Source organism: Eubacterium sp. BL-380-WT-2B (assembly GCF_009696115.1).
GTDB classification, from domain to species: Bacteria; Bacillota; Clostridia; order Eubacteriales; family Eubacteriaceae; genus Eubacterium; species Eubacterium callanderi.
The window spans coordinates 57672-101550 of sequence record NZ_VUMP01000012.1 but is presented as its reverse complement, the minus strand read 5'-3'; the positions used below and the strand labels follow the sequence as shown (position 1 = coordinate 101550).

Annotated in this window: 49 protein-coding genes (1 of these 49 running past the window's edge); 37 read left to right on the top strand and 12 right to left on the bottom strand. The window is 47.2% G+C overall.

Features of this window, described 5'->3' with window-relative positions; translation table 11 throughout:
• On the top strand, positions 1-91 hold a 91-nt coding region (locus FYJ53_RS21945), incomplete at its 5' end, for an IS3 family transposase (RefSeq protein WP_369522214.1).
• A gap of 51 nt (positions 92-142) precedes the next feature.
• On the opposite strand, the gene FYJ53_RS20240 is transcribed toward FYJ53_RS21945, so the two are convergent.
• Positions 143-652 carry a GNAT family N-acetyltransferase gene (locus tag FYJ53_RS20240; RefSeq protein WP_041689857.1) on the bottom strand — a complete coding sequence of 170 codons (510 nt, stop codon included), beginning with the start codon at positions 650-652 and terminating at the stop codon, positions 143-145.
• Between the two features lie 204 nt (positions 653-856).
• On the opposite strand from FYJ53_RS20240, the gene FYJ53_RS20235 reads away from it, so the two are divergent.
• From FYJ53_RS20235 to FYJ53_RS20160, 16 genes are all read left to right on the top strand, one after another.
• Entirely contained in the window at positions 857-1084 is a 228-nt protein-coding gene (locus FYJ53_RS20235; protein WP_154557714.1) for a hypothetical protein, read from the top strand.
• Between the two features lie 196 nt (positions 1085-1280).
• Positions 1281-1517, top strand: a complete 237-nt coding sequence (locus FYJ53_RS20230) for a DUF2922 domain-containing protein (RefSeq protein WP_154557713.1) — start codon at positions 1281-1283, stop codon at positions 1515-1517.
• A 327-nt stretch (positions 1518-1844) separates the two neighbouring features.
• Entirely contained in the window at positions 1845-2417 is a 573-nt protein-coding gene (locus FYJ53_RS20225) for a D-Ala-D-Ala carboxypeptidase family metallohydrolase (protein ID WP_154557712.1), read from the top strand.
• Positions 2418-2513: 96 nt separating this feature from the next.
• Positions 2514-2735: a hypothetical protein gene (locus FYJ53_RS20220; protein WP_090415126.1), complete on the top strand. Its 222-nt coding sequence runs from the start codon at positions 2514-2516 to the stop codon at positions 2733-2735.
• A 92-nt stretch (positions 2736-2827) separates the two neighbouring features.
• On the top strand, positions 2828-3337 hold the full coding sequence (locus FYJ53_RS20215) for a nitroreductase family protein (protein ID WP_013380300.1): 510 nt from the start codon (positions 2828-2830) through the stop codon (positions 3335-3337).
• Positions 3338-3524: 187 nt separating this feature from the next.
• Positions 3525-4853: a PocR ligand-binding domain-containing protein gene (locus FYJ53_RS20210; RefSeq protein WP_154557711.1), complete on the top strand. Its 1329-nt coding sequence runs from the start codon at positions 3525-3527 to the stop codon at positions 4851-4853.
• 34 nt (positions 4854-4887) lie between these two features.
• Positions 4888-5556: a B12-binding domain-containing protein gene (locus FYJ53_RS20205; protein ID WP_013380302.1), complete on the top strand. Its 669-nt coding sequence runs from the start codon at positions 4888-4890 to the stop codon at positions 5554-5556.
• 3 nt (positions 5557-5559) lie between these two features.
• Positions 5560-6165 (top strand): GTP-binding protein, encoded by a 606-nt coding sequence (locus FYJ53_RS20200; protein ID WP_148428779.1) that lies wholly within the window; start codon positions 5560-5562, stop codon positions 6163-6165.
• Between the two features lie 13 nt (positions 6166-6178).
• Positions 6179-6709 (top strand): hypothetical protein, encoded by a 531-nt coding sequence (locus FYJ53_RS20195; RefSeq protein ID WP_148428781.1) that lies wholly within the window; start codon positions 6179-6181, stop codon positions 6707-6709.
• Positions 6710-7004: 295 nt separating this feature from the next.
• Positions 7005-7412 carry a B12-binding domain-containing protein gene (locus FYJ53_RS20190; RefSeq protein ID WP_154557710.1) on the top strand — a complete coding sequence of 136 codons (408 nt, stop codon included), beginning with the start codon at positions 7005-7007 and terminating at the stop codon, positions 7410-7412.
• Between the two features lie 18 nt (positions 7413-7430).
• Positions 7431-8813 carry a methyltransferase MtaB domain-containing protein gene (locus FYJ53_RS20185; protein ID WP_154557709.1) on the top strand — a complete coding sequence of 461 codons (1383 nt, stop codon included), beginning with the start codon at positions 7431-7433 and terminating at the stop codon, positions 8811-8813.
• 144 nt (positions 8814-8957) lie between these two features.
• Positions 8958-9593 (top strand): B12-binding domain-containing protein, encoded by a 636-nt coding sequence (locus FYJ53_RS20180; RefSeq protein ID WP_013380308.1) that lies wholly within the window; start codon positions 8958-8960, stop codon positions 9591-9593.
• 44 nt (positions 9594-9637) lie between these two features.
• Positions 9638-10450, top strand: a complete 813-nt coding sequence (locus FYJ53_RS20175; protein ID WP_243144017.1) for a methyltetrahydrofolate cobalamin methyltransferase — start codon at positions 9638-9640, stop codon at positions 10448-10450.
• Positions 10451-10783: 333 nt separating this feature from the next.
• Entirely contained in the window at positions 10784-11758 is a 975-nt protein-coding gene (locus FYJ53_RS20170; RefSeq protein WP_148428791.1) for a diguanylate cyclase domain-containing protein, read from the top strand.
• 131 nt (positions 11759-11889) lie between these two features.
• Entirely contained in the window at positions 11890-12720 is an 831-nt protein-coding gene (locus FYJ53_RS20165; RefSeq protein ID WP_154557707.1) for an RNA polymerase sigma factor, read from the top strand.
• Position 12721: 1 nt separating this feature from the next.
• Positions 12722-13408 carry a DUF2461 domain-containing protein gene (locus FYJ53_RS20160; protein WP_013380312.1) on the top strand — a complete coding sequence of 229 codons (687 nt, stop codon included), beginning with the start codon at positions 12722-12724 and terminating at the stop codon, positions 13406-13408.
• A gap of 48 nt (positions 13409-13456) precedes the next feature.
• On the opposite strand, the gene FYJ53_RS20155 is transcribed toward FYJ53_RS20160, so the two are convergent.
• From FYJ53_RS20155 to FYJ53_RS21265, 3 genes are all read right to left on the bottom strand, one after another.
• Positions 13457-15001: an ASKHA domain-containing protein gene (locus FYJ53_RS20155; RefSeq protein ID WP_154557706.1), complete on the bottom strand. Its 1545-nt coding sequence runs from the start codon at positions 14999-15001 to the stop codon at positions 13457-13459.
• An 814-nt stretch (positions 15002-15815) separates the two neighbouring features.
• Positions 15816-15986, bottom strand: coding sequence for a hypothetical protein (locus FYJ53_RS20150; protein ID WP_154557705.1), 171 nt, complete (start codon positions 15984-15986; stop codon positions 15816-15818).
• Between the two features lie 34 nt (positions 15987-16020).
• The gene (locus FYJ53_RS21265; RefSeq protein WP_195840283.1) at positions 16021-17994 is read right to left on the bottom strand and encodes a GHKL domain-containing protein; all 1974 of its coding nucleotides are present in this window, start codon (positions 17992-17994) and stop codon (positions 16021-16023) included.
• A 440-nt stretch (positions 17995-18434) separates the two neighbouring features.
• Between FYJ53_RS21265 and FYJ53_RS20140 the strand changes: the two genes are divergently transcribed.
• From FYJ53_RS20140 to FYJ53_RS20130, 3 genes are read left to right on the top strand one after another with little or no spacing between them, the layout of a single operon-like run.
• Complete coding sequence (locus FYJ53_RS20140) at positions 18435-19520, top strand: hypothetical protein (protein WP_073383037.1); 1086 nt, start codon at positions 18435-18437, stop codon at positions 19518-19520.
• A 17-nt stretch (positions 19521-19537) separates the two neighbouring features.
• On the top strand, positions 19538-20308 hold the full coding sequence (locus tag FYJ53_RS20135) for an ion transporter (protein WP_070081224.1): 771 nt from the start codon (positions 19538-19540) through the stop codon (positions 20306-20308).
• Positions 20301-20882 (top strand): hypothetical protein, encoded by a 582-nt coding sequence (locus FYJ53_RS20130; protein ID WP_227930282.1) that lies wholly within the window; start codon positions 20301-20303, stop codon positions 20880-20882. The genes FYJ53_RS20135 and FYJ53_RS20130 overlap by 8 nt, the downstream gene beginning before the upstream one ends.
• Positions 20883-20983: 101 nt before the next feature.
• Here FYJ53_RS20130 and FYJ53_RS20125 read toward each other — a convergent pair whose 3' ends face one another.
• Positions 20984-22321, bottom strand: coding sequence for a sensor histidine kinase (locus tag FYJ53_RS20125; protein ID WP_154557704.1), 1338 nt, complete (start codon positions 22319-22321; stop codon positions 20984-20986).
• Between the two features lie 412 nt (positions 22322-22733).
• Here FYJ53_RS20125 and FYJ53_RS20120 point away from each other — a divergent pair, with 412 nt between their 5' ends.
• Together FYJ53_RS20120 and FYJ53_RS20115 are read left to right on the top strand one after the other, a co-directional pair.
• Positions 22734-23750 (top strand): site-specific integrase, encoded by a 1017-nt coding sequence (locus FYJ53_RS20120; RefSeq protein ID WP_154557703.1) that lies wholly within the window; start codon positions 22734-22736, stop codon positions 23748-23750.
• Between the two features lie 83 nt (positions 23751-23833).
• A complete protein-coding gene (locus FYJ53_RS20115; protein ID WP_073383040.1) occupies positions 23834-24352 on the top strand; it encodes an HD-GYP domain-containing protein in 519 nt (172 codons plus the stop codon).
• 88 nt (positions 24353-24440) lie between these two features.
• Here FYJ53_RS20115 and FYJ53_RS20110 read toward each other — a convergent pair whose 3' ends face one another.
• From FYJ53_RS20110 to FYJ53_RS20105, 3 genes are read right to left on the bottom strand one after another with little or no spacing between them, the layout of a single operon-like run.
• Positions 24441-25358, bottom strand: coding sequence for a DMT family transporter (locus FYJ53_RS20110; protein ID WP_090415157.1), 918 nt, complete (start codon positions 25356-25358; stop codon positions 24441-24443).
• A gap of 12 nt (positions 25359-25370) precedes the next feature.
• A complete protein-coding gene (locus FYJ53_RS21705; protein WP_256168568.1) occupies positions 25371-25502 on the bottom strand; it encodes a hypothetical protein in 132 nt (43 codons plus the stop codon).
• Positions 25503-25515: 13 nt separating this feature from the next.
• On the bottom strand, positions 25516-26664 hold the full coding sequence (locus tag FYJ53_RS20105) for a uroporphyrinogen decarboxylase family protein (RefSeq protein ID WP_227930283.1): 1149 nt from the start codon (positions 26662-26664) through the stop codon (positions 25516-25518).
• 140 nt (positions 26665-26804) lie between these two features.
• Between FYJ53_RS20105 and FYJ53_RS20100 the strand changes: the two genes are divergently transcribed.
• The 11 genes from FYJ53_RS20100 to FYJ53_RS20050 all read left to right on the top strand — a co-directional run bounded on the left by FYJ53_RS20100 (position 26805) and on the right by FYJ53_RS20050 (position 37775).
• A complete protein-coding gene (locus tag FYJ53_RS20100) occupies positions 26805-27506 on the top strand; it encodes a TetR/AcrR family transcriptional regulator (protein ID WP_013380330.1) in 702 nt (233 codons plus the stop codon).
• Between the two features lie 55 nt (positions 27507-27561).
• The gene (locus FYJ53_RS20095) at positions 27562-27819 is read left to right on the top strand and encodes a hypothetical protein (protein WP_013380331.1); all 258 of its coding nucleotides are present in this window, start codon (positions 27562-27564) and stop codon (positions 27817-27819) included.
• A 217-nt stretch (positions 27820-28036) separates the two neighbouring features.
• Complete coding sequence (gene pdxA, locus FYJ53_RS20090) at positions 28037-29083, top strand: 4-hydroxythreonine-4-phosphate dehydrogenase PdxA (protein ID WP_148428806.1); 1047 nt, start codon at positions 28037-28039, stop codon at positions 29081-29083.
• Entirely contained in the window at positions 29080-30291 is a 1212-nt protein-coding gene (locus FYJ53_RS20085) for a four-carbon acid sugar kinase family protein (protein WP_148428807.1), read from the top strand. The genes pdxA and FYJ53_RS20085 overlap by 4 nt, the downstream gene beginning before the upstream one ends.
• Positions 30288-31931: a sigma-54-dependent Fis family transcriptional regulator gene (locus FYJ53_RS20080; RefSeq protein ID WP_148428809.1), complete on the top strand. Its 1644-nt coding sequence runs from the start codon at positions 30288-30290 to the stop codon at positions 31929-31931. Before FYJ53_RS20085 ends, FYJ53_RS20080 begins: the two co-directional genes overlap by 4 nt.
• Positions 31895-32074, top strand: a complete 180-nt coding sequence (locus FYJ53_RS21940; RefSeq protein ID WP_148429041.1) for a helix-turn-helix domain-containing protein — start codon at positions 31895-31897, stop codon at positions 32072-32074. Before FYJ53_RS20080 ends, FYJ53_RS21940 begins: the two co-directional genes overlap by 37 nt.
• Positions 32075-32225: 151 nt before the next feature.
• Positions 32226-33482, top strand: coding sequence for a DUF362 domain-containing protein (locus tag FYJ53_RS20070; protein ID WP_148428811.1), 1257 nt, complete (start codon positions 32226-32228; stop codon positions 33480-33482).
• A 24-nt stretch (positions 33483-33506) separates the two neighbouring features.
• Positions 33507-34481, top strand: coding sequence for a cyclase family protein (locus tag FYJ53_RS20065; protein WP_013380336.1), 975 nt, complete (start codon positions 33507-33509; stop codon positions 34479-34481).
• A 163-nt stretch (positions 34482-34644) separates the two neighbouring features.
• Positions 34645-36030, top strand: coding sequence for an AmmeMemoRadiSam system protein A (amrA, locus tag FYJ53_RS20060; protein WP_148428813.1), 1386 nt, complete (start codon positions 34645-34647; stop codon positions 36028-36030).
• Positions 36027-36851 (top strand): AmmeMemoRadiSam system radical SAM enzyme, encoded by an 825-nt coding sequence (gene amrS / locus FYJ53_RS20055; protein ID WP_148428815.1) that lies wholly within the window; start codon positions 36027-36029, stop codon positions 36849-36851. Before amrA ends, amrS begins: the two co-directional genes overlap by 4 nt.
• A 255-nt stretch (positions 36852-37106) precedes the next feature.
• Positions 37107-37775, top strand: coding sequence for an arginase family protein (locus tag FYJ53_RS20050; RefSeq protein WP_148428817.1), 669 nt, complete (start codon positions 37107-37109; stop codon positions 37773-37775).
• 547 nt (positions 37776-38322) lie between these two features.
• Here FYJ53_RS20050 and FYJ53_RS21260 read toward each other — a convergent pair.
• Entirely contained in the window at positions 38323-38472 is a 150-nt protein-coding gene (locus FYJ53_RS21260) for a hypothetical protein (protein WP_013380344.1), read from the bottom strand.
• Between the two features lie 12 nt (positions 38473-38484).
• Positions 38485-39645, bottom strand: a complete 1161-nt coding sequence (locus tag FYJ53_RS20045; protein WP_154557700.1) for a uroporphyrinogen decarboxylase family protein — start codon at positions 39643-39645, stop codon at positions 38485-38487.
• Positions 39646-39827: 182 nt separating this feature from the next.
• Between FYJ53_RS20045 and FYJ53_RS20040 the strand changes: the two genes are divergently transcribed.
• Positions 39828-40511, top strand: a complete 684-nt coding sequence (locus tag FYJ53_RS20040) for a TetR/AcrR family transcriptional regulator (protein WP_148428821.1) — start codon at positions 39828-39830, stop codon at positions 40509-40511.
• A gap of 34 nt (positions 40512-40545) precedes the next feature.
• On the opposite strand, the gene FYJ53_RS20035 is transcribed toward FYJ53_RS20040, so the two are convergent.
• Positions 40546-41298 (bottom strand): cyclase family protein, encoded by a 753-nt coding sequence (locus FYJ53_RS20035; RefSeq protein WP_148428823.1) that lies wholly within the window; start codon positions 41296-41298, stop codon positions 40546-40548.
• A gap of 151 nt (positions 41299-41449) precedes the next feature.
• On the opposite strand from FYJ53_RS20035, the gene FYJ53_RS20030 reads away from it, so the two are divergent.
• On the top strand, positions 41450-41836 hold the full coding sequence (locus tag FYJ53_RS20030; RefSeq protein ID WP_143074448.1) for a hypothetical protein: 387 nt from the start codon (positions 41450-41452) through the stop codon (positions 41834-41836).
• Positions 41837-41848: 12 nt separating this feature from the next.
• On the top strand, positions 41849-42574 hold the full coding sequence (locus FYJ53_RS20025) for an adenosylcobinamide amidohydrolase (protein ID WP_148428825.1): 726 nt from the start codon (positions 41849-41851) through the stop codon (positions 42572-42574).
• A 36-nt stretch (positions 42575-42610) separates the two neighbouring features.
• Here the strand turns inward: FYJ53_RS20025 and FYJ53_RS20020 are convergent, their stop codons facing one another.
• Complete coding sequence (locus FYJ53_RS20020; RefSeq protein WP_148428827.1) at positions 42611-43315, bottom strand: DNA alkylation repair protein; 705 nt, start codon at positions 43313-43315, stop codon at positions 42611-42613.
• A gap of 206 nt (positions 43316-43521) precedes the next feature.
• Between FYJ53_RS20020 and dnaG the strand changes: the two genes are divergently transcribed.
• Positions 43522-43879 carry the 5' portion of a DNA primase gene (gene dnaG, locus FYJ53_RS20015; RefSeq protein ID WP_227930284.1) on the top strand. 1388 nt of this gene lie beyond the right edge of the window, so 358 of the gene's 1746 nt are visible here — the first part of the coding sequence; the start codon lies at positions 43522-43524; its stop codon lies beyond the right edge, outside the window.

Below are 43879 nucleotides of genomic sequence, written 5' to 3'. Positions count from 1 at the left end.
CCTTGACTACTACAATAACCGTCGTATCAAAGCCAAGCTAAAGGGCTTACCTCCTGCTGTTCACAGGAAGCAAGCCCTCGAAGCTGCTTGATTTAATTCTTTTGTCTAACTTTTGGGGTTCAGATCAGTGGCTCCGGCTTTTTCATCGGATTTTGATTCGTGTAAAATAGTCTGTCGAATTGTGGTGGTGGATGGTAGCACCATTCTTGAGCATAACCCTCAGGGAGGCCGTGTTGTCGAGATAGCAGGACAGGTAGATTTCATCCTCCCCGGGAGGCAGCAGGCCCTTACAGACCTCCACTGCCAGTGCCAGACCCTTTGTGCCATAGCCCCGGCCCCTGTATTCTGGCAAAATGGCATAAGCGAGGTGTCCCCAGTCTTTTTTTAAAAAATCATTCAGGTAATGGCGGATTTTAAACAAACCGACGATCTGTGTATCCTCCCACAGAAAGAAATAAGTGTCCGGGACAAGGCCTTCGGCCACACCAATGCCTCTGGAGGCATCAATGCGCTCTGGAACCGCCTGATGGACAAAATCGCTGTAGGAAATGCCGTGGTATGGGTTTAAAAAGCCGCTTTCACTCTGGATTTCCTGAAAAAACTGGTATTCCTGCCGGGTATCTGCTGTGTTCAGTGCCTTTAAATAGAGCATGACTGCTGCCTCCAATTCATAGCGTTTGTATTTATTTTTAATCATACCACAGATTTATAAAAAGAATATAAAAAAACAATGGTATTCTTCGTGCTGAGCAGAATTTTTAAATTTTTTTTAAAATCCGGGAACCTTTTTGATTTTTGAGCGATTGTATTAAGTGTAAGGCAAAAACGCCAAATCAAAAATCAGGAGGTACAGCAAATGGCAACCATTGAAAAAAACATTGAATCTGTAGGGATGAAGATCACCGTGAACCACGGCGAAAGGGAAGGAAAGATCGTCAAGTCCTCAAAGACCTATGGGGATATTGATCCCGCCGTCACCGATGCGTCCTTTGTGGGCACTGCCAAAGCCATCGCCGGCATGCAGGAGCCCATCCGGGAAAAGCAGGTGAAGGTGACCGCGGAAGAGATTGTTGAAATCGCATAGCGATTTCAACAATGGAGAATGAAGAATTGAGAATTGAGAATTAAAGGGCCAAACCGGCAGAGCCGGTTTGATTTTCATCAAAATCGCATCGCGATTTTGTTCCGAAATTCTCCATTCTGCATTCTCAATTCTCCATTAAAAAAGAATACAAGTAAACCAGAACCACAAAATTAAAAATAAGAAGGAGACTACAAAAATGCCAACAACCAACAAAGATTTAACCATCTATTTTCAGCGCACGGACGGGAAGGAGTTTAAAATCACCATTCCCGATTACAAGGAGGGCATCACCGATGCCGAGATCAGGACAGGGGCGAAAGCTGTTTTAGACCAGGGCGCTTTTCTGCCCGACGGCTTTGGTCTGGTCAAGGTGACCGGAGCGGTGAAGGTCGACACCATCAAAACCGATGTGGCCATTGAGGAAACAGTGTAAAAAAGGGGCGAAAGCCCCTTTTCAGGCTGTCGACAAAGTTGAAAGTCTGCGGCAAAGCTAAAGCAGGAAACAGTTTCAGGTGGAAGGTTGAAGGTGGAAGGTTCATGACCCCTTTGGCTGATGCCAAAGCGATTAAAAACGCGGCCGCAGGCCGCATCTGATCAAATCGGCCAATGGCAGACTTGCACCTGAACTTTCCACTATCCACTTTCAACTTTCAACTGAACAGCCCTCTCTTTAACCCTCTGGCTGTTCATGACAGCATTTGTCTACACTCTGAAAAAGGGGCGAAAGCCCCTTTTTTATTGATCAAACAGAGAGGAAAACATGAAAAGATTGAAAAAAACATTTATCATCGGGCTGGTCATGGTTTGCGCGGTGGTTTCAATGATGTTTCTGGAAAGCCTTGGCCCCAAAAGAGCTGAGAATGCCGTCATCCCAGAGGACCCGCCCGCAGGGATAACAGACGCTCCCGCAACGGAAAAGTCCAGGGAACCGGTATTTCCGCCGCCTCAGGACAGTGACAGCGCCCTGCCTGATGGAGATGCAGAAGCGCGGACGCCCCTCATGGCAACGCCCCACTTTGCCATGGAAGAATACCAGTGTGACTGCGCGGGCTACTGCGACGGCTGGCCCTGCGTTGTGGAGCCCGAGCTTTTAGAGAAGATCGAAGCCCTGCGGTGCTATTTTGGACGGCCGGTCATCATCACCTCAGGCGTGCGGTGCGAAGCCCGCAATGAGGAGGTTGGAGGCGTCAGCTGGTCCTTTCACAAACGGGGCTGTGCGGCGGACCTGTACTGCCCGGGGGTGGGTGTCGGGGATCTGGCCGCCGGGGCAAAGGACTGCGGGCTGAACGTGCTGCCCTATTACAGCAGCGGCTATATCCATGTGGAAATTTAATTCTTCAGAAATATTTCAGAATTTATTCACAGAAAGATCACAATGATTTGTTATACTAAGCACATACTTAGGAAATAAACCTTGGGGGTGTACGAAATGACGAAGACAAAAAAGACAGACCGGCTGACCATTATGGTCCTCGCGCTGTTGATTTTAATGACCGCTGCCCTTGCAGGGCTGTTTCAATCCACACAGTCGCTTATTCAGAGCCGTGGAAGCGCGGCCGCTTCTGCGGTGACAGCCGTTCAGACCCTGGCGCAGGAACGCCCTGTGTCCGGCAGCAGTGTCATGGTGAAGCGCGTCTGCGATTTTATCTGAAAAAAACGGCTTGAAATTTAAAAATTTTCATTTCCTTTTTTGAATTTGGGTATATAATAGTTATAATAGCTTAACACATAGGAGGATATGATATGAACGAGATTTTTAATCGCGCCAGCGTCAGAGTGTTTAAAGACGCGCCGGTCGAAAAGGAAAAAATAGAAATGCTGTTAAAGGCCGCCATGCAGGCGCCGTCTGCCGGAAACCAGCGACCCTGGGAATTCATTGTGGTTGAGGACAAAAAGACACTGGAACAGCTGTCCGAAACCGACCCTTACGCCAAATTTGTGGCCAAGGTGCCGGCGGCCATCGTGGCGCTTGGCAACACCGATGAAATGCGTTTCCCGGAACACTGGGAACAGGATCTGGGCGCTGCCTGCGAAAACATTCTGCTGGAGGCTGTGAGTCAGGATCTGGGCGCGGTATGGCTGGGTGTGGCCCCGCTTAAGGAACGCATGGACCACATCACAAAGGTCTTTGACCTGCCGGATAACATCCGTCCCTACGCCATCATTCCCTTTGGCTATGCCAAACGGCCCTACGAGGTGGAAGAACGCTACGATGCCGGCCGGGTTCATTTTGAAAAATACACACAAAAATAAACAGAAATTTGATTCAATCAGGCGGTAAAAGACCAGAGTGTCTTTTACCGCTTTTTCCATGCCATGAAGGAAGCACAAAATAGTACAGAAAATGACAAGAAATTTCCTATCCACAGCGCGTTTTTTGTTATATAACTATATATAGAAAGATAGCGGCAGATGAAAACGAACACAAGGAGGCGTGAAAATGAGAAACAGCGTTGCAGGGGAAGGAGGGAACAGGCCCTCCACACGGGCGTATCTTTTGCAGCTGGTGGATAAAAATCTGCTGGTCGAGATCCTGAACGCCTTTACGAATGTGACAGGCCTGACCGCCAACATCGTGGACACAGAGGGACGCTCGATTTTCTCAAAGGCTGACGCCCAGATCAACTGCAGCTTCTGCCAGCTGATCTGGAAGCTGGAAAAGCAGAAGGGCGTCCAGCGCTGCAAGGGCGCCTACGCCCGCGCGGGCAAGCAGGCAGCCCTGTTTAACGAGCCCTATATTTTCAGATGTCCAGGCGGCCTGGTGGAATGGGCGGCACCCATCATCGTGGACGGCGAGCATCTGGGCAGTGTTATCTGCGGGCAGGTGCTCATGTGGGAGCCCGAGGAGTTTTTCTGGATCGAGCTTGAGGAAATGAACCGCGTGCTCACCGATGATTTTGAGCCGCTGTTTAAGGCCGTTAAGGAGCTTCAGGTGGTGTCGGGTGAAAAGGTGCAGAGCGCCGCTTCACTGCAGTCGATCATGGCTAATTACATTGTGAACGCGGCCTGGCAGAGCATGCAGCGCAAAAAAGAGCTTGAGCTTCAACAGACGCTCTTAAATGATGAGATCGCCACCCGCAAAAGCCTGGAGGAAAAGCTGAACAGCCAGAGCCTAAACTATTACATCGAAAAGGAAAAGAGCCTGGTCGGCAAGATCCGGCTGGGTGATCTGGACGAATGCCGCAGGATTTTCAAGGTCATGCTGGCCGACATCCTCGCCGATACCGTGCAGAGTAACCTGGCCGTGGTCCGGGCGCGGGTCTTTGAGCTGGTGGTGGTGGTGTCCAGAGCCTCGGTGGAGGCCGGAGTCAACTCGGAGCGGCCCATGGGCATCAACGCGGCTTTCATGCAGGAGCTTGGCACCTGCTACTCGACCGAGGAGATCAACACCGCGGCGCTGAAGGTGCTGGAGCGCTATTTTAAAGAGATTCAGACCAACAGCAAGACCAAGAACCGCCTGGCCATTGAGGGCATCAAGGGCTTTATCCGCAACAATTATAACCGCAACCTGACCCTTGAGGAAATCGCGGATTCGGTTTATCTGAGCCCGTACTATGTGAGCCGGATCTTCAAGGAGAGCCAGAGCATCACTGTCATGGACTATGTGACCCGGGTCAAGCTGGACGAGGCCAAGAAGATGCTGGGCAACACACGGTATAAAATCGACGAGATCGCTGTGCGGCTGGGCTATAGTGACGCGAGCTATTTCTCAAAGGTGTTTAAAAAAAATGAAGGCATGACGCCGACGCAGTTCAGGCAGAGCCGGTAGGCGTGCAGAGCATATGGATAGGGGGGAGAAGCGCATGGATCAGATTATTATGGAAATACAGCAGGGCCTGGTGGACGGCGACGCAGAGTATGTGAAGGATAAAACCGAGGCGGCCCTGGGGCTCGAAATCGGCCCGGAGGCCATCATTAAAAAGGCGCTGATTCCGACCATGGACAAAATCGGCCAGGAGTTCAGGGAAGGGGAGATCTATATCCCCGATGTGCTGATGTCGTCCCGGGCCATGCACGCCAGCCTTTATGTGCTCAAGCCGCTGCTCACAAAGGCCATGAGCCATCACAAGGGTAAGGTGGTCATCGGCACTGTGGCCGGCGATCTGCATGATATCGGGAAGAACATGGTCACCTGGAGCCTTCAGGGCGAGGGCTATGAGGTCATCGACCTGGGCATTGATGTGCCGCCCGCCAGTTTTGTGGCCGCCATCCGGAAGTGCCAGCCGGATATTTTAGCCATGTCTGCCCTGCTGACCACCACCATCGGTGAGATGCGCAATGTGATCCAGGAGGTGACCGATGAAGGCCTCCGGGACAAGGTGAAGATCATTGTGGGCGGCGGGCCTGTCACCCAGGACTTTGCCGATGAGGTGGGCGCCAACGGCTACGGTAAGGATATCTTTGGGGCCATCGACGTGGTCAACCATATTCTTGGCAGGGGCAGCGGCTATTTTGGGACAAGTGAGGTGTGAGAAATGTGTGAAAAAAAGCCGGATATCATCCTTTTTACCGGGTTTTTAGGCTCAGGCAAGACAACTATGCTGCTTAAAACCATCGAGCTGCTGGCAGCAGAAAATAAAAAGTGCGCCATCATTGTCAATGAGATTGGCGAGGTGGGCATCGACAACCGGCAGATGCGCAGACTGGGCTATGACGTGCACGATCTCTTCGGCGGCTGTGTTTGCTGCACGCTGAAGGTAACCCTGGAGGCCACCATCAACCATCTGCTGACAGAATACGACGGCCTTGACTACATCCTGTTTGAGCCGTCTGGCATGGCCGATCCGGCCTCCATGTACCCGTCCATGGAAAACTGCGGGTACACGCCCGAGGATATCTGCAATGTGTTTATCTTTGACCCGCTGCGGGTGGATCTGTACCGCGTGCGGCTGAACAGCCTGCTCATGAGCTCTCTGGGGCTGGCCCGGGCGGTGGTGATCAACAAGATAGATGAAGCCCCCGAGTGCGCTGTGCGCGAGGCGGAGGGCATGGTCCGGGAGCTTGGGGACAGGCTGCCGGTCTTTAAAATGGATGTCAGCACTGGGCTGACACCGGCATTCAAGACATATTTAGTCCGTTAGGCAGGAGAAAATAATGTATCAAAATGAGTTTATTCCAGCGGTTTTCAAGCTTCAGTTTAAATCCGACAGCCCCATGACGCCAGAGGAGTGGGAGGAAATGATTGGCAGCCTGATGGGCGTGTACGCCAAACGCATCTCTGAAAAGGAAAAGACCTTTATCGGCCATATCAAGGGGCTGGCAGAGCTTTCGGACACAGCCTTTATCAAGTTCAGCTGTGTCAACGCCCTGACCGGCGTCCATCACGAGTATACCGGCGGAAATGAAACGTCGGGCCAGGCGGAGATGGTCATCAATTCCCTGGTCAGCGGCATCGACGCCGGGGAGAGCCGGAAGCTTTTAAACCTTTCCTGGCTGCTTGTCGAGAAGGACTACAGCCAGGTGGTCATGCGGGTGACAGAAACCTTTACCGAGGAAGCCCATGAACACCATCACCACGATGGAGAGGCCTGTCCCATCTGCCACGGCCACCACCATAAAAATGGAAAATTAAAAATGGAAAATGGAAAATTTCGAAATGCTTCTGTTAAAGGCAAAAGCCATTAAAGCTGCGGATACAAGACTGTTTGCATGGTTTATATTCTTAAAAAGACGATGTTTTAAAATAACAGCGTCTTTTTTTGATGGTATATTAGCATAATAATCATAAAAAGCAAGATATTACCGAAAAGTATATAAATCGTCCAAGGACAGAAAGCCATGCCGGGTGTATTATAATAACATAAATAATTATTTAATAAGTCCCGCGGGGTTATAAAAATGTATATTTTAATAAAGAGGAGTGTATTAAAGAGTTAAAGAGATATTTTAAAAAGAATATTTTAGGATTAGGGAGGCTCTTATGGAATTTAAAGGAATCACAAATCTGATGGCAGATCTGGAAGAAGAAAAGCTCATGGTGTTTGTCGATGAATTTTTAGCTTTAGATCCATCGAGGGAAGAAGGATTAGGTGTGATTGAAGCCTGCCGGCGGGGAACGGAGAAGGTCGGAACACTTTTTGAGGCTGGGGAATACTTTGCCGGGGATCTGTTACTGGCAGGCCAGCTTTTTAAAGAGGTCAAAAAGCGGCTGGAACCTGTGGTCGGCAGCAAAATGGATGACCTGAAGTCTGGCGCCATTGCCCTTGGCCCTGTTTATGGAGATGGACAGGGGGACGGGAATGAGATTTTCCGGCGCCTGGTGGAAATGGCCGGGTTCATTGTCATCAACCCTTGTTACAAAGACTCCCTTCAGCATTCAACGAACTAAAAAGTGGAGGATACAAAAATGGCAAAGAAATTTGATAAACTGGCAATTAATAATCTGGATGATTTTATTTACGGTTCCTGCCCGAACCCAGTCACCACCAAGAGCGGCATGGTCATCGGCGGCGGCACCATCTATCCGGAAATCAACTTCACGCTTCCTGGCATGGATGTCAACGATGCGACCATCGACAAGGCTCTGGGCATTTATTCAAACATCATTGACGGTGTGCTCAAAAGGGCGGCAGAGCTCTACGCGCCCGGTGTACTGGTCGAATTTGAAACTGTGCCGGACTTTACCGAGCATCCTAAATATGGGATTGACGCCAACCGTATTTTAATCAATGGCATTAAAGAAGCGGCAGACAAGTACGGCCTCAAGGCCGCCCTGCGGACCACCCCCAACGACCTGCGCGAAATGAGCCGTCCTCCGGTTATGCGCGGCGGCAAGTACTGGGATACCATGCTGGAGCTGTACGAACAGTGCGCCAAGGATGGTTCAGACTTTTTATCCATCGAATCGACCGGGGGCAAGGAAATCAATGACGAAGCCCTCGTAAAGGCCGATATCCGCAAAGCCATCTTCGCCATGGGCGTGCTGGGCTGCCGCGACATGGAATACCTCTGGGGCAATCTGGTTAAATTATCCGATGCCAATGGCTGCTTCGCCGCTGGCGACTCTGCCTGTGGCTTTGCCAACACCGCCATGGTTCTGGCCGAAAAAGGCTTTATCCCCCATGTGTTCGCAGCGGTTATGCGTGTTGTGGCAGTGCCGAGAGCCCTGGTGGCCTTTGAACAGGGCGCGGTTGGACCGAGCAAGGACTGCGCCTATGAAGGCCCATACCTCAAGGCCATTACCGGCAGTCCCATCGCCATGGAAGGTAAAACCGCAGCTGGCGCCCATTTAAGCCCAGTTGGCAACATCGCGGCAGCCGTGGCCGACACCTGGAGTAATGAATCCATCCAGCAGGTCAAGCTCTTATCCGAGATGGCCCCTGTGGTGGGCATGGAACAGCTGGTATATGACTGCCGTCTCATGAACGTGGCCAAGGAAAAAGGCCAGGGCCTTATGATGCGCGACCTGCTCGTTGAATCTGACGCGCCGCTGGATGTCCAGGCATGGGTTTTAAGACCCGATGTTGTGCTTAAGATCGCCGGCGGGCTGGTGAAAGAGCAGGATAACTTCCTGAGAACCAAACTGGCCGCCAAATTAACCATTAACGAGCTGCGCGACGCCATCAAGGCCGAAAAGGTCAAGGCTGACCGCCGCGACATGAAATGGCTCGACAAGATGGAAAAAGCAGTGGACAAGATTCCAGACGATCCGGAACAGTTCTACGCAGAAATCAAGCCCGAGCTGGACATGGACAAGTGGCATCCTGAAGGCTATGGCTTAAAGGCCTGATCTTAATATTCTTAAAACAGAAATTCACTGTTAAAAATTATAAAAATTTGGACAATTCCCTCCGGTGCGGCTCAGTACACACTGCGCGCCGGAAGAGCAGGTAAACAGCTTTCATCAGGAATAAAAAAATCGGAGGATATAAAAATGGCAATTTTAGAAGATATTCAAAACTGTGTGTTGGACGGCGAACTGGATGAGATCAAGGACTTGGTGCAGAAGGCAGTGGATGAGGGGATCGACCCCGCCGCCATCATCAACGACGGCCTCATCGGCGGCATGAACATTGTGGCCCCGCTGTTTAAGAGCGGTGAAATGTTTGTCCCGGAAGTTATGGAATCCGCGGATACCATGAACGAAGGCATGCAGGTGGTTAAGCCCCTGATCACCGATGCGGATATGCCCACCAAGGGCAAGGTCATCATCGGCACTGTCAACGGTGACCTGCACGACATCGGCAAAAACCTGGTGGTCTTAATGATGGAAAGCCGCGGCTACACAGTTATTGACATGGGCGTAGATGTGAAGGAAGAACAGTTTGTGGAAGCCATCAAAGAACACAAGCCAGACATTGTGGGCATGTCCTCACTGCTCACCACCACCATGATGAAGATTGACGATACCATCAAGATGATTAACGAGTCCGGCCTGCGTGACCAGGTTAAGATCATCATCGGCGGCGCACCCATCTCTCAGGAATTCGCCGATGATATCGGGGCGGACGGCTATTCAGAGGACGCCTCCACCGCGGTTGAGCTCTGCGACCGCATGATGGCCATGTAGCAGACAGCGAATAAAATTTTGACGAACAGGAGGCATTTCAGATGCTGACAATTGTTGGTGAACTCATTAACACCAGCCGCCCTCTGGTCAAGGAGGCGGTACAGAATAAAGACGAAGCGTTCATCCGGGAGCTTGCCAAAAAACAGGCAGACGCCGGCGCGACCTATATCGACGTAAACTGCGGCAATATGGTCAAGAACGAACTGGAAATAATGGAATGGCTTGTGAACATTGTTCAGGACGAGGTCGACACCCCCCTGTGCATTGACAGCCCCAACGCCAAAGCACTGGACGTGGGTCTGGCCCTGTGTAAGAACGGCCGTCCCATGATCAATTCCATCTCCGACGAGGACGGGCGTTATGAATCCGTTTTTCCCTTAATTAAAAAATATAACGCCAAAATCGTTGTATTGTGCATGGACTCCACTGGTATGCCCGAAACCTCAGCCGACCGCATGAAGGTGGTCCATAACCTTTATGCCAAGCTGAAGGCCGAGGGCATCGCCGATGACGACATGTACTTTGACCCGCTGGTCAAGCCCATCAGCAGCGTGACCAGTGCCGGAGCAGAGGTGCTCGACACCATCCGCCAGATCAAGCAGGATTATCCCGATGTACACTTCATGTGCGGTTTGAGCAACATTTCCTATGGCCTGCCGAACCGCAGCATCCTCAATCGGCTGTTTGTTGTCCAGACAATGACCCTGGGGATGGACGGCTACGTCCTTGACCCCACCAATGGCAAAATGATGGCGGACATCATCACCGCCACCGCGCTCCTGGGCAGAGACAGCTATTGCAGTAAATACATTAAAGCCCATAGAAAGGGCAAACTTGACGCATCGTCTGATGCGTAACCCGATGATTTCATTCTCCAAGTGAAATGATCACCCCTCTGGCCGGCGGTACTCTGCCGCCGGCTGCTCATCAAATGAATAAATAATTCAAGAAAATAACCCTTCCAAAAAATTTTTAACATTTTGCAGTAAATATTTTAACAGTAAGTAAGGATGCACCCTTTTTAGGAGCATCCTTTTTCAGCATTTAATGGAGGTACGTCGAAACGGCGTGCCTCCAGGCGGAGTGTATCAATCCCTTACAGAACCCTTGCTCTGATGGTTTAATTAATCCTTGCCCCAGGCGTAAAAGCACTGTATAATAGATACAACGAGAAACTGAGGAGCCTGTATATGAAAAAGATTGAGGAAAAGGCAGTCGCCTTTGCAAAATCCATATGGGAGGATTATCTCATCAACCGCGATCTGCTGAAGCTGACCAGTGTATTTGATGACAACGCTTCCTATATCGGCACCGGAGACGGCGAAATCTGTTATAGTCTTGAGCAGGTTCGCACAGCGATCTTAGGCGAGACTGAGGAGTGGAACGGCCATTTTACCATTGATGACCAGTGGTATGAGGTACGGGTCATGAGTGACGAATTTGTCGTTGTTTTTGGAGGCTTTGACGCCCATGAGGCCAGTGACAACCCATTGGTTGCGGCCATGCACACCCGATTTTCCCTGACACTGCGGGTAAGCGGGGATACCTTTAAGATTATCCACCTGCACCACTCAGTCCCAAACTTTGAACAGCTGGAGGGAGAGTTCTTTCCTAAGACCATCACGGAAAAACGCAACGAGGAATTCCGTCATGCCCTTGAGCAGAAAACCAACGAACTCAGGCGGCTGGCTCAGTTGGACTCTCTGACCGGCCTTTTAAACCGGGTCAGTGTCGAGCAGGAGATCAACACCCGCCTTGAGCAAGGCACCGGGGGAGTGCTGATGATGATTGATATTGATGATTTTAAGGAGATTAACGACGTGTTCGGCCATCTGGCCGGCGATACGGTGCTCAAAGTTCTGTCCGACCGGATACGCGAGAGCTTTGGCGGCCAGAGCATCATGGGCCGTGCGGGCGGCGACGAGTTCGTGGTCTTTGCGGAAAAGACAGCCAGCCGGGACAGCATTGGCCAGTCTGCGCAAAAGTTCTGTGAGATTGTGACACAGCCTGTCATGGATATTCCCGGCTGCAGCATTACTGTGAGTATTGGCATTGCCCAGTCACCGGATAATGGCAGTAGCTACAGCGCACTGGTGCGTTCGGCCGACCAGGCCCTGTATGCGCGTAAGAAAAACAGTAAAAATGGCTATGTATTCGCCGGTTAAACGGCAGTAAGAGCGGCTTAGAGGCTGCTCTTTTTATTTAGGCGCCAAAAAAGCGAAAAAAATACTTAAATTTTGTCACAGCTGACTTTTCTTGTCGTCTAATTCTGTATAAGCATAAAGGAGGAAACATTATGGTTTCAGAAAAAGAGATGAACATTTTTATCCGACGCGCCGTAGAAGGGGATAAAGACGCACTGGGGACAGTGCTGGAATCGGTTCAGGATATGGTTTTTAACCTGTCGCTGCGCATGATGGGGATGATTGAGGACGCCGAGGACGCCACCCAGGAGATCATGATCCGTGTTATGACAAGCCTGTCGTCTTTTAAGGGAGAGAGCCTTTTCTCCACCTGGGTTTACCGCATCGCCAAAAACTATCTGGTGGATTACCGCCGTTCGCGTTTCGACCGCCAGCCCCTCACCTTTGATTTTTACGCCCGCGATATTGAGCAGGGCATGGCCGAGCGCTGCCCGGACCCCCAGGCCGGAGTGGACGCCGAGCTTCTGGCCGAGGAGCTGAAGCTTTCCTGTACCAATGTCATGCTGCAATGCCTGGACGCGGAAAGCCGCTGCATCTATGTGCTGGGCGCCATGTTCAGAATTGACAGCGCCATGGGAGCGGATATTTTTGACACAACGCCGGAAAACTACCGCCAGAGGCTCTCCCGCATCCGCAGGCAGGTTAATGACTTTCTGAAAAAATACTGCGGCCTCAGCGGAAGCGGTATGTGCGCCTGCAGCAAGCGCCTTGGCTACGCCGTGGGACAGAAGCGCCTGGACCCTGCGCGTCTGGAGTACAGCGCTTTAGAGGTCTGTAAACAGGAAATGGAAAATATGGACGCTCTGGCCGGTGTGTTTGAAAGCCTGCCAGAGTACCGCGTGCCGGAAAAAGCCCGGGCCTTTATCGACAGCCTGGTGGCTTCAGATTCAATGGTCTCGATTCAGAAAGCGGGGAGAATATAAGATGAACGACTGTGAAAAAATGCTGGATTTCCTGGCACAGCTTCGGGATAACAACTCGCTGGAATGGATGCACAGCCACCAGCCAGAGTACAAGGCCGCCCGCGCCGCCTTTGTCAGCCTTGTGTCCGATTTAATGGAAAAAATGCTGCCAGACGAACCCGGTCTGGGCCTCATAAACCCCAGCGACCTGGTTTTCAGGCTCAACAGGGACACCCGCTTCGGCAAGGATAAAAGCCCTTACGCGCCGTCTTTCCGCGCGCATATTTCGCCGGAGGGCAGGGGCATGGTGCCGGTGGGGGATTACCTCTTTGTGTCGCCGGATCAGATTTTTCTGGGCGGCGGCGTCTTTCATGCCAAAATGCCCGAGATCACCCGGCGTATAAGAGACCAGATTGTGTCGCAGGGCAGCAGCTTTGAGGCTGTTTTAGCGGCGCCTGCCTTCTGTGAAAAACTAACGCTCCAGGGTGAAAAGCTTAAAAATGTGCCGCGCGGTTATGATAAAGAACATCCTTATGGCGAACTTTTAAAGCATAAATCCTGGTATGTGGAGTATCCTGTAGAGAAAGACCTGTTTTTGGACCGTGAGGCCTTCTTGGCGGAGGCTGTGGATGTGTTCAGACGGATAAAGCCCTTTAATGACTTTATCAATAAGGCTTTGGAGGGCCTTGAAATGCCCGGAAAAAGATAGGAATGAGCATTTAAAAATCCCACGAATGATTCGTGGGATTTTTTGTGCTCAGCGCAGGACACCGCGTTCCTTTAAGCGCTGCCGCACGGTGGGGTAGAGGCTCAGATCGGTGTGGGGCAGAAAGCGCGCGGCGAACATGCGGGTCAGAAAATCTGATGCCGCGCCAAATTCCAGATATTGGATGTTGTGCTGAAGCGCGCCCACAGTATCAAAAAGGGTGTAGTCCAGCAGCAGCGCTCTGGCGCCGGTCAGGGAGCTGTTGCCCAGAACTGTAAAGCGCCCGGCTGGCAGGTCGGGGTACAGACCAATATTGATCGCTGCCTCCAGGTTGATATGAGCGCAGAAAGCTCCGGCGATAAAGACCTGGTCAATGTCCTCAGGCCCAAGACCTGCGGCTTCCAGAAGGTAGGCCACCATGGTGTTGGCAGCAGCCTTGGTGTCCAGATACTGCGTGATATCTGTCTGGTTGAAAAAAAGCGGGGCGCCGTCGGCGGTTTCCTCCCCGTCAGCGTACCGAAGGGCATAGCCGTCCTCAGTGGGCACGATACAGTCTGTGGCGTCAGGATTAAACTTTCCGGAAAAGTCGATCCAGCCATTCAGCAGCATTTCGGACAGCAGATCCACGATGCCAGAGCCGCAGATGCCTTTAGGCCGCGCGTTATCAATTGTGGTGCAGCTCAAAACACCATCTGTGATGGACACATGGTCGATGGCGCCCGGTCCGGCCTTCATGCCGCTCTTGCTGATACCGCCCTCCAGTGCCGGTCCGGCTGCGCCCGCCCCGGCGATCAGGAAGTTTTCATCGCCCAGCACCATCTCACCATTGGTGCCAATGTCGATAAAGAGGGAGGGCTTTTTCTGTTTATCAAGCCGGGCGGCCAGCAGGCCGCTGATGATGTCGCCGCCCAGGTAGTTGGCGGCTGAGGGCATACAGTAAACCAGTCCGCCGATGGGCAGGCTCAGGTCGTCAGCGGGTATAAAGCCCGTATGGTTGAACATGGGGGTAAAAGGAACCTCAAAAATAGGCCAGGGGTCAATGCCGAGGAAAAGGTGGGTCATGGTAGTGTTGCCGGACACAATCATCATGCTGTAGGCTTCTGGCGCGATGCCGGTTTGGGCGGCGAGGTCATCCAGTAAGTCGCAGAAAGTACGGACAGTGCTGGCCTGAAGCTCGTCCAGATGGTCAGGCCTGCCCTTGGTGTAAAAAATGCGGCTCAATATCTCATCGCCGTAGTCAATCTGCCTGTTAAAGCGGCTTTTCTCCGCCAGCACCTGTCCGGTATTTAAGTCAATGGACTGCATGATCACTGTGGTGCTGCCCAGATCCACGGCCAGTCCGTAGTTTTGTGCGGTGGTGTCACCGGCTTCAATGCGCGTCAGCTCCCAGTGGGTTCCGGCGTAAACCAGGGTGCAGGTTACCCTGAAATCGGCTTTCCGGCAGACGGCAGCATATTTTTTATAGGTTTTATAGGAGACCGCCAGCGGTGAAAAGGTAGCTTCAAGGCCCTGCAGAAGCCGTTCACGGTCTGCTGTGATGTCGCCCTGGCCCGGTGCCGGCAGCTCTAAATAAATTTTTTGGCTGAAAGCGTTCAAAAGGTCATCTCCTGTCTTTGTATTCCGTTTCATTATAATGGAAAAGAGATAGATAAGCAAGTGTGAAACAGCGCTAAAGTATCCATTAACCATATACCCAAATAGGGATAGTTGCCCCAAATTTTACCGAAACGGGTAATTTTTTACCGTAATATTTTACAATAAGATGACTTGAAGTGCTATAATTTAGTTGTCCGATGGATCACAAAAGGAAGAGCCCCATATGCTCACGCCTTTTGAGATAAGCACACCCTGCCATTCCAGAGGTTTGACTATATTTGTGAAAGCAAGTATAAAATCCTCTCATCCATACCAATTCAAATCTCTGGTATGGCTGTAGACGCTCCATTTGTGCTGTTTATTTTCATTTTTATAATGAAAACAAGTTTTTCGCTGTGTTCTTGTAAAAAAATACAGCAAATTGTTTTTGATGGGGAGATGAGGTTCTCGCTAAGAGGTCTCATGACACATCAGCTGTTTCTGATTTTTCTGATGGCGCCGGTAAAAATGGCTGTGCTATGGAACACAGTCATGAGGGGTAGTCCTGCCGAACCAGCGGGGCTGTGATTTTGGGACTCCTCCAGACAGCTTCATCACCTTGAAGCCATAGAACTGGTTCAAAAATAACACGCTTTTAACATTATCATTTTCACCACTGCGGCCGGCGGACCGGCCCCCCTTGGCCATACACCACAATCTCAAACTGGGGGGCGGCATCAGAAAATAACAGCAGAATTATTTTAAAAATTCCGATTTTTGGCAGCCAGGACAGGTGCATCAATCCGATTGAAAGCGTTGGTCCGATTCATTTTAATCATCTTCCAAAGCGTGCCTCCATATATGATGCTTTTGGAAATCCGGTGTTATCCAGAGCGCCGGTCATTGATCTTTGATGCTGTGCCTTTTCCATAAAACGGGGAATTTTCATGGAAAGGGCAGATATGCTTTCCTCCTGATGTGTTTTGCCTGGTTCATCTGAAGCCATAAATAAAAAAACTCCTGCAGCTGGCAGGAGTTTTTTATTTGCTTTTGCTGTCCGGCATCAGTAAAACAGAGACTTTAAAAATATGATCGGCGTAGTCAAAATGGGCAAAGCCCTGATGCTTTTCAGCAATATGGCGGACAGAGGTGAGGCCAATGCCTTCTCCGGCGCGCTTGGTGGAATAAAATTTTCCTTTTTCCTGCCGGATTTCATTTTCGTAGCTGTTTTTCACATTAATGGCCACCATCCGCTTTCCGGCAATACCGATGCTGACATGGATAAAACGGTGCAGCTTTGTCTGGAGCAGGCAGGCCTCCAGCGCGTTTTCCAAAAGGTTTCCCAGAACCACGCAGGCGTCCATCTCGGTGACTGGCAGCTCCTTTGGCAGATTGACCGTAATACCAGCCTCGATGCCGGACTTATGCGCCAGCAGGTAGTAATGGCGGAGGATGGTGTCGACCGCGTAGTTTTCACAAAAGGAAGTCACCTCATCGGTGTCCAGTATTTTCAGGTAGTGGTTAATATACCGGAGAAGTCCGTCGGTGTCTCTCTGGTCAGCGTAGCCCTTGAGGGCCAGCAGGTTATGCCGGAGGTCGTGCCTTGCGGCCCGCGTGCTCTCAATGTTTTTCTGGAGCTGTTCATACTGCTCTTTCTGAAGCTCGATCTGAAGATCCATAACACTCAGCTGTGACTGCAGTCTGGAATTAGTGAAGCTCTCTAACAGGGTGCGCATGACAATATAGTAGGTCATAATGGTTCCGATAATCCACGCGACAGGCAGCAGGAAAAGGCTGTTGTGCCAGACAAGACAGGCATCGCTGAATGTCGGAAAAAGACCGATTCGGAAAATACAGTAAAAGGATATGGGAATAATCCAAAGGTAGCGCCATGCACGCATGGCGCTGGTCTGCTCGATGACAGGCTTGATGATTTTCTGCATAAACCAGAACAAAAACGGAAAAGCGGCCAGCTCTAGCAGCACAATGGTGATGGCATAGTCGGCAGAGGGATTAAAAAAGCCGATCCTGTTTTTCCAGACAATATTAAAAATTTTTGCCAGAAGCTGGATATAGTCATTGTAATTGGTCAGAAAGCATAAAACAAAAAGGTTTGTAAAATAATTATCCTGGATACAAAAAAGGGCCGCTGCAATGATAAAGAGCAGAAATATAAATGTCAGACCACCTCGGATGTTATAGAAGCTGCTGTCAGGCGTGAAGTAGATCCTTGTAATAAACACGCTGAAAGCAAGAACCAGGATAATCGCTGCAAACCAAATCCATTTAGGAACCCGTGTATGCTCGATAAAAACAGCTTCATAGTTGGCATAGCGCTGCCGGATTTCTGTGCGAAGCCCGCGGTTGATGGGCACCCGCTCTCCTGTGAGCATGACAAAATCCTTTTCGTCAAGCACATCGACCTCATCCATATTCACAATACAGTTCCGGTAACAGTTCACAAACTGTGGGTAGGGCAGCAGCAGCGCCGAAAAATCTGCGAAAGGCATATAGCATTTGACAATGCGCCGTTTAGTATGGATGTAGATATAATGGTTTGAGTAATCCGTATAAACGATATCCTTTAAGAAGATTTTTACATGGGTTCGCCCTTCCTTTACCTCAATGTACCGGCTCTGCTTAAACAGCGTTTCGTCGCAATAGCGCATGGTTTCCTCAAAAACCTCATAGCTGTAAGGCTTGACCAGATAGTCGAAAGCCCGGACCCTGAATCCCTTTACCGCGTGAAACTGGCTGGTGGTTGAAAAAATGAGGAGACAGTCACTGTCTTTCTCCCGTATTCTTTCAGCCGTTTCAATGCCATTCAAACCATCCATGTAAATATCCAAAAAAATAAGATCATAGGTGTGCGGAGCAAAGCGCTCAAGAAAATGGCTACCGCTTTCAAAGAGTATAATCTCCGCATCAAGCTGGTGATCGGCGCAGTAACGGTGGATGTATTCGGAGAGCAGTTCACATTCTGTTCTTAGATCGTCGATAATCGCGATTTTCATAAAGACATCCCCCTTTCATAATTATTGCAATCAAATTTTATCATATTATGTTAAAAAAGACTGGAAATTTAAAACGCAAAATTGGTAAAAAAAAGACGTTTTCGGTAAGAATGTTGATTCTGCTTTTTTAGACAGTTATGATTATAGTGATATTTAATAAGGTCTTAAGAAAATGAAAAGCAGAGGCTTTCCATTCATTAAGATAGCAGCGCGGCGCTTTGTTTTTGCATTACACCAATATGCTTTCACAGTGTGAACACATATCCTCTCATCCAATCGTAATGCAGTAAGCCCTGCCCGCGCTGCACGAAGTTAGAAACAGCGAGACAGCGGCGTTCCGTTTCCGTTATGCGGCAGACAGGAAAGGTTGTCTCCCTTTTTATGTTTGATATACCCAGATGGTATTCAAAATAGACTTTAGAAGACGAGAGGAGAGAGAAATGAAATTCGGCGAATTGAAAAGTTGGCAGAAAAAAAGACTGCTTTTCAGTTTTTTAACCTATGTCATCGTCATTGTTGTTTTTCTGGCGTATGCTTCGGTTACCATGTACACCGACAAAAAAGCAGAAGACGACTACTGGGTTTCAATGCTGCAGACGCCAAAAGACATTGAGGAGAGGGCGGCTCAGTTTGATCAGAACGCGACCAGGGTGCAGGTTGGCACCTATGTGGAAAACCTGAAGGAAGTCAACCTGAAAACCTCAAGCTTCCGCATGGTGGTTTTAATCTGGTTTAAATGGGAGGGAAATGATAATCTGGATATGGCCAAACATTTCCGCATTTATAAAGGCACCATTAACAAGACAGAAGTTGTTAAAAACTATCATGAAAATGGCGTGAATTACCAGGCCGTCCGGTGCGATGTGTCCATTACTAAAAACTACTGGAACCGCCGTTTCCCGTTGGAATCCCATCAGCTCCGCATGTATGTGGAATCCGAGCTGCCAGTGGATGACGTTGTATTTGTGAATGACAGGGAAAACAGCGGCATAAATGATTCACTTGGGATTTCCGGCTACGATTTGAGGCGTAATGAAACCGGGACAACCATGGTCGAATACGACAATAACCACGGTGATCCGGAAATACCGGGTGGCATCATCAATTCAGAGCATATTACCGCGCTGGAGCTCAACCGTGACAGTATGGGCCTGTATGTCAAATGCTTTATCGCCCTGGTCGGAACCATTACCTGGGTGCTTATCACCCTGTTTATCTGTACCTATCACCGTGTCGACCCACTCAGCATGATTCCCGCAGCCCTTTTTGGGACGGTTACCAACATTATGGTCGGGGCAAATCTGCTTCCGGACGCCCTGCAGCTTGGCCTGCTGGAGTTCGTTAATATTTTTGGCATTGTGACCATTCTGGCAGTGGCGATGACAATCATCAATATCAACCGGATACGTAACAAATATGAGGATCGTGATTTCGCAAGCTTCTACGGGCGTGTCATGTTCTATACCATTTTAGTCCTTGTCGTGGCAGGGAATATCATTCTTCCCATGTCTGCGTATATGTTCTAGGGACGGGGCGTTGATCTATGCGTGAACAGATATATAAAGTTGTAAAAAAAGCGGAGCCGGGAGATGTCATCAGCAAATATTATGATGTGTTCATCATGGTGGTGGCCTTTATCAGTGTCTGTCCGCTTATGTTTAAGGAATCCAATTCAATGTTGGTGATGATTGACACCATCACCGTCTATATTCTTTTTACCGATTATATTTTTAACTGGATTACCTATGATTATAAGATTAAAAAAGATTCACCCTGGGTGTTTGTGGCCTATCCCTTTACTCCCTTTGCGCTGATCGACCTGGTGTCAATCCTGCCGTCTCTTGGGCTTCTGGGCGCGGGCTTCCGTATTCTGCGTGTGCTGCGTGTGTTTAAGGTGCTGTATTATTCCAAAACCTTTTCCTATGTAGCCAATGTTTTCAAAAACGAACGCAAAACTCTGGGCTATGTGCTCATCATCGCGCTGGCCTATATCTTTGTATCTGCGCTGGCCATGTTTGCCTATGAGCCGGATACTTTTGATAATTTTTTTGAAGCGCTTTACTGGGCAACCACTGCTCTGACCACTGTTGGCTATGGGGATGTCTACCCTGTAACCGAGGTGGGGCGTTTGATCAGCATGATTTCATCGCTCTTTGGGATCGCGGTGATCGCAATGCCAGCTGGTGTTGTTACGGCTGGGTTTATGGATGAAATCGGACGCGCAAAAGAGCTGGAACGCCTTGAAAAGGCAAAAAAAGAAGGGAAGAATCTCGATGAAGTCATCGAGGAGGAACTGGAGGAACAGAATGAGTAATAAGACACGCTATTTAATCATCATGGTTTTGGGCGTTGTAATGAACCGGCTGCTCTATGTTCTGTCAATGCATTTTGGCCTGCCCTTCTGGCTGGACATGTCTGGCACCATTCTGGCAGCACTGCTGCTTGAGCCCACCGCCGGGCTGCTGGTAGGGCTTGTGAATAATTTTGGACTGGCGGTGTTTAATTACAGCAGCAGCTCGCTGATCTTCTATGCGGTCAGTGCCGCCGCCGCCCTGGTGGTGGGGGTGAATATGCGCCGTAATGGACAGATCGACTGGAAGCAGACAGTGCCAACCATGGGCCTGCTGATTTTAGTCACTGGTGTCTTGTCTGCTCTGCTCAGTATCTGGCAGACCGGCGGGACACTTACCCATCCGTGGGAGGTTTATTTTTACGACCTGGCCATATCCGCCGGTGTTCCCTGGGTGCTGGCCTGTTTCATCGGCACCATGGTTATCAAAGTTTTTGATGTGATTGCCACAACCGGCATCATCGCGCTGATTTACTTTGTTTTGCCAAATAGCCTGAAATATCCGCCAGAAACACTTATGGAAAAAGAAAAGGTTTAGAAAATACAGTTGAAATAAAAAATATAAAAAAACAGAAACGGTGCTGCACAGCGCCGTTTCTGTTTTTTTATTGTCCGAAGACTTTGCTGTTTTTATGATGTTTACCGGCGGCCTGCTGTCTGTGCGGCAGGGTTGAGAAGAACAGAGGCTTCAAATACATAAGGGTCATAATTAAATTTTGCAAAGCCGCTGTATTTTTCAGTTATCCGTCGAACCGAATGAATACCGATCCCTTCTGCATGGCGTTTGGAGGACATGAAGACATCGTCCTTTTTACAGATTATATGATCATAGCTGTTTTTAATGGAAATCACCACCGAACCTTTACCCGAGATGCCAAGCTTTACAGAAATAAAGGGATTTGCTCCGTTCTGGCGCAGGCAGGCCTCAACGGCGTTTTCAAACAGGTTGCCAAAAACCACACAAAGATCACCCTCAGAGAAAAGCAGCGGCTCAGGAAGCTTGATGTCAATCCGCAGGTCAATGGCGTTTTGGCGTGCGAGAGCGGCGTAATGCTGGGCGATGGCATCAATGGCAGCGTTGCTGCACAGAGGCAGCACCCTGTCCGATTCTACAGACTGCAGGCTGGCGCTGAGGCAGGTGTTTATCTGCTCGAGGGCGCTGTTTTCCGCATAGCCCTTGAGCATGAGCAGGGTATGCTTCAGGTTATGGCGGGCCTTCTCATTCTCCTCGATATTATTTTTCAGACGGTTATACTGCTCTTGCTGCATACTGGCCTGATAATCCGATATTTCCAGCTTGTTTTGGAGCTCAGCAGCGCGTTGGTTTTCCTGAATCAGCCTTAAAATAACATAATAGGTTAGAAAAGTACCGATAAACCAGACAAAAGGCAAAAGATAAGCGGAGACAGAGGTTAGATTCAGGGAACCCGGATAGATACAGAAGCGGTACAGCAAAAAAAAGCAGACAGGAACAACCCATAGATACCGCCAGTAAGGCATCTTGCCCGTCTCAAGAACAGTGGGTTTAATGACTTTTACAGTGAAGAACCCAACAAAGGGGAGTGTGAACACAAAAATTAAAGACTGAATAAAGGCAGAAAGAGGCGGGTTAGCAAACAGAGAAGGCTTACAGAATATCTGGCTGAAGAATACCACGATATCCAGATAGTTTTTAATAATAAATACCACAAAAAGGTTAAGGAAAAAATTTTCTTTAACGCTTAACAGAAAGATCAGGCCGATGGTGACATTAAACAAAACACTGATAATGATGCGCGCATTGCCAGAATCGGGCATGGTGTCAAGTGTGAACACAGCAGCATAGGTAACAGTGCTTGAAATCAGAAGTACAGCAGCCATCAGAATATTAACGCCAGTGCCAAACCGGAAATTGCCTTTAAAAACAGCCCGGTATAAAAAGAGCGCCGGCAGGAGCTGAATAAGTGAAAGCAGTGCAGCAAAAGCTAATTGATCCAAAACTATCCTCCGCGATTTACATGAGTTGATCTCATTTTACCATAGAACAGAAGCTTTTGTATAGCGTACTGTTCAGCGGGACAGGAAAATTAAAAGACCGGAGCAATCCGGATTTTTTTATGGGGAGTCCCTTAATAACGACAGAATTAAATTATGAAATCGGCATGTTTTTGACAGGAGGTATTTTACGTACTATAGAAAAAAACAGATTAAAAGTATATAGATAAAAATTAATACGGAGTTATCTTTTAGTATAAAACAATCCATATGAAGTGTATGTAAGCAAAAAAATAAAGATCGTAGAATACCATATTCTACGTCATTTTTTTACTTTTTATGGATTCTATTATATCATTTATAAATTGCTATTACTAGCAAAATTCTAATTAATTTTTAGTAGGGAGGCACGATTATGAAAAAAACATTTTTAATGTGGTCAGAATCAATTCGTCATTTTTTCTCAAAAAGGTCAGTAACGCTGGAAGCGTTCAGCCGCGAATGGATAAGAAAGCGTGGCGATGAAGGAAAGATTAAGGAGTCTACACTCACCAATTACCAGCGGATTATTGAACGCTATTTGTTGCCAGAACTGGGTGATCTCCGCTTGGATACTATAACCGTTGAAGTAGTGCAGGATTTTGTAAAAACGCTGGAGAGAAGAGCGCTTAATACCTCTACGATTCGGGGTATTATCGGCAGGTTATCATCAATTATGGAAAAGGCAGTGGAAGCTGGATTGATTAATAAAAATCCCTGCGGGCACATCGTTATTCAGAAAAAATGGCAGACCACAACAGGGAAAATTCTGACAATTGAAGACCAAAAAGCCCTGACACACTGGCTTTTAGCACATGAGCATAACCTGAGCCTGGCCGTACAGCTCGGCCTCTTCGCTGGGATGCGCATCAGCGAGATTGCGGCGCTGCAATGGAAAGATATTGATCTGAAAAATGGGTTTATTCAAGTTCGCAGAAATGTTCAGCGTGTAAAAAATCATGAAGCCGGTCAGCGCAAAACCATTAACCAGATAGGCACGCCAAAATCCCCGAAGGCTTTTCGATCAATTCCCATTACATCCATTTTAATGAAGTCACTCAAAGGATACGAAAAAAGCACTGCAAAACCAGAGGCTTTTGTAATTGCAAAAAAAGGTGGGTCAGCCTATGATGTGAGAACCATACAGCGCTATTTTAAAAAGATTATTTCTGTTCTAAAACTAGATAATTATCGTTTTCATGATCTCCGGCACACCTTTGCGACCAGAGCAAAGGAAAGTGGAATGGACATACAGATCATCAGTGAAATTTTGGGCCATTCAGAAACAGCCGTCACCATGAACATCTATCTGCACATTACAGATCTCCACAAAAAACAAGAAATGGTACTTTTGGACAAACTAAACTCAACAATATATGGAAAAGCGGCATAAATTGTCGTGAAATATGGTATTCTACGAACTTTCATTAAAAAATATACCCTGTATTCTAAGGAATCACAATAAAGGTAGAGAGCATGCAAGCATTGATTAAGACTCAGTTTGAGCGCTGTTCGGAAAGCGTTCGGCAGCATTGCCTGCGTACAGGCAGCTGGATAAGGAAAATAATAAAAGAATTGGGGCGTGAAGAACTGCTTTCAATCTGGCAGTTGGAAGAAATGTCTCCGGTGGATTATCACGACATTGGAAAAGCGGAAACAGAAGACACTCCTGGCCATTGTACAATGGGCGCACAGTTTTTTAGAAATCTTTATGAAACAAAAACGACTTGTTTCGCGGAACAGATTTTCTGCAGTGTCGCTGCAGATCTCTGCCGGTTTCATCACTATCGTTATGACGGTAAGGATAACCCCAAAATGGTAAGCGGACAGGATATACCAGTTATTGCCAGAGTCTGTGCTGTCGCCAATGCTTTTGACCATTTGCAGGAGTCGGGCAGGCAGCCGGATGAAGCGTACGAAAACATCTGTAAGGAAAGCGGCATCCTGTATGATCCGGCGGTTGTTCAGGCCTTGGGTGAAGCGATCCATCAATGATATAAAAAAGTATGGAAAAAGACATTTTCCCAGTTGTACTCTGTGGAAAATGTCTTTTTTCTATCAGCGGTGTATATGTCAAATAAGTTTAAAGCTCTTCAGCCGCTCCGGTCTTGTTCAGGACAATAACCGCGAGAATCACGACGGCAATACCAATGATTTGCGGGAATGAGATAACCTGTCCAAAGATAAAATAACCGAGAATAGAGGCCGTGATCGGCGAGAAAGCATTCATCATGTTGGTGATGGCAGGATCGACCAGCGAAAAAGATTTTACCCAGACATAAGATGAAAGAATCTGTGTCAGCAGTCCATAGGCGATAATGATCAGAATAAGAAGCAGGACATTCTGAGCGGAAGCGATCTGGCCAATGACGGCCCAGGGAGGGCAGACAACCCAGTAGATCAGAGCCGCTCCAAGGTTATAATAAGTGATGACCACATCATTGTCAATCTCGTTATTTAAAGCCCATTTGATGATCAGGGCAATCGCGCAGTTGGCTACCCAGTTAAGCGCCATCCACATAATACCTGAGGGTGCGATAAAAGCATCGGGTGAAAAGACATTCAGAACCAGTGCCAGACCGATAATGGCCAGTCCCAGCGAGGCGATCTTGCCCTTGGTTATTTTGTATTTAAAAATAAAGGAGGACAGAAGCATCAGAATAAAAACATGGGAAAACTCAAGGATGGAAAAAACACCGGTGCTCAGATAGTTGAGAGCCCGAGCGTAGGAGTAGTACAGCACTGCATTGGCAATTCCACCGCCCACCAGGACAATCAGTACACGTCTCCACCCAATGTTAAAGGCCTTTGGGTTTTTGATCAGGGTTTTTATCCCATAGAACAGGATAACAATCATCGGCCCCATGGAGGAGACCGCCACATCGTTCAGCCCCAGATTTTGGAGTAATGCGATAAAAACGCCGAGGGTTCCCCATAAAACACCCGCAATCCCGCCATAGATAATTCCTTTTGTAAAATTACTTTTATTTACTTCGTTCATTTTATAGACTCCCTACATAATTAAGCTTAGAATAAAGGTTTCAAATTCTTTTTCCGTTTCGGTCATACAATCTCGAATCAGCGTTTGATACAGTTCATCATACTCACTGACCAGGGCTTCAATTTTTTCTTTTTCTTTAAGCATTTGTCTAATCTCCTTAATATTTTCCATACGCATTGACAAAATCAATCACTGCTTTCATTTTTTCGGGCGGTGCGTCCTTAAAACTGAAAGCAGGTTTGTTAAAACCGAAGTAAAATCGTTTGGTTTCCATGCCAATATCCATGAGCTCACGGGCTTTGTCCAGACATTCCTCTGTAGAATAATTTGTCAGATAATCCAGAGGATAAGAGCAGCAGACCATATTTTTAGAGCCGAGAATGTCCAGCGTCTTTTTAAAGTCCTGGTGCTCCACGGCCAAAATAACCTTTCCCTCAGGGAGCTCGGAATAATAGTCAAAATAGCGTCCATCTGTGTAATCGCCCTGGAACTGCAAATACAGGGTATGCCCCTTTGCACCCAGCGTGTCACAAACCTTTTTAAAGGTAGGCCAGAAAAATTTCTCAAAATGTCTGGGGCTGATCATTGGCGGTAAGTGCACCCAGGAGCAGGCGCAGGAAATACCATCGGCGTCAACGGGCAGGGTATTTTCGACATAGTCGGTCATAACCGGCGCAAGCGCCTCACAGGCGGCTTCCAATTCGCGCTTTTTCCGCCGAAGATCCATAGAAATCTGAGTAATACCGCGCAGATGGTCGCCCAGCAGATCAAAGGGAGCATAAAACATGGTGCCATAGTAAATGGGAACACCTTTAGCGTAAGTAAGGTCATAGAGCTTATTATAAAAATCTGTGACCTGCCTTTTTTCAAACAGTAAAGCCTTGGAAATGGCTGTAATGTCCTTGACGCTGTCCTTACCCAGGGCGCTGTACATACCCGGGAGTACTCTTTCAACAATGCAGCGCAGGGGGTCTTCGATCAGTGCCGGATAATCATCCGCACTCAGGCTCATGACCTCGGGATGCTGCATGGTTCCGTTTCGCCGGTTTTGAATCCACGTTTTGCTTCCTAAAATTTCGTTGCGCTGGGGAGGAAGCCACCCCATACCCAGGTTGGCATCCATTTCAAAAGTGTCTAAAATTTTTTCATAGGCTTCAATGATTTTATCATAATTCCAGGTTGCTTCCAGAAAATCAATGCCCGCGTACTCACAGGCATAGCTGATTTCAAAATCCAGTATCACTGGCACACGGTCGGTTGGTTTTCCGGCCATGGTACTTTTTATCCGCTCAATTTTTTCTTCCATTTCAAATTTTCCCTTCATGTTTTGTACATATACAATATTGTATGATTACAATATATAGTATGTGTACAAATTTGTCAAGCCTTTTTTAAATTTATCTTTTTTTTACAAAAAGTCATGCTATAATAAACATGAGGTGGATTATGGCAAACTATAAAAATGGAACTGAGACAAAGACTTCGCTGTACAGCAGTGCAAAAAAACTTTTTTACTTGAAGGGTTATGGCGCGACAACCATTAAAGATATTATTACAGACGCCGAATCAAAGTTAGGCTTGTTCACTTATTATTTTGAGGGCAAGGAATCTGTGGCAATCAGTATTTTTAAGGATTTTGTCAATGATATTGCGCTGGTGCTTGAGGAGCCTTTGAAGGATTATACGGCTAAAAATGATTATCTGCTCGTAGATATGATTGAGTACCGCGCTTATTTTGAGTGCATAAACGCCAATGAGCAGATAAAGCAGTTTTATAAAGACATTTCGATTCTCGAAAGTTTTGCGCAGATGACCATTGATTTGAAAGATTATTTCATACAGAAGCGCTTTGAGAACGGGCTGAAGTTTGAGACCAGCGCGATGATTAAGGATAAGACCTACTTTGACGCCATCGCCTCTTTGACATCGGGAATGGAGATTCAGTTTTTCAGAGATGTGCTTGGGAAAAAGATTGATATTGCCTATGGCGACGCAATTGATATTTTTTTGACAGAGTATTACCGATTTCTGGTGCTGGATAAAAAGCGGATTCAGGATAACCTGCGAAAATCCAGAAAAGTCGTTGAAACACTGCATTTTGAAATCGGCGACTGCTTCAGCGTTCAGCTGGCAGGTCTTAACCCATAGGATAAAAAATATAATAAGAATTTTAAACATACAAATCAGGAAAGAAGGTTATCATATGATTGTTACTTTTAGAGAAATTGGCGCGTTGAATCAGCTTTTACAGGAAAAACATCTGGATTATAAAATTCATCTGAGCGATGCCTGCGGTTCCCAAAGCATGTGGATTGAGAGCCTGAACAATGCTGGTAATCCCAAGGCGAATGAAGCCCTGTATGAAGTGATCAATACTTTTTTTGAGAAAATGGGGACAGAGCTGGAATACACCTGGGATAAAAAATCCTTCTGGTTCAAGGACCGGTCCCTGGTATTCTAAAATTTTACAAGTAATAAAAAGCACAAATGCCTGAGTGTAAATGCTCAGAGCATCTGTGCTTTTTTATTGCCATAAGCGACTTTATGCCCGGAAGTGTTTGATTATGAAACATAATCCGGATTGAAAAAGAATGCGGAATCCGATAGTATAAAAACCAGAAAAGAATATGTCTGGAAGTGTTTGATATTTGAACAGACAAAAAAGGGGGAAGAAGGATATGAAGCCTATTTTAGGGATTACAATTGGCGATCCGGCAGGTATTGGACCAGAGATCACGCTGAAAGCAATGGCCTGTCAGAAGATTTTGGAAGTGTGCAGCCCGGTGGCTGTCGGGGATAAAAAAGTACTGGAAAATGCTCTGAAAATCACGAAAATTAAAAAGAAACTGATTGCCGTCAAGGAGGGCAGCCTAAAGGAAACCCTGGCTCATCTTGAGAAAGACGCGCTGCCATATATTGATATGGAAATTTTTAAGGAAGATAACTGGGAGTTCGGTAAGGTTGACGCGGGCTGCGGCGATGCGGGATTCCAATTTATAAAAAAGGGTATTACACTTGCTATGGAGGGGATTCTCGACGGTGTGGTGACTGGCCCGATTAACAAGGAAGCGCTGAATCTCGCAGGGCATCATTTTTCAGGGCATACAGAAATTTTCGCCCATTATACTGGCGCGAAAACATACCGTATGGTCCTGACGGGTGAAAAGCTGAGGGTGATCCACGTAACTACCCATGCGTCAATCCGCAAGGTGTGCGACATGGTCAAAAAAGACCGGATTTACGATACAATCTGTCTGGCGGATGAAACGCTGCGGCTTCTGGGGATTGATTCCCCCAGAATAGGGGTGGCAGGCTTTAACCCGCACTGTTCAGAAGGCGGTCTTTTTGGCGATGAGGAAGCCCTTGAGATTATTCCGGCCATAGAGGCGGCTCAGAAGGCAGGCATAAGGGTCATTGGCCCAGTTTCGCCGGACACGGTTTTTGTAAAAGCGCTTGGCGGCGCCTATGATATGGTGGTGGCCATGTATCATGACCAGGGTCATATTCCGCTTAAGCTCTGTGGGTTTAAGATGGATGCTGGAACCGGTGCTTTTACCAGTATGAGCGGTGTGAACTGTACGGTTGGCCTGCCGATCATAAGAACCTCTGTGGACCACGGAACCGCCTTCGAGGTGGCAGGGACAGGAAAAGCCAATGAGGAATCCATGATTGATGCCCTGCACATGGCGGCAGTTATGGCGCGCGGCAGGGAGAAACGGCAATGATCAGGCTTGTCGTGCTGGCGGATGATTTTACCGGAGCGCTCGATACAGGCATACAGTTTGGCAAACTGGGAATCAATACCGTTGTAACACAGCAGATTGATGGCTGCATGTGTACAGCCGGTGACTGTGAGGTGCTGGTCATCAATACAGAGTCCAGACATTTAACAAAGGAAAAGGCTGGTCAAAAGCTTTGTGAGATATCCGAGACGATTAAAAAAGCAGGGGTTCCCTTTCTTTATAAAAAAATAGACTCGACCCTCAGGGGAAACATTGGGGCAGAGCTGTACGGCTGTATGAAGGGAATGAAAGCAGAACAGGTAATGCTGGCGCCAGCCTATCCGGAAAACAAAAGGTACACACGGGGCGGCCTGCAGTATATTGACAAGACGCCGCTTTCAGAGACAACCTTTGCGCAGGATCCTTTTAATCCAGTCATTTCCAGTCGTATTTCTGAGATCATACACAGCCAGTGCGCGATTCCAGTTTATGAAGTTCCAGTCACTGGGCTCGCACACCTTGATCTGGAAGCAGAGGGGATCTATGTTTTTGATGCCGGGAGCCAGAGAGATATGGAAAAGATTGCCGGACAGTTAAACGCCTTCAGCCATCTCAGTGTTTTTTCCGGCTGCGCAGGCTTTGCAGCATTTCTGCCTTCCCTTTTGAAGATGAAGATACAGGAGACAAAGGCTTTGAAGATACCACGGCCTTTACTGTTAATGTGCGGCAGTATCTGCCCGGTTTCGGCACGCCAGCTTGAAAAAGCGAAGGCCCTGGGCATTCCCCTTTTCAAGCTTTCGGATTATCTTGAGCTGAGTGAAAATGGGTATCAGGGTTTGAATCGGCTGCTGAGGGATATGGAAAGCCAGGCTGGGCATACAATGATTCTGGCGAGCTCTGATGTTGAAAGTAAGAGCCCGTTCCGGCCTGAGCGCAGTGTCGAGAGAGCGCGGATTGCAGACCGTCTGGGTTACATTACAAAGCGCGCGGCTGAAACATTTGGCTATAAGGATCTTGCTGTTTTTGGCGGGGATACACTTCTGGCAGTGCTTAACCATTTAAAGCTCAGCGAGCTGAGGCCAGTCGAGGAGATTGAGCCAGGGGTGGTATTGTCCGAGACAGGAGGCTACCGCGTCATTTCAAAGGCAGGTGGATTGGGAAGAGAAGATGTGGTTGAAAGAATGTTAGCTTATACAGGAGCAGTTTTATGAAAATTCTTGGAATTTTGCCTTACAAAGGCCTCATGAAAACAGTGGCGGAAGTCCTTGGGCAGGAGCCGGATATTTCGGCCGATCTTTTTGTCGGGGATATGTATGAAGGCCTGAAAATTTTTAAGGAGCATTATCAGGATGACACTTATGATTTTGTGCTCTCCCGGGGGCGCACCGCTGGTCTGATTGAGGAGGCGACCCATATCCCGGTTGTTTATATCGATATTTCCGGTTATGATATGGTGCGTCTGATCCGTCTGCTTCAGACCTATACGGGAAAAACCGCTGTGGTGGGGTTTTCGGCCATTATCAAAAGTATTTATGTGCTGTGCGATTTGCTCCAGTATGAAATTGACTGTTTTGAGATCAACAGCGAAAATGAGCTTTTTCCCATGCTTTCCAGTCTGCAGAGCCAGGGCTATAATTTTGTTGCCGGCGATGTGATCACAGCAAAAGCAGCGGACAGCATCGGCCTGAACCATGCCATGATCACCTCTGGCCGAGAAAGTGTTTCCAAGGCGCTGGAGCAGGCAAAGAAAATGTATGGACAGCTTTCCTATCTCCGCGAAGAGCGCAATTTTTATAAAAAGCTCATCGCCAATGAGGCAGTCCGCATTGATGTGTTTGATGAGGACGGAAATATCTTTTTTACCAATGACAAAGCAGAGATGTTCGAAGGGATCAGAGCACATTCAGATATTCAGCGCTACAAGGACCAGATCGACCTGAAAGGGCATGTTGTTTTTAATCTGACGATGGGCGATGAGTTGTGGCATGTCGAGGGATCTTTGATCGAGGGGAAAGAGAAGCGCTATCTCTTGTATGGAAAACGCTACCTGAGCCAGCGGCTGAAAGAAAAGAATATCATCAAGCTGGATAATGATTTTGGCAGGAATACAATGATTCTGTCCCGGTTTGAGAGCAGCAACGCTTTGATGAAAAGGGCCATACAGACAGCACAGGCAAATTGCGAGAACTATAAGCCGATTTTAATTTATGGTGAGCAGGGCACTGGCCGGGAGGATTTTGCCCTGTCCATTCATCGTGAAAAACAGCAAAAAAATAAAGAATTCATCCAGGTAAACTGTATGGCCCTGAACTGCAGTGAGAGCGACGAAGTCTTTGACACGTTGTTTTCACTCATTGATAACAAAAAATCTAAAATTATTTTTTTTAATGACATTGACCATCTGGATCTGTCCACCCAGCTTCTTTTGTTGTCCTTTTTGCACCAGGCCGCCTCGATTAAGAGACTGAAGCTCCTGGCGTCCTCAGAAATATCCCTTGAGGAAATGATCCAAAAGGGGATTCTCCACTCTGAAATGTATACTTTTTTCAGCGGTATTCAGATCTTCTTGCCGCCATTGCGGAACCGTAAGGAAGATATCCGCAATCTCAGCAGTCTTTTTATAACACAATTTAACAGCGAATATGGCAAAGAGATTGTCGGGTTTCAGGAGGAAGCCTACAGTCTTTTAGAGACACTTCCGTGGCATTTTAATATTAAGGAGCTTCGGAATCTGGTCAAGGAGCTGGTTTTAGAGTCTAATACCCTCTATATCTCAAAAGACAGGCTTGGGTATCTTTTAAAAAACCAAAACCGATATCCGGCAGAAAAAGAAAAAAAGATACAGGGTTAAATCTCGACCAGCCTCTGGAAGACATTGAGCGGGATATTATTACGATTTTGCTGAAGCAGGAAAACCATAACCAGTCCAAGGTGGCAAAAAGGCTTGGGATCAGCCGAAGTACACTCTGGCGAAAACTGAAAAATGATTTATAATAAAACACTTTCGACTCTTTACTTTCTTGAAGTCCCTGAATCATGGTGATAGAATACGTCTGACCTAAGGGAGTAAGAGTAGAGAACAAAATATGTTCTGAAATGAAACATCTTCTCCTGAAAACAACGTACAGATAAAGGAGGGGATGCGTTGATTGAATTTGGACCGTCATTAATACCAGAGCTATACCGCATACGGCAAAAATGGAAAACTGCTTTTTTAGAGGATCCTGAGGATACGGTTGCGCGCCAGATGAGCCGCTATAAAGAGCGGATCAAGCCAGGCAGCCGGATTGGTATCGCGGCAGGGAGCCGTGGAATTTATCACTATAGCCGGATTGTAAAGGCAGTAGTGGATTGTGTAAGGGAAAGAAAGGCAGAGCCTTTTATCATTCCTGCAATGGGAAGCCATGGCGGCGCGACAGCAGAAGGACAGCTGGAAGTTCTGGAAGGCTATGGCATTACTGAAGAGAGCATGGGCGCGCCTTTTTTGTCCTCAATGGAAACGAATACGATTGGTTATACAAAAGAGGGGGTACCGGTACATTTTGATCAAAATGCCTGCTCAATGGATGGTATCATCATGGTCAACCGGATTAAGCCACACACAGATTTTCATGGTGAAATCGAGAGCGGTATCATGAAGCAGATGGTCATTGGGCTTGGAAAACAGCGCGGCGCATCCACCATCCACCGCCGGGGCGTCTATGGCCTGAGTGTTCTCATGCCCGAATCGGCCCGGATTATCATGGATAAAATGCCGATTTTGATGGGGATAGCCATTTTGGAAAACCAGCAGGACCGGACAGCTAAAATTGAGGTGCTGCCTGTGGAGCGTATTGAAGCGCGTGAGCGTGAGCTGCTGAAGGAAGCAAAGGCACTTCTGCCCGCGCTTCCCTGTGATAAGCTGGATGTTCTGGTTTTACAGGAAATGGGTAAAAACATCAGCGGAACTGGGATTGATCCTAACATTGTCGGCCGTTACCTTATTCGGAATATGTCGGACCAGCTTCCAGATATTTACCGCATTGTCTGCCTGGATCTGACCGAGGAAAGCCACCACAATGCCATCGGTGTGGGAATCGCGGATTTAATTACCCGCAGAATGTATGAAAAGATTGATCTTGAGCCTACCTATGTCAACACAATGACGTCAGGGTTTCTGGAACGTGGATTTATGCCGGTTGTCGCCCAAAATGACCGGGAGGCGATTGAAACTGCGCTGAACTGCTGCAACCGGTATGTCACAGCTCAAAATGCGAGAATGGTCCTGGCTAAAAACACATTGGAGCTGCAGGAGCTTATCGTTTCAGAAGCACTGCTGCCAGAGCTTGAGGGCAGGGTTGAGATCATGGGAAAAGTGCAGATCAACTGGGATCAACAGGGATATATGAAAAATTTATTTTAAACAGAGATAGAGGAGAGAAGTAAAATGAAAGATTACTATGATAACAGCTGGATGGAAAGCAACCGTTGGGGTGAATGGGGCGAAGAAGACGAAGTCGGCGTCATGAATGATCTGACACCAGAGCTTGTCCTGAAGGCAGTCCAGTATATTAAAAAGGGGAAAATATATGATTTGGAGACCGAACGTTTTAAGGGCATGCCTGTCTGGGCAGGACACTGCGGCTTCGATATATTAGCCTACGCCTCGCCGTCTGGCCGTAAAAATATGAAGGGCAGCGGGCTGAGCCCAGAGTTCAACTGGTCTGAGGACGGGGGAATGCTGGACAGCAGCAAGGACGCCTATAAAATGGGACTAAACACAGAAATGCTCATTGCGCCGCTTCATGCAGGCACCCATATTGACGCACTGTGCCACTGGACAACCGGCGAGGATAACCATTGGTATAATGGCTACTCCGCCGACCGTTACAGCACCAATTATGGCCCGGTCAAATGCGATATTTCCAAGATTCCGCCAATGGTGATGCGGGGCGTGCTTTTGGACATTGCAGGCTATAAAGGAGTAGAGCGGCTGGACCCCAACTATATTATTACCGCTGAGGACTGCGATGGCTGCGCAAAATGGGAAGGCGTTGAGCTGAAAAAAGGCGACGCCGTGCTGCTGAGAACCGGTGAAAACTGGCCGGGACCTGAAGCCTGCTGTGATGCCGGCCTGGGTATTTCCGCCGCCCGGTACCTGGTAGAAGGCAATGGCGCTTTTCTGGTTGGCGATGATATGGCTTGTATTGACGGTTTTAACGCAGATGGTTCATCCTCTGTGCCGGAGCATCCGCAGCCAGTGCACCACTATCTGTTGATCCAGCAGGCCGTTCATATTATTGAATACCTGCAGCTGGACCAGCTGGCAAAGGATAAATGCTATGAATTCTGCTTTATCTGTCTGCCCGCAAAAGTTAAATGTGCGACGGGAATGTATGTCAGGCCTATCGCGATGGTCTAGAGGCTTTTAAAAGTTTATAAATGTTCATCTCGAAAGGGTACAGCTGGTAAAAAGGCTGTACCCTTTATTGCGGTATAAAGATTAAAGTTTACAGAAATTGCCAAAGCTTAAGGAGATTTTTTTATTGGTGTGATATATTAAAAAGAAAAAAGAGGTGTTGAAGATGTCTGTGCTTGGTGCTTTTATTGTGCCGCATCCGCCCATTATTTTGCCGGAAGTGGGGCGCGGCGAGGAACAGAAGATTGAAAAAACAGCCAGAGCTTACAGAGCTGTGGCAGAACATATTGCAGAGCTGAAGCCGGATACCATCGTGATTACCTCTCCCCATTCAATCATGTATGCCGATTATTTTCATATTTCACCGGGGAGCGGGGCACAGGGTGATCTGCGTGACTTTGGTGTCAGCGGTGTTACGGTAGAAGCCTCCTATGACGAAGTGCTTGCAAAGGCCATTGGCATTCAGGCTGAGGAAGATGGTATTCCAGCCGGGACGCTCGGCGAAAAGGATTCAAGGCTTGACCACGGCACGCTGATTCCGCTGCGTTTTCTTGAAGCCTTTAACCTTTCTTTTGAGGTGGTGCGCATAGGCCTTTCAGGCTTGCCGATGATTGACCACTACCGCTTTGGCGAGAGTATTGCAAAGGCGGCCGACAAGCTTGACCGCCGGATTGTGATCATTGCCAGCGGCGATTTGTCCCATAAATTAAAACAGGAAGGGCCTTACGGTTTTGCCCCTGAAGGGCCAGCGTTTGACGCAGATGTGACGTCAGCCATGGAGCATGCGGATTTTTTGAAGCTTTTGACCTACGAGCCAGGTTTTTATGAAAGGGCGGCCGAATGCGGGCTTGGTTCTTTTGCTATCATGGCCGGAGCCCTGGATGGAATGGCAGTAGACCCAGAGCTTTTGTCCTATGAAGGCCCCTTTGGGGTAGGCTATGCGGTAGCGGCCTTTTATCCAGCAGGCAAGGCTTCAGACCACCATTTTGAAAAACAATATGAAAGGTGGGAGGAAACTCGGCTGAAAGACCTGAAAAGCCAGGAGGATGCTTATGTCCGTCTGGCGCGTTATGCGCTCGAAGCCTACATAAAGACCGGCGTGCCGGCCCAGCTGCCAAATGACCTGCCAGAAGAGCTGACAAGCCGGCAGGCAGGTGTTTTTGTTTCCCTGAAAAAACATGGAAAGCTTCGTGGCTGCATTGGAACAATTTCTCCTGTAACGGCCAGTGTGGCAGAAGAAATTTTGAGGAATGCTGTCAGCGCAGGACTGTCAGACCCTCGGTTTCCGCAGGTTAAGGCTTCAGAGCTGAATGAACTTGCCTACAGTGTGGATGTGTTGAGTCCGCCGGAGGCCATTGATTCGCCCGATGCTCTTGATCCCCACCGCTATGGGGTGATCGTTACAAAAGGGCAGAAGCGGGGATTACTCCTGCCGAATCTTGATGGCGTAGACAGTGTGGAACAGCAGATCGCCATTGCGAAACAAAAAGCCGGAATACCATCCGATGAAGCCTGCGGGCTGGAGCGGTTTGAGGTGGTGCGTCATTTATGAAAATAACCTGTGATTTATGCCCGCACCATTGTGTTATAGAGGAAGGCCGGACAGGCTTTTGCCAGGCCCGGTGCAATAATGGCGGCCGGATTGTCAGTGAAAATTACGGCTGGCTTACCGCAGTAGCTGTGGATGCCATTGAAAAGAAACCCCTGAAGCGTTTTTTTCCAGGAAGCTCCATTCTTTCGGTGGGCAGCTATGGCTGTAACCTCCGGTGTTCATTTTGCCAGAACAGCTCGATTTCAATGAATGGACTTGACAACCGAACGATCCAAGTCACGCCGGAAATGCTGGCGGACAAGGCGGAAAGCCTGAAGGAAAAAGGAAATATCGGTCTTGCCTATACCTACAATGAACCGCTGATCGGCTATGAGTTTGTGCGGGACTGCGCAGCGCTTATTCATGAAAAAGGCATGAAAAATGTGGTAGTGACCAATGGCAATATCTGTTCAAACTATTTTGAAGCGCTTTTCCCTCTGATCGACGCCATGAATATTGATTTAAAGGCTTTTAATGAATCCTTTTATGAGGTGGTGAGCGGCGATTTTAGCACAGTTAAGACAAATATCCGCCTGGCGGCAGAACACTGCCATGTTGAGGTAACAACGCTGATCATTCCCGGAGAAAATGACAGTGATTCAGAAATGGATGCGCTGGCAGAGTGGCTGGCCGGTATTAATCCTGAAATCCCACTGCATGTGTCGCGGTTTTTCCCATGCTATCAAATGCTGGACAGAGGACCGACTGAGATCGAAACAGTTTACCGGCTGGCTGAGATCGCAGAGAATCATCTGAAATATGTTTATACAGGCAATTGCTGAGCTTAAAGGCTGATTTGACATCAATATTATATATGAATATAATGTTAATGCAGATTAAAGGTATATTATGAAGTGAAAATCCCCATAAAGGAAAAGTTCATAGTGTATATAAGACGAATAGAAACAGTGATCCATGGGGGATGTTTTTAGAACATTCCCTTTTTTGTAATGAGGTGAAAAATGAAAATAACGATTTTTAATTTTGATGATCTTTACAGAGAGCAGGATTTTTATACCGGGCGGCCATACCAATGAATTGATCTGACAGGCTTAACAGGAACAAACGCCTATTGCGACAAAGCCGCGGCTGCTGAACTGCGAAAGGTTGTAAGGGAAGAGAGCATAGGGCTGGTACGCTTTATTGGCTCTGGCAATTATCATTATCTGTCCTGCTTTTTTCTTGAACAGGTCAAAGAGCCCTGCTCATTGGTGATCTGCGATCATCATACAGATATGCTGCCTGCCAGATTTCCAGAGCTTCTTTCCTGTGGCTGCTGGGTAAAACGGGCGCTGGACGAATGCCCGAATATTCGCGAGGTGCTTATTGTCGGCGCCCGGGAGGATTTGATTTGCGCAATTGAGAAAAAATACAGAAGCCGGGTTTTTTGCTATAGCGATAAAAGGATCGGAGGAAGCGATGACTGGATGCCCTTTGCGCTCAGCCATGTACATTATCCCGCTTATCTGTCCCTGGACAAGGATGTTTTTACCACTGCCGCCGTCGATACGAACTGGGACCAGGGGAGTCTGACCCTGGAACAATTTCAAAAAATAACAAGCTGTCTTTTTAACAGGCAGACTGTCCTCGGAGTAGATATTTGTGGTGAGAATCCAAGGGCAGATCAAAAAAAGAATAATGATTTTAACAGAATACTGCTGCGTTATCTTGAAGATGAGAATAAACCATTATCGATGGCGGTTTAGGAAAAATAGAGAATTGTGAAACAACAGTATTTGAAAATTTTAAGAAGAATAATTTATAAGCGCCTTTAAAAAAATATTTTTCTTAAAGGTATAAATTTACCCTTGACGTATTTTTTGCCAATATAAATATATTCAAACAAAAACTTAATAAATTCTTAATTATAATCAATATAAAAAATGGGTTTGAAATTTAACAAATTAATAAAAAAATATTGAAAAGCCTTTGCTAAAGCGGCTGTAAACGCATTATCAAGAAAAAAACAGCAATCGCCTTTTTACGCATCTTTGTAAAAAAATGTAACAAATTGTAAATAAGTGAAAATGATGCTTGACCAAAAGCGGGATAAAGTGTAAACTAGAATCAGTTAATAAAGCAAAGAAAAAATGGTGCTTTGAGAAAGGAGAGATTTTATTATGATGTTCTATAGTTTTATCGCTGCTGATTTAGCTGCAAAAGCACTTGCAAAATGTGATGATTAATAAGCAATTTTATTTAAATAATCAATAAGAGCCAGGATTCTCATCAAGAGATATCCTGGCTTTTCGTTTATGAGATCAAATAGTTTGCAAAAGAGAAAAACATTTCCTCGAGCGACTGCATCGGGTCAGCCGCAAATTCGACTGCTTCCGGCGGAATATCATATTTTTCCATGGTTTCCTTAAGGTCTGTATAATATTCGGATTTGAAATCTTCCATAATAAACCCTCCTTAGTATTTCCCGTATTCTTTTACAAAATTCAGAACTGCTTTTAGATTTTCAGGATTAATATCCCGGGCTTTGAGCAGGTTTTTATCGAGCGCAAAGATGTACTGTCCTCCTGGAGCCAGAATGTCGATTAATTCCTTTGCCTTGTCAATACACTGCTGTTTTGTTCCTGTTTTCAACAGCGTAAGCGGGTACAGGCCGGAGATAACATGGCGTTTTCCAACCTTTTCGGCGATCAGCTTGGGGTCGCCGAACTCAAAGCTCATGTGTGTCAGCGGCGGCAGCTCGTTAAGATAGTCAAGATAGCGCATCCAGTCATGCTCAACAAACAGGTTTGCGCCGATACCTCTTGCGTCCAGCGCCTCAACATAGGCTTTAAAGGTTGGCCAGTAGAAGCGTTTAAAATCTTTTTCACGCATATATGGCGCCATATGGAGAGGAATAAAGGTCCGTACATAGCGGTTGGCGTTTGGCCCGGAGCCGGCCTTGATCGCGACAGGAAGCAGTGCGTTGCAGGCAGCCTCTACCTTTTCGGGACGGCGGCGCATATCCGTGCTGATGCCTGAGAAGGAGCGCAGCTGGTCGGAAAGAATGTCGAGTGGCGTGCAGGAAGCGGCAGGGGCCATAGAATAGATGGATTTGTCATACTTTTCGGCAATTTTTCCAAAGCCCTGCTGCATGACACCCATGGAGGTAAAGAAGGTATAGAACGCTTTAGACAAAGCCTTCTGGCCTTCAAAACCCGGTTTCGCCAAAGCGGGGTACAGTCTTGGCAGTACCTTGTCCCAAAGTGTTTTAATGGGATCAGCGATAAAGTCGTCATACTCATCATCTTTTAAGCCCTGCACCTCAGGATGCTGGATAAAGCCGTCTGTGCCCATTACAAAGTTAATGGCTTCCAGCATTTTGTAAAGATGCGGCATTCTCAAAAACATGCCAAAAACAACATCGGAATCAAAATCTTTTGTTGCCAGATCAATGGCATCCAGATTTTTTACAAGGCTGTACTGTTCTTTTCTCAGATCATAGCCGGCATACTCAAGACAGAAAGCGTTGTCACCAAAGACAAGGCGTGGTACACGTTCCGGAACCTTTCCATCAAACACGTCTTCAAAAAGCTTATTTTTTGAAAGTACTCCAGCAGATAATTGATTTTCACTCATATGGAAGAACCCTCCTAGATTATTTACTGTACGCGTTCAGTTTTATTATAAAAAAATAATAACATTATTTTTTACTAAAGTCAATGATTTTTGAACGCGTCCAGTTCTTTGGATAAAGACTTGATTAAGGATCAAAAATATGTTTAAATTAAATCACAGAGACACCGAGGGAGGTTGCCGGAATGAAGGGAAAAAAAAGCAAGCAGAAAATATATGAAACAGCCAAAAGGCTATTTCTGGAGGAAGGCTATCTCATTGGCAACCGCCGCATTGCCACAGAGGCTAACGTCAGCCTTGGACTGATCGCCTATCATTTTAGCAGCAAACGCAATATTGCTGTTGCCATTCTGAAAGAAGACTACACCATTTTATCAGCCCATCTCAAAAATTATTTAACACCGGATCAGGATATTCTGCTTTATGTCCTTTGTTTTACCAACATGACGCTGAGAATCCGTGAGCACGACTATAAGATGGCGCGCTTCACAACTGAGATTATGAAAGATGATATTCTGGAGGCCTCTATTTATGATGGAAACCAGAAGCATGAGTATGCAGCGCTGATGGAACTGATGGAGGAGGATATCCCCTATGAAAAGAAACTTAAGCTGGCTCTTGGAACAATTTTTGGCGTTCAGAGGGCCCTGCAGTGGAATATTAATGACGGGATGGACCTGAGCTATCAGGATTATTTTGAATATATGGTAAAAACCTACAGCTTTGCGCTGGATTTAAACTATGAGAAACCAAAAATCAAAGAGATTGTGAAAAAATCCAACACCATTGTCGATGAGGTGTTTAAGGATTACAGTCACCTGCTGGATACTTCGAGGTATCTGTACGGTCAGGTGGAAATCGAAAAATAAAGGAGGTACGTCGAAACGGCGTACCTCGAACGGGTCAGGCTTCACAGAGGGCAAAGCATCTTGCCGGGAAACCGGACGCGTTCTTTGCCTTGGGGAAGGTACAGAAGATAATTGCGCCAGCTGGCGGGACCTTGTCAAGATTTGCCATGACCTCAATTTGAATGCGGTTCTGGCTTAAAATATAGGTTTCGCTTTCCATGGGCTTGTCCTCTTCAAGGGCTGGCGGTGCGGTGTCAAAGGCTTCATGGCCAATGGCACCCACGTTGCGTTCTTCAACGAGGAATTTAATGGCTTCAAGGCTCCAGCCTGGATAGTGGACGTTTCCTTTTTCGTCAAATTCCATGCAGTCTTTTTCATCCGGCCAGCGTTTACACCAGTCAGAGCGCATGGCGACAAAGGCACCGTCCGGAATTTGTCCGTAGCTTTCTTCAAAGATTCTGATATCCGCGATGCTCAGCGCATAGTCAGGATTGGCAGCGACCTGGTTATGCACGTCAATGACGCATAGGGGATAGGTGAACTCGGTCACCTCAATTTCATCCAGTGTCCGGCCTTCCGGATAGAAATGAATGGGTGCGTCTACGTGGGTGCCATACTGGCCGACAACAGTAAACTGCTGAGTTTGAAAAATGTCACCGTTTTTGTAATCATAGACAAGCTTGGTTGTCATGGCGGGGAAGCCTTGCCAATGCGGGCTGTCATCATCAAAAGCATGGGTCAGGTCTACCCATTTGTAGGATGGAGATTTTAGTTCTGCAAGCAGAGACCATAATTTTGGTGTTGCCATTCTGAATCCTCCTTTAAAGCTCTAAAGCTTATTTTTCTTATATTTTATAATAGGATGTTGTATACGTCAACATTTAGAATTGTTTCCCGACTGCAATCTTTTGTGCTATAATAGTCACAAAAAACATTTTATGAAAAATCAGGACAGAGCAATGCTACAAAAAATGACAAAAACAGGAAAAATCTTTTTCTTTATCAGCTTGATAAGCGTTCTTTACGCCGCTTTTTTAGTTTATGCCAAAATGGCAGGAATGGTCATTAAGGATTATGGCGATTTATTATTTTTATATTATACCATTCAGGTTATCGTGCTGGTGGTGCCCATGGGGGTCCATGTTTTTCAGGGGTGGATGAATGAAGAAGACCTCAGAGCTGTCACGACCGCTGCCTTTATTAATATTATTATTTACTCGGTTATCAGTATCTGCTTCGGCCTTTTTTATACATATGTGGCCGATATGGCTGCAATGCTGGCAGATATTTTAAACGGCGTTTTTCTGGTATGCGTTATTTTCTGGTACCGGCAGATGATGGGGTAAAGGATCGTGCACATGAGAGAATATAAGCTGGCAACCGGTGATACGGCGCGTCTTGACCACCGGGCCGCTATTATCAGTCTTGAGGATGAGCGCCGGGTACTCAGCAGCTCGCTTTTAAATGGCGGGCTGAGAAGTGATTTGAACTTTGTGTTCAACTATGACGAGCTGGAAGAAAAAACCAAGCGTTGTGAAATGCTGGCCCCTACCCACGAGGAACATTTGAAGATTGTGGCGGAAAATATTTTAAAATTGCCACTGCGCCAGACTACTGGGCTGACTACCGCGGCACAGATGCGCAACGCGGCATTCTGTGAGGCCGCCTATGGTGCGATGACAGTATCCGCGCTTGTGACAGCAGGCGTGTCGGGGAATGCGCTGCGTGCGGGTGACCGGGCAACCCTCGATCAGAAGGATGGCCGGCCATTCATACTTGGCGGCACCATCAATGTAATTCTTGCAATCGACGCCGATTTACCGGACGGCACCATGCTTCAGGCTTTTATGACCTGTACCGAGGCTAAAACAGCTGCGCTTGAACGTTTGGGGTGCAGAAGTGTGGTTTCGGATGGCGGAGCGACCGGCACTGGTACTGACGGCGTCATCATTATTGCGAAGCCGGACTCGGAGCTGCGCATGACAGACGCCGGAAAGCATTTTAAGCTTGGAGAGCTGATCGGCCAGACCGTTGAAACAGCGGTGCGGAAAGCTCTGTACCAGCAGGAAGGATGGACGAGTTAGCCGGAGAAATAGAGATCAAGGTACATTTTTAGAGAATCAAAGGGGTGCTTTAGGGTCTTTTTTTATCAGCCTTATTCGGTTTTTTTCTTCTGGTGAAACCTGTCTGGATTCAATGATTTTCTGCAGGGCCTTATTATAAGTAAAGGGTTCCAAGGCATTTTCACCCAAAAGATAGGACCTGGTAATATCCGGAAAGCGGACATAACACATGGACAACGCCCAGGCCACTGCCATTTTCACATAGTAGTCCTCATGGCGGACTGTGTCCAAAAGCTTGATGACCTGATGGATATGGGCTTTATCGATGTAATAGAACAAAAGCATTACGACGCCGAAACGGAGTGTAAAAGCGTCTGAGGCTGTAAGCTTGGATAAGATGAACGTCCAGAATTGCTCTGGGTAAACTTTAGCATATTTTAAACCGCTGCAAAAACTGTCGCAAACAGACCAGTTGTCAATTTTGGGTATAAAAATATTGATGGACTCCAGAACAGAATCCAGTCCTGCTTTTTCAGGGTTCAGGTAGCCAATCACCATTCCTTTGAGCATTTTTTCTTCAAAATAATCTTCAGGCCCCTGCGTCAAAAAAAGCAAATAATCCTCTTTTGCAATACGTTTCGCAATTTTTCTTAGTGCAGGAAGACGGACTCCTATCAGTTCGCAATGATCTGGCAGTAACTTTTTCTGAAATCTGCGATAATCCTCCTCTGTGAGTAAAAACAGTTCTTCGCGTATGGTCATGTAATCCTCCTTATAGCGTTTATATTATAGCATAATCCCAAGAGAATAAAATCGGATTAAACCTTAAAAAAATTAAGAAAACCCTCTGCATTTTTACGTTTTAAAAAAAGTTATTCTTTTTTAGAGGATATTCATGTAAAAAAAAGAATAATATTCAAGTACCCTTTGGTACAAATATGAGATATTACAGGGAAAGTGGTGAGAAGATGGCGCCTCGTTATAGTGAAGAAGTTATTAACCAGGTGCTGCAGGCCAACGATATTGTCGACGTTGTATCAGAATATGTGACACTGAAAAAAGCCGGAAGCTCCTATAAGGGGAAGTGTCCTTTTCATAACGAAAAGACCGCATCTTTTACAGTGTCGCCGGATAAGCAGCTGTATCACTGCTTTGGCTGTGGCGTAGGAGGGAATGTTATTGGCTTTGTCATGGCCATTGAAAATCTTCCTTTTGTGGATGCGCTGAAATTTTTAGCAAGACGGGCGCATATTATTCTGCCAGAAAACGGCAGCAGTGCTGAGGATAGTGAACGATACCGGAAAAAAGAACGCCTCTATGAACTGC

What these genes read in the sequence shown, in the direction of transcription:
- FYJ53_RS20240 (WP_041689857.1), bottom strand. Translation starts at nt 652, where the DNA reads ATGCTCTATTTAAAGGCACTGAACACAGCAGATACCCGGCAGGAATAC.
- FYJ53_RS20235 (WP_154557714.1), top strand. Translation starts at nt 857, where the DNA reads ATGGCAACCATTGAAAAAAACATTGAATCTGTAGGGATGAAGATCACC.
- FYJ53_RS20230 (WP_154557713.1), top strand. Translation starts at nt 1,281, where the DNA reads ATGCCAACAACCAACAAAGATTTAACCATCTATTTTCAGCGCACGGAC.
- FYJ53_RS20225 (WP_154557712.1), top strand. Translation starts at nt 1,845, where the DNA reads ATGAAAAGATTGAAAAAAACATTTATCATCGGGCTGGTCATGGTTTGC.
- FYJ53_RS20220 (WP_090415126.1), top strand. Translation starts at nt 2,514, where the DNA reads ATGACGAAGACAAAAAAGACAGACCGGCTGACCATTATGGTCCTCGCG.
- FYJ53_RS20215 (WP_013380300.1), top strand. Translation starts at nt 2,828, where the DNA reads ATGAACGAGATTTTTAATCGCGCCAGCGTCAGAGTGTTTAAAGACGCG.
- FYJ53_RS20210 (WP_154557711.1), top strand. Translation starts at nt 3,525, where the DNA reads ATGAGAAACAGCGTTGCAGGGGAAGGAGGGAACAGGCCCTCCACACGG.
- FYJ53_RS20205 (WP_013380302.1), top strand. Translation starts at nt 4,888, where the DNA reads ATGGATCAGATTATTATGGAAATACAGCAGGGCCTGGTGGACGGCGAC.
- FYJ53_RS20200 (WP_148428779.1), top strand. Translation starts at nt 5,560, where the DNA reads ATGTGTGAAAAAAAGCCGGATATCATCCTTTTTACCGGGTTTTTAGGC.
- FYJ53_RS20195 (WP_148428781.1), top strand. Translation starts at nt 6,179, where the DNA reads ATGTATCAAAATGAGTTTATTCCAGCGGTTTTCAAGCTTCAGTTTAAA.
- FYJ53_RS20190 (WP_154557710.1), top strand. Translation starts at nt 7,005, where the DNA reads ATGGAATTTAAAGGAATCACAAATCTGATGGCAGATCTGGAAGAAGAA.
- FYJ53_RS20185 (WP_154557709.1), top strand. Translation starts at nt 7,431, where the DNA reads ATGGCAAAGAAATTTGATAAACTGGCAATTAATAATCTGGATGATTTT.
- FYJ53_RS20180 (WP_013380308.1), top strand. Translation starts at nt 8,958, where the DNA reads ATGGCAATTTTAGAAGATATTCAAAACTGTGTGTTGGACGGCGAACTG.
- FYJ53_RS20170 (WP_148428791.1), top strand. Translation starts at nt 10,784, where the DNA reads ATGAAAAAGATTGAGGAAAAGGCAGTCGCCTTTGCAAAATCCATATGG.
- FYJ53_RS20165 (WP_154557707.1), top strand. Translation starts at nt 11,890, where the DNA reads ATGGTTTCAGAAAAAGAGATGAACATTTTTATCCGACGCGCCGTAGAA.
- FYJ53_RS20160 (WP_013380312.1), top strand. Translation starts at nt 12,722, where the DNA reads ATGAACGACTGTGAAAAAATGCTGGATTTCCTGGCACAGCTTCGGGAT.
- FYJ53_RS20150 (WP_154557705.1), bottom strand. Translation starts at nt 15,986, where the DNA reads ATGGCTTCAGATGAACCAGGCAAAACACATCAGGAGGAAAGCATATCT.
- FYJ53_RS21265 (WP_195840283.1), bottom strand. Translation starts at nt 17,994, where the DNA reads ATGAAAATCGCGATTATCGACGATCTAAGAACAGAATGTGAACTGCTC.
- FYJ53_RS20140 (WP_073383037.1), top strand. Translation starts at nt 18,435, where the DNA reads ATGAAATTCGGCGAATTGAAAAGTTGGCAGAAAAAAAGACTGCTTTTC.
- FYJ53_RS20135 (WP_070081224.1), top strand. Translation starts at nt 19,538, where the DNA reads ATGCGTGAACAGATATATAAAGTTGTAAAAAAAGCGGAGCCGGGAGAT.
- FYJ53_RS20130 (WP_227930282.1), top strand. Translation starts at nt 20,301, where the DNA reads ATGAGTAATAAGACACGCTATTTAATCATCATGGTTTTGGGCGTTGTA.
- FYJ53_RS20120 (WP_154557703.1), top strand. Translation starts at nt 22,734, where the DNA reads ATGAAAAAAACATTTTTAATGTGGTCAGAATCAATTCGTCATTTTTTC.
- FYJ53_RS20115 (WP_073383040.1), top strand. Translation starts at nt 23,834, where the DNA reads ATGCAAGCATTGATTAAGACTCAGTTTGAGCGCTGTTCGGAAAGCGTT.
- FYJ53_RS20110 (WP_090415157.1), bottom strand. Translation starts at nt 25,358, where the DNA reads ATGAACGAAGTAAATAAAAGTAATTTTACAAAAGGAATTATCTATGGC.
- FYJ53_RS21705 (WP_256168568.1), bottom strand. Translation starts at nt 25,502, where the DNA reads ATGCTTAAAGAAAAAGAAAAAATTGAAGCCCTGGTCAGTGAGTATGAT.
- FYJ53_RS20105 (WP_227930283.1), bottom strand. Translation starts at nt 26,664, where the DNA reads ATGGAAGAAAAAATTGAGCGGATAAAAAGTACCATGGCCGGAAAACCA.
- FYJ53_RS20100 (WP_013380330.1), top strand. Translation starts at nt 26,805, where the DNA reads ATGGCAAACTATAAAAATGGAACTGAGACAAAGACTTCGCTGTACAGC.
- FYJ53_RS20095 (WP_013380331.1), top strand. Translation starts at nt 27,562, where the DNA reads ATGATTGTTACTTTTAGAGAAATTGGCGCGTTGAATCAGCTTTTACAG.
- pdxA (WP_148428806.1), top strand. Translation starts at nt 28,037, where the DNA reads ATGAAGCCTATTTTAGGGATTACAATTGGCGATCCGGCAGGTATTGGA.
- FYJ53_RS20085 (WP_148428807.1), top strand. Translation starts at nt 29,080, where the DNA reads ATGATCAGGCTTGTCGTGCTGGCGGATGATTTTACCGGAGCGCTCGAT.
- FYJ53_RS20080 (WP_148428809.1), top strand. Translation starts at nt 30,288, where the DNA reads ATGAAAATTCTTGGAATTTTGCCTTACAAAGGCCTCATGAAAACAGTG.
- FYJ53_RS20065 (WP_013380336.1), top strand. Translation starts at nt 33,507, where the DNA reads ATGAAAGATTACTATGATAACAGCTGGATGGAAAGCAACCGTTGGGGT.
- amrA (WP_148428813.1), top strand. Translation starts at nt 34,645, where the DNA reads ATGTCTGTGCTTGGTGCTTTTATTGTGCCGCATCCGCCCATTATTTTG.
- amrS (WP_148428815.1), top strand. Translation starts at nt 36,027, where the DNA reads ATGAAAATAACCTGTGATTTATGCCCGCACCATTGTGTTATAGAGGAA.
- FYJ53_RS21260 (WP_013380344.1), bottom strand. Translation starts at nt 38,472, where the DNA reads ATGGAAGATTTCAAATCCGAATATTATACAGACCTTAAGGAAACCATG.
- FYJ53_RS20045 (WP_154557700.1), bottom strand. Translation starts at nt 39,645, where the DNA reads ATGAGTGAAAATCAATTATCTGCTGGAGTACTTTCAAAAAATAAGCTT.
- FYJ53_RS20040 (WP_148428821.1), top strand. Translation starts at nt 39,828, where the DNA reads ATGAAGGGAAAAAAAAGCAAGCAGAAAATATATGAAACAGCCAAAAGG.
- FYJ53_RS20035 (WP_148428823.1), bottom strand. Translation starts at nt 41,298, where the DNA reads ATGGCAACACCAAAATTATGGTCTCTGCTTGCAGAACTAAAATCTCCA.
- FYJ53_RS20030 (WP_143074448.1), top strand. Translation starts at nt 41,450, where the DNA reads ATGCTACAAAAAATGACAAAAACAGGAAAAATCTTTTTCTTTATCAGC.
- FYJ53_RS20025 (WP_148428825.1), top strand. Translation starts at nt 41,849, where the DNA reads ATGAGAGAATATAAGCTGGCAACCGGTGATACGGCGCGTCTTGACCAC.
- FYJ53_RS20020 (WP_148428827.1), bottom strand. Translation starts at nt 43,315, where the DNA reads ATGACCATACGCGAAGAACTGTTTTTACTCACAGAGGAGGATTATCGC.